General features: G+C 48.5%; 55 protein-coding genes (2 of these 55 cut by a window edge). 18 read left to right on the top strand and 37 right to left on the bottom strand.

Translation table 11 applies throughout. From position 1 onward, the window contains the following. Both yidC and AC0YNT_RS09765 read right to left on the bottom strand, forming a co-directional pair. On the bottom strand, positions 1 to 798 hold the 5' portion of the coding sequence (gene yidC / locus AC0YNT_RS09770) for a membrane protein insertase YidC (protein WP_475804401.1). Its footprint begins 18 nt before the window's first position; the window shows 798 of its 816 coding nt (coding positions 1-798); it begins with the start codon at positions 796 to 798; its stop codon lies off the left edge, out of view. Beyond that, positions 744 to 1,103 carry a hypothetical protein gene (locus AC0YNT_RS09765; protein ID WP_475804400.1) on the bottom strand — a complete coding sequence of 120 codons (360 nt, stop codon included), beginning with the start codon at positions 1,101 to 1,103 and terminating at the stop codon, positions 744 to 746. Before AC0YNT_RS09765 ends, yidC begins: the two co-directional genes overlap by 55 nt. Positions 1,104 to 1,333: 230 nt before the next feature. Between AC0YNT_RS09765 and AC0YNT_RS09760 the strand changes: the two genes are divergently transcribed. Continuing rightward, positions 1,334 to 3,436: a multicopper oxidase family protein gene (locus AC0YNT_RS09760; RefSeq protein ID WP_475804399.1), complete on the top strand. Its 2,103-nt coding sequence runs from the start codon at positions 1,334 to 1,336 to the stop codon at positions 3,434 to 3,436. A 54-nt stretch (positions 3,437 to 3,490) separates the two neighbouring features. Here the strand turns inward: AC0YNT_RS09760 and AC0YNT_RS09755 are convergent, their stop codons facing one another. Further along, positions 3,491 to 4,363 (bottom strand): LysR family transcriptional regulator, encoded by an 873-nt coding sequence (locus AC0YNT_RS09755; RefSeq protein ID WP_475804398.1) that lies wholly within the window; start codon positions 4,361 to 4,363, stop codon positions 3,491 to 3,493. Positions 4,364 to 4,488: 125 nt separating this feature from the next. Here AC0YNT_RS09755 and dapA point away from each other — a divergent pair, with 125 nt between their 5' ends. Then, positions 4,489 to 5,361 carry a 4-hydroxy-tetrahydrodipicolinate synthase gene (gene dapA, locus AC0YNT_RS09750; protein ID WP_475804397.1) on the top strand — a complete coding sequence of 291 codons (873 nt, stop codon included), beginning with the start codon at positions 4,489 to 4,491 and terminating at the stop codon, positions 5,359 to 5,361. Here the strand turns inward: dapA and AC0YNT_RS09745 are convergent, their stop codons facing one another. Then, on the bottom strand, positions 5,362 to 5,775 hold the full coding sequence (locus tag AC0YNT_RS09745) for a glycosyltransferase (protein ID WP_475804396.1): 414 nt from the start codon (positions 5,773 to 5,775) through the stop codon (positions 5,362 to 5,364). It abuts the gene before it with no gap. A gap of 207 nt (positions 5,776 to 5,982) precedes the next feature. Here AC0YNT_RS09745 and AC0YNT_RS09740 point away from each other — a divergent pair, with 207 nt between their 5' ends. Together AC0YNT_RS09740 and AC0YNT_RS09735 are read left to right on the top strand one after the other, a co-directional pair. Next, positions 5,983 to 6,957 carry an aldo/keto reductase gene (locus AC0YNT_RS09740; protein ID WP_475804395.1) on the top strand — a complete coding sequence of 325 codons (975 nt, stop codon included), beginning with the start codon at positions 5,983 to 5,985 and terminating at the stop codon, positions 6,955 to 6,957. Positions 6,958 to 6,995: 38 nt separating this feature from the next. Continuing rightward, on the top strand, positions 6,996 to 7,355 hold the full coding sequence (locus tag AC0YNT_RS09735) for a hypothetical protein (RefSeq protein ID WP_475804394.1): 360 nt from the start codon (positions 6,996 to 6,998) through the stop codon (positions 7,353 to 7,355). 56 nt (positions 7,356 to 7,411) lie between these two features. On the opposite strand, the gene AC0YNT_RS09730 is transcribed toward AC0YNT_RS09735, so the two are convergent. Beyond that, complete coding sequence (locus AC0YNT_RS09730) at positions 7,412 to 8,311, bottom strand: LysR family transcriptional regulator (RefSeq protein ID WP_475804393.1); 900 nt, start codon at positions 8,309 to 8,311, stop codon at positions 7,412 to 7,414. A gap of 130 nt (positions 8,312 to 8,441) precedes the next feature. Between AC0YNT_RS09730 and AC0YNT_RS09725 the strand changes: the two genes are divergently transcribed. Then, positions 8,442 to 9,485: a YeiH family protein gene (locus AC0YNT_RS09725; RefSeq protein ID WP_475804392.1), complete on the top strand. Its 1,044-nt coding sequence runs from the start codon at positions 8,442 to 8,444 to the stop codon at positions 9,483 to 9,485. Between the two features lies 1 nt (position 9,486). On the opposite strand, the gene AC0YNT_RS09720 is transcribed toward AC0YNT_RS09725, so the two are convergent. From AC0YNT_RS09720 to AC0YNT_RS09705, 4 genes are all read right to left on the bottom strand, one after another. Beyond that, positions 9,487 to 11,454 (bottom strand): GTP-binding protein, encoded by a 1,968-nt coding sequence (locus tag AC0YNT_RS09720; protein WP_475804391.1) that lies wholly within the window; start codon positions 11,452 to 11,454, stop codon positions 9,487 to 9,489. 153 nt (positions 11,455 to 11,607) lie between these two features. Continuing rightward, on the bottom strand, positions 11,608 to 13,851 hold the full coding sequence (locus AC0YNT_RS09715; protein WP_475804555.1) for a bifunctional 2',3'-cyclic-nucleotide 2'-phosphodiesterase/3'-nucleotidase: 2,244 nt from the start codon (positions 13,849 to 13,851) through the stop codon (positions 11,608 to 11,610). A gap of 271 nt (positions 13,852 to 14,122) precedes the next feature. Beyond that, positions 14,123 to 14,869, bottom strand: coding sequence for a type I methionyl aminopeptidase (gene map, locus AC0YNT_RS09710; RefSeq protein WP_167281092.1), 747 nt, complete (start codon positions 14,867 to 14,869; stop codon positions 14,123 to 14,125). A 169-nt stretch (positions 14,870 to 15,038) separates the two neighbouring features. Continuing rightward, positions 15,039 to 15,269, bottom strand: a complete 231-nt coding sequence (locus tag AC0YNT_RS09705; RefSeq protein WP_167281093.1) for a hypothetical protein — start codon at positions 15,267 to 15,269, stop codon at positions 15,039 to 15,041. A gap of 207 nt (positions 15,270 to 15,476) precedes the next feature. On the opposite strand from AC0YNT_RS09705, the gene AC0YNT_RS09700 reads away from it, so the two are divergent. Beyond that, entirely contained in the window at positions 15,477 to 15,980 is a 504-nt protein-coding gene (locus AC0YNT_RS09700) for a hypothetical protein (protein WP_441895795.1), read from the top strand. Here AC0YNT_RS09700 and AC0YNT_RS09695 read toward each other — a convergent pair. Continuing rightward, positions 15,958 to 16,323, bottom strand: a complete 366-nt coding sequence (locus AC0YNT_RS09695; RefSeq protein ID WP_475804390.1) for a hypothetical protein — start codon at positions 16,321 to 16,323, stop codon at positions 15,958 to 15,960. The two genes, AC0YNT_RS09700 and AC0YNT_RS09695, sit on opposite strands and share 23 nt — an antisense overlap. A 148-nt stretch (positions 16,324 to 16,471) precedes the next feature. Here AC0YNT_RS09695 and AC0YNT_RS09690 point away from each other — a divergent pair, with 148 nt between their 5' ends. Further along, positions 16,472 to 18,739: an ATP-binding protein gene (locus tag AC0YNT_RS09690; RefSeq protein WP_475804389.1), complete on the top strand. Its 2,268-nt coding sequence runs from the start codon at positions 16,472 to 16,474 to the stop codon at positions 18,737 to 18,739. Here the strand turns inward: AC0YNT_RS09690 and AC0YNT_RS09685 are convergent. The 5 genes from AC0YNT_RS09685 to AC0YNT_RS09665 form a co-directional block, all read right to left on the bottom strand. Further along, the gene (locus AC0YNT_RS09685; protein WP_475804388.1) at positions 18,736 to 19,614 is read right to left on the bottom strand and encodes an ABC transporter ATP-binding protein; all 879 of its coding nucleotides are present in this window, start codon (positions 19,612 to 19,614) and stop codon (positions 18,736 to 18,738) included. The genes AC0YNT_RS09690 and AC0YNT_RS09685 overlap by 4 nt on opposite strands. 3 nt (positions 19,615 to 19,617) lie before the next feature. After that, the gene (locus tag AC0YNT_RS09680) at positions 19,618 to 22,461 is read right to left on the bottom strand and encodes an ABC transporter permease (protein ID WP_475804387.1); all 2,844 of its coding nucleotides are present in this window, start codon (positions 22,459 to 22,461) and stop codon (positions 19,618 to 19,620) included. A 36-nt stretch (positions 22,462 to 22,497) separates the two neighbouring features. Beyond that, entirely contained in the window at positions 22,498 to 23,520 is a 1,023-nt protein-coding gene (locus tag AC0YNT_RS09675) for an efflux RND transporter periplasmic adaptor subunit (protein ID WP_475804386.1), read from the bottom strand. After that, the gene (locus AC0YNT_RS09670) at positions 23,498 to 24,232 is read right to left on the bottom strand and encodes an ABC transporter ATP-binding protein (RefSeq protein WP_475804385.1); all 735 of its coding nucleotides are present in this window, start codon (positions 24,230 to 24,232) and stop codon (positions 23,498 to 23,500) included. The genes AC0YNT_RS09675 and AC0YNT_RS09670 overlap by 23 nt, the downstream gene beginning before the upstream one ends. Positions 24,233 to 24,467: 235 nt before the next feature. Next, positions 24,468 to 25,028 carry a CatB-related O-acetyltransferase gene (locus AC0YNT_RS09665; RefSeq protein ID WP_475804554.1) on the bottom strand — a complete coding sequence of 187 codons (561 nt, stop codon included), beginning with the start codon at positions 25,026 to 25,028 and terminating at the stop codon, positions 24,468 to 24,470. A gap of 202 nt (positions 25,029 to 25,230) precedes the next feature. Here AC0YNT_RS09665 and AC0YNT_RS09660 point away from each other — a divergent pair, with 202 nt between their 5' ends. Further along, positions 25,231 to 26,070: a lipoate--protein ligase family protein gene (locus tag AC0YNT_RS09660; RefSeq protein WP_475804384.1), complete on the top strand. Its 840-nt coding sequence runs from the start codon at positions 25,231 to 25,233 to the stop codon at positions 26,068 to 26,070. Between the two features lie 240 nt (positions 26,071 to 26,310). Here the strand turns inward: AC0YNT_RS09660 and AC0YNT_RS09655 are convergent, their stop codons facing one another. The 13 genes from AC0YNT_RS09655 to AC0YNT_RS09595 all read right to left on the bottom strand — a co-directional run bounded on the left by AC0YNT_RS09655 (position 26,311) and on the right by AC0YNT_RS09595 (position 40,790). After that, on the bottom strand, positions 26,311 to 27,096 hold the full coding sequence (locus AC0YNT_RS09655) for a hypothetical protein (RefSeq protein WP_475804383.1): 786 nt from the start codon (positions 27,094 to 27,096) through the stop codon (positions 26,311 to 26,313). Between the two features lie 11 nt (positions 27,097 to 27,107). Then, positions 27,108 to 27,860 carry a GTP pyrophosphokinase gene (locus AC0YNT_RS09650; protein ID WP_475804382.1) on the bottom strand — a complete coding sequence of 251 codons (753 nt, stop codon included), beginning with the start codon at positions 27,858 to 27,860 and terminating at the stop codon, positions 27,108 to 27,110. A gap of 99 nt (positions 27,861 to 27,959) precedes the next feature. After that, complete coding sequence (locus AC0YNT_RS09645; RefSeq protein WP_475804381.1) at positions 27,960 to 28,832, bottom strand: PhzF family phenazine biosynthesis protein; 873 nt, start codon at positions 28,830 to 28,832, stop codon at positions 27,960 to 27,962. A gap of 80 nt (positions 28,833 to 28,912) precedes the next feature. Further along, entirely contained in the window at positions 28,913 to 29,353 is a 441-nt protein-coding gene (locus AC0YNT_RS09640; RefSeq protein ID WP_475804380.1) for a threonine/serine exporter family protein, read from the bottom strand. An 18-nt stretch (positions 29,354 to 29,371) separates the two neighbouring features. Next, entirely contained in the window at positions 29,372 to 30,145 is a 774-nt protein-coding gene (locus tag AC0YNT_RS09635) for a threonine/serine exporter family protein (protein ID WP_475804379.1), read from the bottom strand. 23 nt (positions 30,146 to 30,168) lie between these two features. After that, entirely contained in the window at positions 30,169 to 31,557 is a 1,389-nt protein-coding gene (locus AC0YNT_RS09630; RefSeq protein WP_475804378.1) for an MATE family efflux transporter, read from the bottom strand. A gap of 32 nt (positions 31,558 to 31,589) precedes the next feature. Then, on the bottom strand, positions 31,590 to 32,729 hold the full coding sequence (locus AC0YNT_RS09625; RefSeq protein WP_475804377.1) for an ROK family protein: 1,140 nt from the start codon (positions 32,727 to 32,729) through the stop codon (positions 31,590 to 31,592). Positions 32,730 to 32,762: 33 nt separating this feature from the next. Beyond that, positions 32,763 to 33,950, bottom strand: a complete 1,188-nt coding sequence (locus tag AC0YNT_RS09620; RefSeq protein WP_167281110.1) for a response regulator transcription factor — start codon at positions 33,948 to 33,950, stop codon at positions 32,763 to 32,765. After that, the gene (locus AC0YNT_RS09615) at positions 33,928 to 35,799 is read right to left on the bottom strand and encodes a cache domain-containing sensor histidine kinase (RefSeq protein WP_475804376.1); all 1,872 of its coding nucleotides are present in this window, start codon (positions 35,797 to 35,799) and stop codon (positions 33,928 to 33,930) included. The genes AC0YNT_RS09620 and AC0YNT_RS09615 overlap by 23 nt, the downstream gene beginning before the upstream one ends. A 255-nt stretch (positions 35,800 to 36,054) precedes the next feature. After that, positions 36,055 to 36,930 (bottom strand): carbohydrate ABC transporter permease, encoded by an 876-nt coding sequence (locus AC0YNT_RS09610; protein ID WP_475804375.1) that lies wholly within the window; start codon positions 36,928 to 36,930, stop codon positions 36,055 to 36,057. 18 nt (positions 36,931 to 36,948) lie between these two features. Then, positions 36,949 to 37,839 carry a carbohydrate ABC transporter permease gene (locus AC0YNT_RS09605; protein WP_475804374.1) on the bottom strand — a complete coding sequence of 297 codons (891 nt, stop codon included), beginning with the start codon at positions 37,837 to 37,839 and terminating at the stop codon, positions 36,949 to 36,951. A 118-nt stretch (positions 37,840 to 37,957) separates the two neighbouring features. After that, the gene (locus AC0YNT_RS09600; protein WP_475804373.1) at positions 37,958 to 39,331 is read right to left on the bottom strand and encodes an extracellular solute-binding protein; all 1,374 of its coding nucleotides are present in this window, start codon (positions 39,329 to 39,331) and stop codon (positions 37,958 to 37,960) included. A gap of 271 nt (positions 39,332 to 39,602) precedes the next feature. Further along, positions 39,603 to 40,790, bottom strand: a complete 1,188-nt coding sequence (locus tag AC0YNT_RS09595; protein ID WP_475804372.1) for a polysaccharide deacetylase family protein — start codon at positions 40,788 to 40,790, stop codon at positions 39,603 to 39,605. Between the two features lie 190 nt (positions 40,791 to 40,980). On the opposite strand from AC0YNT_RS09595, the gene AC0YNT_RS09590 reads away from it, so the two are divergent. Next, positions 40,981 to 41,604, top strand: coding sequence for an NAD(P)-dependent oxidoreductase (locus AC0YNT_RS09590; protein WP_475804371.1), 624 nt, complete (start codon positions 40,981 to 40,983; stop codon positions 41,602 to 41,604). 68 nt (positions 41,605 to 41,672) lie between these two features. Here AC0YNT_RS09590 and AC0YNT_RS09585 read toward each other — a convergent pair whose 3' ends face one another. After that, positions 41,673 to 42,158, bottom strand: coding sequence for a glutathione peroxidase (locus tag AC0YNT_RS09585; protein WP_475804370.1), 486 nt, complete (start codon positions 42,156 to 42,158; stop codon positions 41,673 to 41,675). 182 nt (positions 42,159 to 42,340) lie between these two features. On the opposite strand from AC0YNT_RS09585, the gene AC0YNT_RS09580 reads away from it, so the two are divergent. The 6 genes from AC0YNT_RS09580 to pepT all read left to right on the top strand — a co-directional run bounded on the left by AC0YNT_RS09580 (position 42,341) and on the right by pepT (position 47,424). After that, on the top strand, positions 42,341 to 42,781 hold the full coding sequence (locus AC0YNT_RS09580; protein WP_167281117.1) for a transcriptional regulator, SarA/Rot family: 441 nt from the start codon (positions 42,341 to 42,343) through the stop codon (positions 42,779 to 42,781). A 144-nt stretch (positions 42,782 to 42,925) separates the two neighbouring features. Further along, positions 42,926 to 43,294: a GntR family transcriptional regulator gene (locus AC0YNT_RS09575; protein ID WP_475804369.1), complete on the top strand. Its 369-nt coding sequence runs from the start codon at positions 42,926 to 42,928 to the stop codon at positions 43,292 to 43,294. After that, positions 43,291 to 44,190 carry an ABC transporter ATP-binding protein gene (locus AC0YNT_RS09570; protein ID WP_475804368.1) on the top strand — a complete coding sequence of 300 codons (900 nt, stop codon included), beginning with the start codon at positions 43,291 to 43,293 and terminating at the stop codon, positions 44,188 to 44,190. Before AC0YNT_RS09575 ends, AC0YNT_RS09570 begins: the two co-directional genes overlap by 4 nt. Continuing rightward, entirely contained in the window at positions 44,187 to 44,867 is a 681-nt protein-coding gene (locus AC0YNT_RS09565; RefSeq protein WP_475804367.1) for a hypothetical protein, read from the top strand. Before AC0YNT_RS09570 ends, AC0YNT_RS09565 begins: the two co-directional genes overlap by 4 nt. Before the next feature lie 121 nt (positions 44,868 to 44,988). Further along, positions 44,989 to 46,029, top strand: a complete 1,041-nt coding sequence (locus AC0YNT_RS09560) for a Glu/Leu/Phe/Val family dehydrogenase (protein WP_475804366.1) — start codon at positions 44,989 to 44,991, stop codon at positions 46,027 to 46,029. Positions 46,030 to 46,191: 162 nt separating this feature from the next. Next, the gene (pepT, locus tag AC0YNT_RS09555; RefSeq protein WP_475804365.1) at positions 46,192 to 47,424 is read left to right on the top strand and encodes a peptidase T; all 1,233 of its coding nucleotides are present in this window, start codon (positions 46,192 to 46,194) and stop codon (positions 47,422 to 47,424) included. On the opposite strand, the gene AC0YNT_RS09550 is transcribed toward pepT, so the two are convergent. From AC0YNT_RS09550 to AC0YNT_RS09530, 5 genes are all read right to left on the bottom strand, one after another. After that, positions 47,425 to 48,039, bottom strand: a complete 615-nt coding sequence (locus AC0YNT_RS09550; RefSeq protein WP_475804364.1) for a flavin reductase family protein — start codon at positions 48,037 to 48,039, stop codon at positions 47,425 to 47,427. 18 nt (positions 48,040 to 48,057) lie between these two features. Continuing rightward, positions 48,058 to 48,666, bottom strand: a complete 609-nt coding sequence (locus tag AC0YNT_RS09545; protein ID WP_475804363.1) for an alpha/beta hydrolase — start codon at positions 48,664 to 48,666, stop codon at positions 48,058 to 48,060. Between the two features lie 98 nt (positions 48,667 to 48,764). Next, positions 48,765 to 49,718: a VOC family protein gene (locus AC0YNT_RS09540; RefSeq protein WP_475804362.1), complete on the bottom strand. Its 954-nt coding sequence runs from the start codon at positions 49,716 to 49,718 to the stop codon at positions 48,765 to 48,767. Between the two features lie 99 nt (positions 49,719 to 49,817). Further along, the gene (locus AC0YNT_RS09535; RefSeq protein WP_475804361.1) at positions 49,818 to 50,261 is read right to left on the bottom strand and encodes a MarR family winged helix-turn-helix transcriptional regulator; all 444 of its coding nucleotides are present in this window, start codon (positions 50,259 to 50,261) and stop codon (positions 49,818 to 49,820) included. Positions 50,262 to 50,399: 138 nt separating this feature from the next. Then, positions 50,400 to 51,362 carry a peptidoglycan-binding domain-containing protein gene (locus AC0YNT_RS09530; protein WP_475804360.1) on the bottom strand — a complete coding sequence of 321 codons (963 nt, stop codon included), beginning with the start codon at positions 51,360 to 51,362 and terminating at the stop codon, positions 50,400 to 50,402. 211 nt (positions 51,363 to 51,573) lie between these two features. Between AC0YNT_RS09530 and AC0YNT_RS09525 the strand changes: the two genes are divergently transcribed. Beyond that, the gene (locus AC0YNT_RS09525) at positions 51,574 to 54,420 is read left to right on the top strand and encodes a glycosyl hydrolase 115 family protein (RefSeq protein ID WP_475804359.1); all 2,847 of its coding nucleotides are present in this window, start codon (positions 51,574 to 51,576) and stop codon (positions 54,418 to 54,420) included. Positions 54,421 to 54,482: 62 nt separating this feature from the next. On the opposite strand, the gene AC0YNT_RS09520 is transcribed toward AC0YNT_RS09525, so the two are convergent. The 3 genes from AC0YNT_RS09520 to AC0YNT_RS09510 form a co-directional block, all read right to left on the bottom strand. Further along, entirely contained in the window at positions 54,483 to 55,304 is an 822-nt protein-coding gene (locus tag AC0YNT_RS09520; RefSeq protein ID WP_475804358.1) for a GNAT family N-acetyltransferase, read from the bottom strand. Between the two features lie 119 nt (positions 55,305 to 55,423). Continuing rightward, complete coding sequence (locus tag AC0YNT_RS09515) at positions 55,424 to 55,942, bottom strand: DUF3231 family protein (protein ID WP_475804357.1); 519 nt, start codon at positions 55,940 to 55,942, stop codon at positions 55,424 to 55,426. Positions 55,943 to 56,075: 133 nt separating this feature from the next. After that, a complete protein-coding gene (locus AC0YNT_RS09510; protein ID WP_475804356.1) occupies positions 56,076 to 56,453 on the bottom strand; it encodes a WGxxGxxG family protein in 378 nt (125 codons plus the stop codon). 175 nt (positions 56,454 to 56,628) lie between these two features. On the opposite strand from AC0YNT_RS09510, the gene AC0YNT_RS09505 reads away from it, so the two are divergent. Together AC0YNT_RS09505 and AC0YNT_RS09500 are read left to right on the top strand one after the other, a co-directional pair. Further along, complete coding sequence (locus AC0YNT_RS09505) at positions 56,629 to 57,336, top strand: glycosyltransferase (RefSeq protein ID WP_475804355.1); 708 nt, start codon at positions 56,629 to 56,631, stop codon at positions 57,334 to 57,336. A gap of 81 nt (positions 57,337 to 57,417) precedes the next feature. Beyond that, positions 57,418 to 57,671, top strand: partial view of an alpha/beta-type small acid-soluble spore protein gene (locus tag AC0YNT_RS09500; RefSeq protein ID WP_475804354.1) — the 5' portion only. 28 nt of this gene lie beyond the right edge of the window; the window shows 254 of its 282 coding nt (coding positions 1-254); it begins with the start codon at positions 57,418 to 57,420; its stop codon lies beyond the right edge, outside the window.

Raw genomic sequence — 57,671 nt, 5'->3', positions numbered from 1 at the left:
CTTTGTATCCGTCGTTGTCGTTAATGTTGGGTACATCCGCTTCGATACCAGGGTCTGTATAATCATGAACGTCCCCCCTACTACCCAGTACAATGGCACAGCTGCCGGCGCACTGAATGAGAAGACCATCATCATAACTGGCGAAAGAAGGCCAAGCATCGCCATTTGCTTCTGCTGTGCAGGGTCTGCACCAATCTGTGATACACGGAACTGTACATAATAGATAGCTCCGGCAAGGAACGGCAGGACATGATCCGCAGTACCAAGCTGGAACCACAGGAATGTATGCTGCGCAAGCTCAGGTGTCATTTTGATCGCATAATACAAGCCTGTCAGAATCGGCATTTGGATAAGCATCGGCAAGCAGCCGATCGACATCGGATTAAATTGATGTTGGCTGTACAACGCCATCGTTTCTTTTTGAAGCTTCGCTTGATTTTCTGGCGTCTTCTCTTTGTATTTCTCCTTCAGCTTGTTAAGCTCTGGCTGCATAACACTCATCTTCTGCTTCATCGTTTGTTGACCTTTGTACTGGCGCAGCATAAGAGGCAGCAGCACAATACGCACGAGCAGCGTCATAATAATGATCGCCATACCATAACTGTCACCAAAAAATGATGCGATATGCTGAATCAAATACGAGAACGGAAATACGACATAATGATTGAAAAAGCCCGGCGTATCGGAATCAATTGTTCCTTGCGCGCCGCAGCCGCTGACGATAACCAGTATTGCGATTGCTGCTAGAATTCTATATTTTTTAGAAAAAGCGGTGAATGCATTGTTCTTCTTTCCCATAAAAATCCTCCTCGTTTGTGTACATGCTGTGCGGCATTCCCAAACGAGGAGTTACAATCCGCTGAATCACCATCTGGCGCTTCTTTTCTTTTAATCCGCCGCGTAAGCCAGTGCTGAATTCGTCCCAAGCGGTGGATCACGACCACAATCGGAACGATTGGCTCCCATATGATCCGCTTCTGGATGGTGTTGAATTCTGTGTCCATCGAATGATGAGCAAAATACGCCGCGTAGGCAATCGAGCACAGAATACTTATTGAGAATATATATGGGATCAAATCATGCAGCTCATGCAGCTCTAACAATGCATTCACCTCCTTATCATTAATTTGCTAATCTTATACGGCTGACTGCCGGCAAACGTTTCTTCTCCCGGCCCAAAGTCTAGTTCGAGTCCATTCCTAAGACGGTTAAGGCGAATGATCGCCCGGGCTACAATGAACTATGACTATATTATCACATTCGAGACAAGTTAGCTTCTTGGAATCAGATGTACTATTTTCCGCGGTAATGCCGGGACGGAGGAATTGTTTGTATGTATTTTGCGGCTATTAGTATTGTGCGGGGTTTGCTGCTTCTCACCCTGCTGCTCGCTTGGGTTGCCGGAAATAAGGCATCCGCTTTGCTTTACAGCGGAACCGAAGCGAAGCTCAACCGAAAGGCACGGAAATTAATCACATGGGCTGTCTACTTATCACTGTGCAGCGCCGGAGTGGTAGCAGGGATCATTTTGCTTATGACAAATACCGATCCTGTCTTCTGGCGGGATCGTCTGCTCATCCCGCCTCTACTGATCATCCCTATGCTAATGACCTGGCTGGCGGCTTATCCGAGACTTCGCCGGATTCGGCAGGCAACCATGCGTAAGACGGACTCTACACTTGATGTACGGCTGTTAAGCCGTGCCTCACAGGCTGCACTTGTTGCACCCTATCAATTTGTGGCGCTGGGCTCCCTGACCGGTATGTATTGGACCTTCACGACTACCGTTCCGTTTGAGATGCTAAACGGTACGATCCCACTAGTGGTGCTCATCGTAGCCGGCATGGCGCTGTGGTTATCTCATGTTAATCGTAGTAGCAGGGTTAGCCTTACCGGATCAATGCCGATGAACCGTCCCTGGATGAGGTTAATGCGTCGTAGTGCCATTACGCTGGTGGTTCTTGCTCTTGGCAGTATCCCCTTCTATAGCGGTCTGCAGGCGAGCCGCCTGCCGGACACAATTGCTATGGCAGAAGGACCGATGGATAACGGAACCGGCTCTACACTTGAGCATCATCATAGCGGTGCAATTGCCGCAACTGCATCCGCTGATGCTGAGACCACACAGGAAATTTCTGTCGACAGTCTGACAGGTCCAGCGGAAGGTACGGCGGATGTATCTTATACGCTGACGGCTGAGAAGAAGACCGTCAAGCTTGCCTCAGGACGCACCGTAGAAGCGTGGACTTACAACGGCCAAATCCCTGGTCCAGAGCTGCGGATGCGCAAAGGTCAGCTTGTAGAGATTAAGCTGATTAACAAAGACATTACAGAAGGAGTAACCCTGCATTGGCATGGTCTTGATGTTCCCAATGCCGAGGACGGCGTAGCAGGGGCGACGCAAAACGCTGTAATGCCAGGAGAAACCTACACCTATCGGTTCGTTGCTGAGCAGGTCGGCTCGTTCTGGTATCATTCCCATCAAGATTCGAAGGAAGCTGTGCAGAAAGGCTTGTTTGGTTCACTAGTCGTAGAACCAGAGGGAGGCATGCCGCCGGAAACGAAGGATATTACGGTCATGACGCATATTTGGGAAGACCGCGGGGTCGCCATTGGCGATAACGATGGTATCCAGCACATCGAGATTAAACCTGGCACACCTGTAAGACTTCGACTGACGAATACAGATGATTGGGTTCGGCAGTCGTATAAGCTGCTCGGAGCGAAGTTCCAAGTAGCTGCCATTGACGGAACTGATCTGCATGAACCCAGCGACCTGGAGAATGTCAGTCTAGATCTCATAACTGGCGGCCGGTATGATGTAAGCTTCATCATGCCGGAGACACCTGTCACTTTAAGTGTTAATCAAGGCGGCAAGCTTGGCATCGTCATGAGTCCCGATGGAAAAGGCGATCTGCCGGAGCATGTGTCAAACATGCCAGTGTTCGACCCGACGCATTATGGGACACCAGCTCCTACACCATTTGATGCTAACAGCCATTTCGACCGGGAATTCACGATGGTACTGGACAACCAGCTTGGCTTCTATAACGGCAAGCTTACCTTCAATTACACGATCAACGGCAAAGTATTCCCGGACACTCCCATGTTCATGGTAAGCGAAGATGAACTAGTGAAGACAACCATCGTCAATCGCGGTGCCGTCGATCACCCGATGCACCTGCACGGTCATCATATGCTTGTCCTGTCTCGTAATGGCGAGGCGGTAAAGGGCAGCCCTTGGTGGACGGATACGCTTGATGTTGCACCAGGTGAAGTATACGAGGTTGCCTTTAAGGCCGACAATCCCGGACTATGGATGGACCACTGCCATAATCTCGCCCATGCGGCGGTCGGCATGACGATGCATTTGATGTACGAGGGCGTTACGTCACCGTATATGGTTGGCAGTGCCACGCATAATCATCCGGAATAAAAGAAAGACGCTTGGACTCTCTCAATAGAGAATCTAAGCGTCTTTTTGTTTTGATTATCTGCCGCCCAGAAGCTGAATAAAAGCCTCCAGTGGCTGGGACATCCATTTGCGGGGATGAATCATGTATTGCAGATCAAAACGGATGTCCGGGTGCGTAAACGGCAGCGCAACGAGTCTGCCCTGACTAAGTTCATCAGCAACGACCATTTGTGGTAGAAGCGCTAGCCCAAGACCGTTCATCACACACTGCTTCACGGCCTCCGGATTGCCAAGCTCGAATAAAGCCGTGAAGGTAATGCCGCCTTCCCTCAGCACCTTCTCGAACATCCCGCGGTACATGCAGCTTTCCTCTGACATAATCAATTCCACACCATTTAGATCATTAAGCTCCATATTGTTCATATTGGCGAGCGAGTGACTATTTGGTGCAACCAAGACAAGCGGCTCTTCCCGGATTGACTCGCAGCGAAGTGCTGAATCGGCTTTTTTAGCATCAAGCAGCAGTCCAATATCATACTCTCCATCCTTTACTTTGCTCACGATATTGGACTCCTGATCCGGGTGCAATTGGATGGTCAGCTCCGGGAAAAGCTGACGAAGCTGCTGCAAGTATGGCGGAAGAAAATAGGCCGAGAGGGAGTCAATCGCACCAATAACAAGCGTGCCCCCTGCATAACCAGCCACTGTCTCTATAGACTGGTCATATAACTCCAGCATCTGAATCGCCAATGCAAACAGCTTCTCACCTGGCGGCGTAAGGCGCATCTGCCTGCCATGCCGCTCCAGCAGCGGTGCGCCGTACTCTTTTTCCAGCTTCTGAATTTGAATCGTAACGCTGGACTGCGCATATCCAAGCTCCTCTGCAGCCCGTGTAATACTTCGCCTTCTCGCTACCTCGCAAAAGGTCTGTAAATAAGCCAGCTCCATACCAACACCTCTATTACTCACAATCATTAATATTATTGATGATACTCATGAAACATTATAGATAACTGTAATACTTGTGACATGCTAAAGTAAAGACAGAAGTTCCATACAAGGAGGCGCTGTTTATGTTAAACGAACAAGATTTGCAAGGCATTTATGTCCCTGTTGTGACGCCGTTTCTGGCAAATGGAGAATTGGATCTGGCTTCATTCGAGCTTTATGTGGGGAAATTGCTTGGGGATAGAGTGAATGGCATTGTGGTCAATGGAACAACGGGTGAAGCACCCACCGTGACGATCGAAGAATTGATTTCCTTAACAACCTCCGCGATTGCTCTCTGCAAAACCAACATCAGCCCGATAATCGTTGGAACCGGTACGAACGATACAGCCTCCACGGTACGACGGACAGCGCTCGCCGGCGAGCTTGGCGCCGATGCGGCGCTTGTCGTTGTCCCTTATTACAGTAAGCCTTCACAGGAAGGCATAATCGAGCACTATCGGCAGGCTGCAAGCACCGGCGTTCCCATCATCGCGTATGAGATTCCGTCCCGCACCGGTGTCCGGCTTACCCCAGACACAGTCCGGTCTATTCTTGAACTTAAAGGTGTCATCGGGATCAAAGACAGCTCCGGCGGCATTGAGCTTATGCTTGAGCTGTCCCGCAGCGGCAGCCATAAGCCGGTCTTATGCGGTGAAGACGCGTATTTCCATACCATGCTGTGCTGCGGAGCAGCTGGCGGCATACTAGCTTCCGCGAATGTCCGCACATCGTCATTCGTACAAGTGTATGAGCAGCTTCGCCAAGGACAGCTGGAAGCAAGCAGGCAATCTTTTCTCACACTCCTGCCGTTGATCCGGCTCTTGTTCGAAGAACCAAACCCCGCTCCCCTGAAATGGCTGCTGGCCGAGCAAGGCATCATTGCCACAGACGTAGTCCGGCTGCCGCTCACACCCATCTCGGAAAAATTACAGCAGCACCTTGCTTCCTGGCTATAGCTATAGTCCTGCCGGTATTGCATCCCATAACGGAGAATGTGTGAAGCCCTCCATCGCGCGGATTGTATAGTCAGGATGATTGGCCTGATAGACCAGGCTAGCTCCCCGGTCTATCGGCTTCACTTCCATAATGGCAATTCTCGTTCCCACCGCATGGTCAACACCAGCTGAAATAGCAGCTGCATGGCCGCAGCGATCGGACAAATAGATGACTCTTACCCGAACATCCGCCACGCAAAATACACGCAGCATTTCGGCTGAACGGTCCGTACTTTGATTATCAACAAATATAAATTCATAACTAGCGGCGGTAGGCTTCATGATTTGCTTGAGGCGCTTATAAGCGCCGAATAGCGCTTCCTCGTCATTACAGACCGGAACGATAATCGAATAGGCAACCGGCAGACGCGTCATTTTCCCCATCCCCCCGATACAAAGTATTGCACCCTACTAGTAATATAAACTATACAGCTTAAATCTCCCTTAATTTAGTATAAGTAAACGCTTTACTTTTATGCCAAATACAGAAGACAAGCTTACTAAAAATATAGCATCTCTTAAGCGCGTTTTGCTATACTAACTGCAACGAATTTTACCTTGAACCTAAACGGAGGGATCACGATGTTATACAACCGGCTTGGAGGAAGTGGACTTAAAGTGTCTGCACTTGGACTCGGCACGAATTCTTTTGGCTCACGCGCTGACGAAACAACATCGGCTCGCATTCTCCACCATGCGATCGACCGCGGGATTAACTTTATTGATACTGCCAATATTTATTCCGCAACTGCATCGGAATCCATTATTGGCGCTGCACTGGAAGGCAGACGGCATGAAGTTGTGCTCGCAACCAAAGCAGGCCTAGTAAGAGGCGACGGTCCAAATGCAAAAGGCTCCTCCCGCTATCACCTGATGCAGGAGCTGGAAGGAAGTCTGACACGGCTAAAGACCGACTATGTCGATCTGTATCAGATTCATACGTTTGATCCCGAGACGCCGCTCGAGGAAACACTGCGTGCGCTTGAGGACATGGTCCGCTCCGGCAAAGTGCGTTACATTGGAGCATCCAATTATGCAGCATGGGAGCTCATGAAAGCTCTTGGCATCAGCGACCGCCTTGGGCTCAGCCGGTTTGTCTCGACACAGACAAGCTATTCGCTCGCCGACCGGACACCAGAGCGCGAGCTTGTACCCGTCTGTCTTGACCAAGGAGTAGGGATTATCCCGTACTTCCCGCTTGCAGGCGGGATTCTGACAGGTAAGTACCGTGCTGGCGAAGCAGCGCCTGCGGGCTCACGTGCGGAGACTAATCCAGGCTTCACCCGCTTCTTCGCAGAAAACAACCTCGCACTTGGCCGCCAGGTCAGTGAAATGGCAGACAAGATTGGCTATTCCGCCAGCGTATTGTCACTTGCCTGGCTGATGAAGCAGCCTGCTGTCTCCACCGTCATTGTTGGCGCTACAAGCACAGAACAGCTGGAGCATAACTTGGGCAGCGTTACCTTGCCGCTTGATGCCGCAGCATTAGAGGAACTGGATGCGTTAAGCCAGTCCTTCCGTAACGGTGAGCCATTTGCCGTGTATCGGCTGTCATAACTCTATTTCCAACACTAATACTTGGAGGAGAGAAGCCTTTGAACCAAGTACTTAAATTATTAGGCTGGTTGTCCATTCTTGGAGGCGTAATAGGAGCTGTTATTGCTGGGAATTCAGATGATCCTGTACTTGCCGCTCTGGACAATTACTATGACGGCTCGTTCCGGTGGAATGTTGCCATTACTTGGCTGGTTTCAGGAATTTCGGCAGGCGTCATTTTTCTAGCCATTGATAGAGCGCTCGAGCTTCTTGAGACAATTGCCATTAACACAGCAGCTTCTAGAGAGACCATCGTTAATGCAGGAGATACGAAGGGCTCTTATCCTGAGACCGGCAGAGTGACGAAGCCTACTCTCGAATCACTGAGTAAATCTCATACTTTCAAAAATACGGATTAAATAATCAAAACGGCGTCCCACACTGAGTGGCACGCCGTTTTTGGTATTAATCTCAATCACGCCTGCTCCGGCAGGCCCTTCTGCGTTCTTAAAATATCGATAAACAGCTCCGTCGCCTTCGTCTGCTGCTGATGGAGCCCAGTGAGCAGCGAGAAGTCGCGTTCAACCGGCCTGCCGCCAACTGTCAGCTTGGATATGGTGCCAAGCGCAATCTCTTTTCTCACCGCCCAATGCGAGAGCAGCGAGATACCAAGACCAGCCTCTACCGATTCTTTAATAATCTGCGTACTGCCAAATTCCATGCGGTTAGACGGCTGAATGCCTTGCTTCAAAAACATCCGTTCCGTCACCTCACGTGTACCCGATCCCTCTTCCCGGACAATCCATGTCTCCTGCTGTAAGCTGGCGGCATCAATATCGTCAGCCGCTCCAAAAGGATGTGAGGAAGCCGCTACGACGACATACATCTGATCCTTGGCAAAAGACTCCGCATGCAGCTTCTCATGCTCAAGCTCCCCTTCAACAATACCGATATCCAGCCGTCCTTCAGCAACCAGCGTACTGATTTCCTTCGTATTGCCAATTGTAATGGTTGGCTTAATAAGGGGGTAATGCTTCTGCAAATACGCAATCGTATGCGGCAGCACATATTCGCCAAACGTATAGCTCGCTCCGATGGACAACAAGCCGCTTGCTGTATGCATCAAATCATCAACAAGCCGGTGCATGCGCGTATACAGCCCTTCGATTTCCTTACCATGCTGATAAACGATCTCCCCCGCTTTATTCAGGCGGACGTATTTATTGCTGCGATCCAGCAGCTTTGTGCCGATACTGCTCTCTAGTGCTTGAATGTGCTGACTCACCGCTGGCTGGGTCATATGAAGCACCTCCGCGGCACGAGTGAAATTATGCTTCTCCGCAACCGTCATAAAGACAAGCAAGGATTGATCCACTGCCTTTCACCTCAACTCAATCATAAGCTTTTCGTTATTATGATTATTATAACTATTTATTTTTCTTATTATAAGGAGTCAAGTAAGCTTAGCTCATCAGCAATCACAATAATCTTCGAGGTGATGACAAATGAGCACGCTAGTCCAATATATCCTCACTCCAAAAAATAAACGCCATACTCCTAAGCTCGAGTGGTTATGCGGCCTGATGTTCACCGTTGCCATCGCTTTCGCAGCCTATGAGCTGGCCCGGCTGCCCGGCCTTGATCATATCGGTCAGATGGCGATTGCTTTAGTAGGAACAGTCATTGCGCGCCAATTCTTCGGTTACCCAGAGCGATTTCGAGCGGGTATACAATTCGCTTCCAAACAACTGCTTCGTCTTGCGATAATATTATGTGGCCTTAAACTCAATTTCGGTACGTTGCTCCATCAAGGACCTATGCTTCTGCTGCAAGGAGCCGTAACGGTCGTGTTCGCCATCGGATGTACACTGCTGGTTGCCCGCAGACTAAAGGCAGATACCTCGCTGTCTCTCCTGCTGGGGATTGGTACCGGGATCTGCGGGGCAGCTGCTATTGCAGCTGTCTCGCCAATCTTGAAAGCAAAAGAAGAGGATACAGCCGCTGGAGCTGGACTGATTGCCTTATTGGGCACGATAGCTGCCATCGGATATACGATTCTCCTTCCTATACTGCCCCTCACAGATGCCCAATACGGCGTATGGAGCGGCCTAACTCTGCATGAGATTGCACATGTTCCGCTTGCGGCAAGTGCTGCTGGTCCAGATGCTATAGAGACAGGTCTCTTGGCAAAGCTTAGCCGCGTGCTGTTATTGGTTCCTGTAAGCTTTATCCTGCTCTTGATCATGAAGCGCCGAGGCCACATCACCTCCAGAACACCCGTTGCCTTCCCTTGGTTCCTTATCGGGTTTGTCCTAATGAGTGTATTCGGAAGCGTGACACCCGGCACAGCATTAGAGATACCAAACCATGTGATGGCGATACTCCAACAGGCTCCGGCCTTCCTGCTTGCGATGGCGATGGTAGGCCTTGGCCTTCACGTAGACCTCCGCACCTTGTTCACCAAAGCTCTGAGACCACTGGCCGCAATGGCTATCACAACGGTTCTGCTATCTGCCTTAACACTGCTTCTTATCCAGTATGTCTACTAAGTTATCCTTGCAGCGCCTTGCGTACGCTTAATATATATTTCGATTGGTCGAGCGGATTCACTCCGCGCCGCGTACGTTCTGCCGTTACATCCGGCGGACATTCCTCATAACCGGCGAAAAAGGTAGCGATCGTTCCCCGCCCCTTCGTCAACGAGTTCAGCTCCATTGGGTATTCAAGCGAAGTAGCCGCAGGCACACGTCCTTCAATAATCAGTCGGTCGCCCTGAAACGTTGGCGCATCAAATGTACCGCGCATCAAGACAAGATCATTCATGACGCGCCCGCCATTTTCTTCCGGCACGACAATCCGGAACTGCAGCACTGGTTCCAAAAGCTTCGTCCCCACCGAATCAAGTCCGTTCATTATCCCCATAGGCGTAGCCACGGCAAAATCCAGCGGATGTGTATGCCACACATGATGCTGACCCTCGATCAGCGTTACCTTCAGATCGACGACCTCCCAGCCCCTCAGCCCCTGCTGCAGCGCTTCTGGCACACGTCTAGCTACCTCATTCTGATATTGCGGGAGAAGTTCCTCTGAACGAACGAATGCTTCATATTGCAAGCCGCTTCCACGTTCCCCAGGCTCAATACGGAACCGTAATATCGCCCAGCAAGGCTTCGGCATTAAATACGCAACATAACCTTCCCCCGGCTGACTAGGCGTCTCTTTATAAATAACAGAAGGCTGTCCGAACTGAACTTGCAGACCATACCGGTTCTCCAGCACACTCGTCAGAATCTCAAGCTGAATCGGACCCATCACCTTCACATGCAGCTCCCGCTCCTCCTGCAGCCACTGTACATCCAGCAGTGGATCCTCATCGGACAGCTCTTGAAGAGCTCGAACCAAAGCCGGGTATTGCTGCTGATCCGCCCAATGGGCCTGCACAGTAAGCAGCGGCACAGCAAGCCGCACTTCCTCCGGCACAGCATCAGGAACACCGATAATATCGCCAATCCGTACATGGGACATCCCGCATACAGCCGCAATATCTCCTGCTTCCAGCACGCCAAGATCCTCCGAGCGGCTGCCTTCGACCTTGCGGATTTGTGTAACCTTTTCCTCCATATTCTGCGTATAGTTCCTTATGACATCACGGTTGCGCATCGTTCCTTCATACAACCGGACATATGCCATTCTGCCCATCGTTTTATCCCGCTCGATCTTGAATACAATCCCTGATAACGAAGCACTCGCTTCACCTCCAGGCTCAGGCAAGTAATCGATGATGGCGTCCATCAGCTCGGTTACTCCAATCCCCTTACCCGAAGCGCCATATAACACGGGAAAAAGGCCCGCACGCTTCGTCATGTTAGCAGCATGGTTCTTCCAATCTTCCGTTTCGCCGCTGATATAACGCTGGAGCAGCTCTTCATCACGTTCCGCAACCGCTTCCACTAAAGCAGTTGAGGCTGCTTCATCCGCTTCCTGACCCCACGAATCCACGGAGCCCATGAATTGTTGCTCGTTACCAAGCGGCTGTTGTACCTCTATAAGATCCGGCGACAGATAGCTGCGAACATCACGCAGCACCAACTCACGGTCGGCCCCGATCCGGTCCATTTTATTGATATAAATAATCGTTGGAATACGGAGCTTGTGCAGCGCGCTCCAGATCATCTCTGTCTGTGCCTGCACGCCTTCAACCGCTGAAATAATAAGCACGGCACCATCCATAACACGCAGCGAACGCTCTACCTCTGACAAAAAATCGACATGCCCAGGCGTATCTACCAGATTAATATCCGTATCCCGCCATACAAAAGACGTCGTTGCCGCACGTACAGAAATACCGCGCTCCCTCTCGACATCCAGCCAATCCGTAAGCGTCGTCCCTGCATCTACACTGCCCAGCGCACGTGTTCTACCACTCGCAAACAGCATATGCTCCGTTGTTGTTGTTTTCCCTGCATCCACATGCGCGAAGATACCTACATTACGCCGTTTGGCGCCGCCCTTGCCCATCTTGGTTCTCCTATTCTTGCGGCCGTTATCCGGCAGCCTGTTCTTACGACTAGCGTAAACCCAGCTGGGAAAAGCGTCAATCCTAACAAAAAAACAGTCCAAGCAAAAAGGATGACTCCTGATCATGTCAGAAGTCATCCTTTTGCCTAGCCTTTATTTACTTGCTGGAATTAGAATCTTTTGACCGACGTAAATCCGATTTGGATTTTTCAGCTTGTTATATTTCGCAAGCTTCTGCCAAGTCGTGCCGTATTTGTTCGCGATTGCCCATAGAGTATCGCCCTTCTTCACGATGTAGGCAATATCTGCTGGTGCCTCCGGCTTTGGTTCCGGCTTAGGATCTGGCTTCACTGGTGGTTTTGGATCTGGCTTCACCGGTGGTTTTGGATCTGGCTTCGCTGGCGGTTCCGGTTCGGTCGTCGCTGGTGCGGCAAAGTTCAGTTTAAACTCTGCATAACCATCTGCCGTAGTCCCTACATAAGCAAGCGACTTGACGGCTTCCGCTGCACTCTTCGCGTCTGGCGATGTCTTGTAGGATACATTCACCTTATCGTTGATTGGCGCAAGCGACCAGTTGCCATCAGCTGCAGGGTCGATCGTCTTGAACGAACGAATGTAGTCGATGATGACCTGGCGGTTCTCATCTGGAGAAGCCAGTATGATTCGTTTGCCGTCCGGATTCGCAAATTTGCTTGATGATGCACGATAGTTGTTCGATGCAACAACAAACTTTTGAGCGGGGTCAATTGGTTTCCCTGCGAATTTCAGGTTTACGATCCGGCTGGAGCCCGCATTCAGCACATCACCGGTACCTGTGTATTTGGCAGGCTTCGATACATCAATTTGATACGTTACACCATCGATAACGTCAAAGTTATACGTTGGGAAGTCATAGTTGATCAGTTCCTGTTTCTCCGTGCCTGTCGGGTCAATCGTGTTAAACTGTCCTGCCGACCACTCCAGCCATTCCTTCAGCTCTGCACCCGTTACGAGCACGGCATTAACCGTATTCGAATACAGGTAAAGATCGGCTACGTTCTTAATGGCAACGCTGCCTGTAGGAATGTTTGTGTAGTAGCCTGGACCTTGTCTTCCGCCCGCCTTGAATGGTGCACCTGCCGACAAGACTGGAATACCTTCATAGTCGGTGCCTTGCAGCTGCTGCTCCACATACCATTTCTGCGCATTCGTCACAATTTGAATGGACGGGTCATCCTGCACCAGCGCGAAGAAGCTGTTGATTGGTGCTGTTGTGGTCCCTACCGGACCTCGCACATAATCAAGCGTATGCTGATGATCTTCCGCTACCGCATCCAGTACTTCTTGATCTGCATCCACAAGCGGCTTTTTATTCACGGTGTCATAGATTGGTTTTACAGCCGTCTTCGAATTCGCCACGGACCATTTGCCATCAGTCAACTGCAGGGTCAGATCAATAATCCCGAGGTTATTGCCCCAGAAGCCTGGCTCCACTGCTGGCACTCCGTTAATAGTACCCTTCTCCAGATCAACGCCTGACTTACCCTCAAATGATTTGTCCGGGAATATCTTATGGGCATGTCCGAACAGGATGGCATTAATATCTTTCACTTTGCTCAAATAGAGCACCGAGTTCTCCATCATCTCCGTCTGAGCAATATCCTCAAAGCCGGAATGCGGGATGGCGACAATAATGTCGGCTCCTTTTGCCTTCATCTCCGGCACATATTTCTCGGCCGTCCTCACGATATCTTTTGTAATAACCTTACCTTCAAGCTTCGCTTTGTCCCACTGCAGGATCTGCGGCGGTACGAAGCCAATTACCCCTACCTTCAGCTTATGGACCGCGCCGCTTTCGTCCTTCACTTCTTTGTCGAGAATAAGATAAGGAGTAAATAAGTTCTTATCGTTGGTTTCATCTTTATCGCCGTCATCGACATACACATTGGCATTTACATAAGGAAAATCAGCACCGGCGAGCGAGTTTTTCAAAAAGTCGAGTCCATAGTTAAACTCATGGTTCCCGATATTGCCCGCATCATAATCCAGCAGATTAAGCGCCTTGTAGACCGGATGGGTCTCCCCTTGCTGCAGCGGATCTACCGTCGCAACATAGTCACCCAGCGGATTGCCTTGAATCAAGTCACCATTGTCGAATAAGAGGCTGTTCGCCGCTTCTTCCCGCGCCTGCTTAATCAGCGTTGCTGTCTTGGCAAAACCGTACTCATCCGTAGGCTTGTCCGCGAAATAATCATAGTTGACGATGTTCACATGCAGGTCTGTCGTCTCCAATATCCGAAGCTGCACCGTTGCCCCTTCTCCTGAGGCAGACGCAATCGCAGAAAAAGGCATAACGGTTAATCCAGCCGTTACCACTGTTGCAAGTGTTCGTTTCCATGTTTTCTTTCTTAATTTCAACAAACAAAATCCTCCCTCTCTATCCCTATTTGTCGATACTCACCTTACATAGTTATGTAACGATTGGAAGAAGGCGGCATCATTTTCCTCATTTTAGGGGAAGAATTCTGAATTGTCACGCAATAGTTTTGTAAATTTATTACTGATTATGTAAGGTTTTCTTTCGTTCAGAGGGGGTATTGAACAGATGTAAAATAAAACACGAAAAAAGGGATTTCCGCATGGGCAGTGTGAACCGTCCAGACGAATATCCCCTTTTTCAACTTTACTCTTATTGTTCCGTCAAAATGATCGGACCATTCGCTGTTATCGCAATGGTATGCTCATACTGCGCAGACAGCTTGCCATCTCTCGTGCGTGCAGTCCAGCCGTCCGAATCGATCTTCATTTGGTAGGTGCCTACATTAAGCATAGGCTCGATGGTGAATACCATACCTTCCTTGATACGCGGGCCTTTACTTGGCGGGCCGTAATGCGGCACCTGCGGATCCTCATGCATTTCCTGGCCAATACCATGACCGATAAAGTCACGGACAACCGAGAAGCCTTCCGCTTCGGCATAAGCCTGAATCGCATGGGATACATCGCCGATTCGGTTACCGGCAACCGCTTGCTCGATACCCTTGTACATGGATTCTTTCGTTACCCGCAGCAGACGATCCGCTTCTTCCGAGACATTACCAACAGCATACGACCATGCGGAATCCGCAAGCCAGCCGTTCAAGTTAACGACCATATCAATCGTTACGATGTCCCCATCCTTCAGCTTCTCTTTCTTCGGGAACCCGTGGCAGATCACATCATTTATCGATGCACAGGTTGCGAATTGATAACCCTTATACCCTTTTTGCTCAGGTGTTGCCCCGTATTGCTTCATAAGCTTCTCAGCAAATTGATCAATCTCATGGGTCGTAATGCCAGGTGCAATCAGCTTGGCAATTTGTCTATGGATTTCGGCTAGAATTTTGCCGGCTTCATGCATGCGGTTAATTTCCGCCTCAGTTTTAATTATAATCATGTATGCTTCTCCCTCTTATGGTTGTAATAATGAGCATACCAAAGCGACAAGCTTACATGCAAATACTATCTCTTCCTGCTAAAACGTATAAATCCTTAAAAATGAAATAATCCCCCTCGCAAGCGAAGGGGATCATCTAGTTAAAAGTTTATTTGTAAAATGACCGTAATCATTGTTCTTCTGCTTCGTCAGAGGATGCTTCTTCAGCATCAACCTCTTCTTCATCAGAAACAGCAGCTTCTTCCTCAGCTACCGCCGCTTCTTCTTCAGCCGCTTCAACTGCTTCTTCTTCAGCAGCTGCTACAACTTCTTCAGCAATTTCTTCAGCAGCTTCTTCTGCTGCTGCCACTTCTTCTACGGATTCTTCCGCAGCTTGAACTACTTCTTCTTCTTGGCTCATCTTGCTCACCTCCTATTAACTTATATCCTAATTGTAGCGCTTTCATAGAACTTAACAAGAGGTGTAAAATGTCGGAAATAGAGAGATTATGACTAAAACGACTTATTTTTTACAACACTGGACTTTAGTCGGGTTCCAGTTGTGACCTATAGAATGAGGACTTCTCAAAATCGCCATGATATGCTGTACCTAAAGGAGATGAGCGCAATGAATAAAAGGTCCATTTTTGGTCCTGTTTTAATTCTACTTGGTGCATACTTACTGTTGAATAAAGGAACCACCTTCGGTCCAGGCAATCTATTTGGGTACTTCTGGCCAAGCTTATTCGTTATCCCGCTGGGATTATTTTTCCACTGGCTGTATTTTTCTGTAACAGGTCGAAAAGGTATTGGTGTCCTGATCCCCGGCGGTATCCTGCTGGTTGCAGGCATAACTTCACAGATCGCCATGCTGTTTGATAACTGGGTGTACATGTGGCCAGGTTATATTATCGCGGTGGCAGCTGGTCTATTCGAGTTCTATTGGTTCGGCAATCGGAACAAATGGCTCCTAATTCCAATTAATATTCTTGTTGTCCTCGGTCTGCTTTTCTTCGCCGTATTCTCGCTTGGTTCGTTCCTCAATCATGTGGAGACATTCCGTCCATTCCTTGCAATTGCATTGATCATTCTTGGTGGTGCAGCACTGGTCATTCGCCGCAGAGAGCACTAAATAAGCAATAAAGGAGCAGCTTCATGGCGAAGCCTGCTCCTTTGTTATACCTGCCTTCCGGCAGCAGTGTATTGCCATCTGGACTATAGCGATACCGCTCGATTCGATCAGCTGTCCATCCCGCTTCGAACGACCCGCTGTCTTTGTTAAAAGCAATACTTTTAGCCCCGCCAACGGCTTCATTAAGATTCGTAAATTCGATGCGGCCTCCTTCCATTCTGTACACATCCATCGATATTCCGGGGCATGCCTCCATCGTCATTAATTCCTTGCTGCCATCCCCGTTCAGGTCGATGAGGTTCAATAACACCATGATTAACGAATACCACATATACGCTCGCATAACATAATCTTCCATTTTTTGAGTATTCAAGATAATGTCGATTCATTCGACACAATCCGCTATGTTCCTGCTTACCTAACTGCGATATACTAGATTCCGTATTAAAAAACTACTATAGCTGAGCAAAACTCTCAGGAGGAATACCGTTTTGTCTATCAAGACCAAGCTTGCATGGTTCATATCAATGACGGTTATCGTCATTTTAAGTTTAAATCTATCGATTTATTACTTCACGACCTCATCTCAGCTCAAGAAGGATGCTGAGCAGCAAATGATCGGCATTGCTAAGCAGATTGGCGAGACACTAGATTCCGCGCAGAAATCGAAGCAGCTTATTGAAGATTCCCTTGGAGATAAAATCCGAATTGCAGCCATAGAAGCACAAGCGAAGCTTGATCCCGACATTAATAAAATAAGTGCAGAACAGCTCGTACAATTGAGCCAGGAGCTTGGCGTTGATCACATCACGTTATGGGCGAAGGCAAAGGCGGGTAATGACATTACCGTACAGAAGTCGTCCAATCCCAAGGTTATTGGAGCAAGCTCGAAAGCGCTGGGATACTGGTATACCGCTTTTAGTCAGCTGTTTGATTTACGCCAGGTCATCATCTCTCAAGGTCAGAAGCTGAATCATTTCTGGTCACCTCCAATAACGATCATCCCGTCCGATCTTAATGATGTGAACAAGCTTGGCTTCTATTACGATGACAAGAGCAACTATATTATTAATCCGATTGTTCATGCTGGTGCTTTCTTTGATCTTGAGAACTTGAAGAGCAGCGATGCTATTGCGCAGCAAATTATCGAAGATGATCCGTCTATTCTGGAGCTCTCCGGTTTTGATCCTGCCTTTTATCATGACCCTCAGGTTATTGCCTTAAATGAAACGATTCCTCCGTTTAAACTAGATGACCAAAGCATCATATTCGGGTATTACAACTATGTAGACGAGCATGATTACACGAATCTCATGAAAGCTGATCAGACCGGAGAGATTATCACAATCAAGTCAAAGATTCATGATCATAAGGTAATGAAAAGCTTTATCCCGATGTCCGGCGCCAGCAAGTCCGTTATCGTCGTGAACTTTGATTATGACGCTATAAGTAAGCCGCTGTTCCATCAGCTTCTGATCCAGGCATTAATCTCACTTGGATTAATCATTGTAACCCTTGCTGCCAGCTCATTTGTTGCAGGATTTATGATACGAACGCTGCAGCTCATTCTCAACCGGGTGAATGACATTTCGCGGGGTAATTTCGGAGAACAAATTCCGATTGAAGGCAATAATGAATTTGGTAAACTCGCCTCGCAGGTCAATGCAATGAGTCATAATTTGCATAACTATCAGACGCAGCTCACTGCAACAGCCAAGGAGCTCCGCCATACGAAGCAATATCTGGAATCTTTCGTCAATAACACCTCTGATGCTATTCATGTGGTGGACCTTGAAGGCAGAACCATAGATAGCAATAAAGCTTTCGAGTCTATGTTCGGTTGGACGCAAGAGGAGGCCTTTGGTCAAAAACTGGAGATGTTCACACCAGAGCTTCTACTGGATCTGATAGAAAAAGGCAACATGATCTTGAATGGGGGACAAGTTACAGATTACGAAATCGTACTGTATGATAAGTGTTTCTTACCTGTTGAAGTCAGTATAACGTTGTCAGGTATCCGTGATGAACAAGGCCAAATCATTGCCTATGCATCCATTATCCGTGATATTGCCGAGCGCAAACGGACCGAAGAGTATTTGCGACGTTCCGAGAAGCTGTCGGTTGTTGGGCAGCTTGCAGCGGGCGTAGCCCACGAGGTCCGCAACCCGCTTACTACACTGCGCGGCTTCGTTCAACTGCTTCAGAAGGACGGTAAGCTGGACAAGTCTTACTTGAATATTATGCTCTCTGAGCTCGACCGCATTAACCTGATTGTCAGTGAGTTTCTCGTCTTTGCAAAGCCGCAGGCCGATCGTTATAAGGAAGTTGATCTGTACTCTATTATGAATGAGATCGTCGTACTGCTCGATTCGGAAGCGAATATTCATAACATTCAAATGAAGACCTGCCTGGAACCTGGCGTTCCTCCGCTGAGATGCGAATCCAATCAGCTTAAGCAGGTGCTCGTCAATGTGATGAAGAACGGTATGGAAGCGATGCCTGACGGAGGAGAATTATCCCTCGAGCTGGTCCGTGAAACGGAAAATATGATCCTCATTCGGATAACCGATCAAGGAATTGGGATTCCTGAGGATGATCTGGCCCGTCTCGGCGAGCCTTTCTTCACAAGAAAAGCCGAGGGCAATGGCCTCGGCTTGATGATTAGTCAACAAATTATTCAGCATCATAAAGGAAACATTCAGTACAGCAGTAAGCTTGGCTCAGGGACTTGTGTTGAAATTCGTATCCCGCTTCATTAGCCTTCTTCAGGAGGAGACAGCATAATTCTGCCGTTCTCGATCTCCACCCTCGCTTTACGATGATCCTTAAACCCGGCCGCTTCCAAATAGCCTGCAGGCACTTGGAGGCGGCCTGCTTTGTCTAATACCGCATATTCCACATGGGATTCCTTCTCGCTCTCGCCTTCCGTCAGCTCTGCCAGCTCCTCCAAATAGGATTTGCGGCGCAGCATCTCGGAAGAGATCTTGCCATCCCGAATAGATACGACTCGATCAACCTTGCGGGCGAGTTCCGGGTCATGCGTTACGATTACGACCGTAAGGCCAAGCTCCTGGTTCAGCTTACGGAACAACTCCAATATTTGAGCGGCCATCTTCGTATCAACCGAACCGGTTGGTTCGTCGGCAAGCAGTAAGCGTGGATGATTAGCCAGTGCAATAGCAATAGCTACCCGCTGCTGCTCTCCTCCGGACAGCTGCTGCAGCTTATGATGAGCGCGGTAGGAGAGACCCACCGCCTCCAGCAGTTCCCGCGCCCGCTGCTGCTTGCGGCGGCCGTTCAGCAGAATCGGCAGCTCCACATTTTGCTGAGCCGTAAGATAAGGAATTAGGTTCCGGGCGTTATTTTGCCAGACGAAGCCTACACTCTCCCTTTTGTACCTAACAAAGTCCTTCTCCTTAAACTTCATCAGATCCTTGCCATCCACATACAGGCTGCCTGCTGTCGGGCGGTCGAGCCCGCCCAGCATATTAAGCAGGGTGGATTTACCGCTCCCGCTGTTGCCGATAATCGCCATCAGCTCACCAGCCTCCACATGGAGGTCAAGCCCTTGCAGCGCGAATACTTCCAGCTCGTTTGCCTTGTAGATTTTGACCAATCCTTCGCATTGTATCAACGGTTAATCCTCCCCCAGCTTAATCGCCTGATGAATTTTGAGACGCGAGAGCATATAGCCAAGAATAATGAGCCCGATTAGAATGGTCGATCCTACAAAGATATAAATGCGAATCGAATCGATTGGATCCACCATGACGCGGAACGGCGGCACCAGCTTCTGTGCATCAAAGGCATTCTGGAATAAAGGAACAAACAGCCGGCTCGTCGTAAGCCCCGTCACCAGACCGATCACAATCGCTGCTCCGGATGTAAGAGCCTGCTCAACAGTAAGCATCCCGATTAATTGACGAAGCGATAAACCCATCGCCCGCATAATGCCGTTCTGCAGCATTCTGCCACGAAGAATTAGCGTCCAGTAGAGCAGGAAGCCCGCAAAGCTAATCACAAGCGAAATAATAAAACCAAGGGTTAATGTCCCGTTGACGGCCATCAGGAACGGATCCGACTTCGCGGTATTCAGCTCGCTCCTTGTATCTTTGATATCTACTATTCCTAGATTCTTATCTTCAATATCCCGGTACAGTGAATTGATGCTCGCACCTGGCTTCATCTTCAACCACACCTGATAAGGCTCCAGAGACAGATAGGTCTGAATTTGTAAGCGGCTGGCCACAATAAGCTTCGGCGCTGGTGCCTCGGCATCCCGAGGGTTCGGATTAAAGCCAGGGAAATAATCAACAATGCCATAAACAACAAATGGCTGCATGTCGATATTTTCCCACCCGACCCAGATCGTATCTCCGGGCTTCAGTTCCTCCTGATCTGCCAGCGTCTTCGAGATCAGCACCGCATTCTGCGCGGCTGCCATTAAGTTCAAATAATCATAATACGGATAATCGAGCAGGTCATCACGGAACCAGGACGTCTCTCCGAATTCATCGGAGTCGATCCCCATGAGCTTCACCTCGCCGGAACCTTTTTCCGTGCTGTATGAGGCATCATTACGAATATATACCTTTGCCGTACTCTCTACACCTGCCAGCTTGGTGTATGGATCAAACGGCGGCTCTGAGTAATGAATGACAGGAGCAGTGAGCGTTACACCTGCACCTTGCTGCGGTGCTCCTCCTGGTACCTCCGGCGGCTTATCGTTCGGCCAATTGGCCTGAAGCACGACGTCCGCACCATTCGCATAACGAATACGGTCATCCGCATTATGGTTAATCGTACGAGCGGCACTCGCGCTGAACATCCCCGTTGCAATCGTCATCATCAGGAACACCATTAAGAACTGGTAGCCTGCGCTCGAGCGTCCAACTTGAATAAGTGTCGCGTACATGGAAGGCGGCCACCATTTGCGTCCGATCCAGTAGACTAGTCTTAAGAAATAAGGATAAACACGCAGAAGCAGCATACCCGCACCAAGAATAAATAAAGCGGGTACCGCAAATTGCAAAGGATCAATATGCAGCGCATCATTATCAAGCCCAAGGGTCTGCAGCGTCTTCATCCGTTCACGGAATACCCGTAGGCCGTACAAAGAAACAGCAAGGGCAATAACATCAAGGAACAGCTTATGCCAAAACGGCGTCTGCTGCATTCTAGCCATTTGCTGCTTATGTCCAACAATCGTTGTTCTTGTCGCAAAGATAACCGGTACAAGCATAACGATCAGGGCAATAACTGCTGCAGCTGCTGCATAGAGATATACTTCACTATTCAGATGGACGCGGACCCCGGAACGTTGAACGAAGGACATGAATCCATTCGAGGAACCAAGCACCTTCGTCAAGAACAACCCAAGCGGAGGTCCCGCAGCAACAGCTATCGCGCCAAGAAGAACATATTCCACCAAATAGGAGAGCATGATCTGCCAACGGGCAGCTCCGCGGCTCCGCAGAACAGCGATCTCATTCTTTTGCCGATTCGTGATTAGGTTCGATACCATAAAGACATACAAGCCAAGCATAGCCAGTACTGGCACGTTAAGTGACCACATCAGAATGCGCAAATTTTCCGAGCTCTTGAAGTATCGCTCAATGACATCCACATACTGCGCTTCAAGCGTGTAATGATAGCTTGTTTTCACTTGTGCCTTCAGCAGCGCAGCAGCCTGTAAATACTGATCAATATTGTTAAGCTCAAAGTCCTCATACTTCGGCACGAGATGCCAGGCATTCGAATTCACTAGAAGGCGATGTGTCTGAATAAACTCCTTCTGAAGCACGTCGCTGTTCAGCACGAGGGAGTTGGTAAACGACCCCAAATCCGGCGATAGGAAGAAGAGATCATCATCTTCCTTCTTCGTGATGACACCAACCGGCTTCACGCGTACAGCGGTTTTATTCAGATCTTCAAAAACAAACGTGGAATCCAGTACGGTATGCAGGTTGTTTAATCCTTTTTCCGTAACAAGCACCTCATAGACCCCATCCACCGGCTCGTTTGCCGGCATCCGTCCGTCAATCAGCTTAATATGCTCCTCCAGCCCATTCACGGCAACCAGACTGGTCCGGTACACTTTCTTCTTCTCATCCGGCGGAGGTGGAAGCTCTGAACTTAGATCAAAAGAGGAAGTCGTCATATCCATTGTTTTCTCTAGCAGGGCAACCGGATAGAGCGGAAGTACTTTATTATTCATAAACCGCTCATTCGTCTGCATCTGCCTGATACGCTGCTCTGCATTATTGACCCCGATATAAGTAAATCTCATATTCATCGTGCCCGGGTAGGAGCTTAGCTTCGAGTTTTCCAGCTCCTTCACCAGCATACGGGACAGAATGGCTTCGGTATAAGTCGGAATGCTGGAGACCAAGCCAACCGTAATGACAAGTCCGATCAGCAAGCTGAGCTCCAGCCATTTGTTTTGCGTCATTTTACGCACAATCATGGACAATAAAGCCACGGGTAAGCCTCCACTCTGCAAAAAATATAAATTGAATTAGTTCAGAACGATCGTTTGGCCTTCCTTCAGCCCGCGTAAAATTTCCACTTCTGTCGATGATTGAATACCAACCTCGACATCGACTTCCCGTAATGCTTTCCCCTCAAGTACCCGGACGAACGTACGTCCCAGATACGAGCGCAATCCACTTTTCGGTATAAGAACGGCGTTCTTGTGCTCTACTAATACAATAGATACATTCGCGCTCGAGCCTATCTCCACTCCCTCGGGGAGTTTGTCCACTGTCGCATATAAGGTGCTGGCATATCTTGATTTCAAATCTGCATCAGTCGTCACAGGAGCCGATGCAGGGGTCTGTACGACTTTGCCGGTCGACTCATAATCATTACCTGCTGTAATAACAGCACTCATTCCTACATCTACTTCACCAATACTGCCTGCATCGGAAGAACGGTAAGCAAATCGCAGCTTCGTTGGATCAGCTACTCTTACAAGCGTCTGATAGGGCTGAACAAAATCACCCTCTGCAAGCTCTTCTACAAAGACAACCTGACCGTTCATGGTTGCCCTCAGCTTACTCTGCTCATCGGTCTGCTCCAGCTTCGCAAGCTTCAGCTTCTCAATCTCCAGCTGCAGCTCGGCCATATGCCTTTCCTCTTCGCTGCCGCCCTGCTTGGCCTGCTTCACCGCATAGCCGGCGCGCTCTACCCCCAGCTTCTGCTCCAGCAGTTGTACATCAAGTCCATCAACAACCAGTTCAGCAAGCAGATCGCCCTTTTTCACTTCATCCCCGGACGAAACATACAGCTTCTTCAGCCTGCCGCCTTGGGATTTGAACTGAGCGAGCTCGCTGTTCGTCGATTCGAAGATACCAGAGCCTCTTACTTCACGGCGGATATCTCCCGTCTTCACTTCATCCGTTGAATAATTCTGCTCCGCAGGCTTCACCAGCGGCGGCTTAAGCGGTTCCTCCTCGTTAGGAATAAGTGAGCATCCTGCAAGTAAGGACAAGCTAACAAGCAGTGACATCGCCAAACTATAGTTTCGCAGCTTCAACAATGGTCCCATCCTCCAATTCATAGACTTCATCCACAATTTCCATAATGGCAGGGTCATGTGTCGTCATGACGACCGTCATTCCCTCTTCCCGCACCAAATTACGCAGCACGCTTAAAATATGTAGGCCTGTCCGGCTGTCGAGCTCCGCGGTTGGCTCATCGGCAAGCAGCAGCTTTGGCTTATGCGCAATTGCCCGGGCAATGGCTGTACGCTGCTGCTCGCCGCCGGACATCTCGAACGGACGGTGATGCATCCTCGGCTTAAGCCCGACATAGTCGAGTGCTTGCAAAGCTGCTTCCTTCCTTGCGGAAGCAGGTACACCTGCGATCCGCATCGCAAACTCCACGTTCTCATAAGCGGACATGAGCGGAAATAACGCAAAGGATTGGAATATTAGCCCCATCTGCGTTCTGCGAATATCTCCACGTGCTTTGTCTGACAGCCCGCTTAATACCTGGCCGTCAAAGTTCACGGTCCCTTCTGTCGGTAAGTCGAGTGCCCCTAGTAAATTCAGAAGTGTTGTTTTACCAGAGCCCGAACGTCCCTTCAAGGCGACAAGCCGCCCCCGCGCAATCGATAGATTAACGCCCTGCAGGACAACTGCAGCGCCGGTACCGCGGCCAAATGTACGCTTCAAGCCCTCTACTTGGAGCAAGGTCTGCTCTGCTGTGAACGGCTCATATTCCCTGGCGTACTGGGGAGAATCTGTCATTTTGCTCAACCCCTCTTCTTTCTTTGGAACTGTTGATATTCGTCTATGTTGTAACCGCTGTCAAAATTCGTCGTCGCCTTGGATTTTACAGGAACTTACAGAGGGTGTAAATGCCATTTTTATAGGGTTTATAGCAATGACCATATAAGGCGTAAAAAAGAGCATCCCCCGGGTCAATGTCATTAAGATAAGTTTCTATCTTAATGACATTGACCCAGGGTTGCTCTTTCCCAAACTATCCCTTCCCAAGCCTCGTGCAATAACGGAAGAAAGGCTTCAGATTCTCCTGTTGAAGAAGTGGAACGGCCGCTTCAATCTGATGTGTCTCCCAATCCCACCACTTCACCTGCATCAGTCTCTCAATAACATCAGGCGGAAAACGGTACTTTATAACGCGCGCAGGGTTACCGCCAACAATGGCATAAGGAGGTACATCCTTCGTCACCAGCGCATGTGTCCCTACAATAGCCCCATGACCAATGGTTACCCCGGACAAGATCGTTGCGTAATGCCCGATCCAGACATCATTACCGATCGTGACATTGCCGTTGGTCTTGGCACCCTCCGTTAAGTACTGTGTCATATAAGCGGTAAATGGGAACGTCGACACCCATTCGTAATGATGGTTGCCTCCCAAAAAAATCGTCGCCGTGTTCGACACGGAACAAAACCTGCCGATCGTCGCAATCGTATTTTCCGTCCAAGATAATACGATTGGAGTGCCCATCGTATAAGGGCCGATAAACAATTTATTATTAACCTGGCGAGGTGGCAGCATTTCTAATATATATTTCATGTTGCTCACTATTTCATCACTCTCCGAGATATCATCATTTCTGGCTTCATGAGCAGTATATTCATAGAATATTCGTTCCGTACAGGCTATACCCGGCAGGCAGCGGCGGATATATGTCTGCAGCTCGTATGCCTTGTCACGGCGGGATGGGATCAGTATGATGGGAATATTGGAGCTTAAATAGAGAGGAAGGTTAACCGCCATGAAATGGAGTGCAATTGAGCAGCTTGGGGAGCGAAGTCTTGTCCTGCTGGATCGGATGAATGACTTCTCGGAGGAAGATCCACTGTATGCATTTGCCTTGGACGAGCTGCTATGCAGAAACACGGGACGCGGTGGACCAGCTGTCTGCCATGTGTGGCGCCATCCGCGCGCTTTCATTATGGGGCTGCGCGACAGCCGTTTGCCAGGTGCAGGGGCTGCGCGTAACCTGCTAGAGACAGCGGGTTGGGCAACCGCTGTCCGTAATTCCGGCGGAGCAGCCGTGCCGCTTGATACAGGCGTCGTTAATCTGTCGCTTATTTTACCAAAAAGCAATGCAATGGATTTCCACTTTCATGATAACTTCGAGCAGATGTATGAGCTGATTCGATTAGCCCTGCAAGGATCCGGCAAGTCGGTGGACAAGGGTGAGATCACTGGTGCATACTGCCCCGGCGATTTCGATTTGAGCATCGGAGGATATAAGTTTTGTGGTATCGCTCAGCGGCGGCAGGCTCAGGCCATTGTTGTTCAAGCGTTTATTGTAGCGGAAGGCTCAGGGGTGGAGCGCGCCCGCCTTGTCCGTTCGTTCTATAATCAGGCAGCAGCAGGTGCTGATCCAGAACTTTACCCACTCGTAGTGGAAAATAGTACGGCAAGCCTCGAGGAGCTCGCTGGACTTGGCTCGGAGGCGGCACATGTCTTCGCGGATGCCGTGAAGCAAGTGATTGCGGATGCCAAGCTTAGTGCTGGCATTACTGCCGAATCAAGTCTCATTCTGCCTTCCGCCGAGCAAATCCGCGAGATGACAGAGACTTTGCATAATCGTTATGCGATATAAGAAAAGAGAGCAGCTCACGTAAGGAGATGCTCTGCAGAAGGAAAGGCTGTCCCTAATGCTGATTGGGACAGCCTTTATTATTATCACGCTAACGAACCCTTAGATGCTTATTCGGCGAAAAAAAGCAGCTTCACGATTCTAACGAATGCTGGTATCACTATTTGGCTATTTGGCGGTAACATAATGGGCTTATCCTGAGAATAGCGTTATGATGAGCGTGATATAGATTCGTTAGCTGTCTCACTCCATAATTTCAAGGTTTTCTCCAAGAAGCTCTACAAGTCTTGGAATAATGGTATCCTTGAATGCCTGCGGATTAGGAGTGGAAATGGTAAGCACCATACCGTCGCTTTCTTCCTCGTGCTCTTCGGTAAAGTTAAGGAAATAACTGTAATCCTCCACTTGTGTATCCGGATTAACTAGTGCACAGGTAAACCACCAGTCGGTCAGCTCGAAGGACTGCACAATCTCTTCTTGTGTATTGGCCCGATACCACAAGATGTTTTTCAAATAAACAGGGCGGTCATAAGGCAGCAGCCAGACCGAATTGGCAGCCACCAATCGGCTATTCACGAAGGCTTGTGTCGTTGGATCCTGATCCTCCAGCGTGTAGTTCCCCTGCTCCTTGTGTACAACAGACCCAATCTTGTGCAGCAGCTCTTCATTTAATTCCTCTATAGGAACCTGTCTAAAGTAAGCTAATAGCTGATCCATTACAGACTGATTAGCCTTCGGGTCACGCTCAGGAGCATAGTGCTGAAGCAGCACTTCCTTTACTTTTTGACTAATCTTCTGATCCCGATCATCAATGATGTCCGCATGAAAATTTAGAGCAGAATCCTGAATGAGATCATCCTTATGCGGATCTTTATCCCTGTCCCAATTCGTATAGGCGAAAAGAATGTCCATGGATGGTTCATGAAAGGCTTGAATAACCTCCGCCATCTTTTCATAGGCCTCTGGCCCAAAGCCTAACTCATAACCCAGCTCTAAACGAAATGGATAAGTATTTAATGTCAGCTTCAACCTTTATTCTCCTAGTCTGTTCCCGACTTATCCCCGATCATCTCGAGCAGTGCTAACGGAATGGGGAACTTTTGGTCGTCAATTTGCAAGAGCCTGAACTGTTCCTCGGCCTCCTGCAAATTCCCTTCCTTGATTTCGCTCATCTCCTGCTGCAGCCGTTCCATCTGGCGGTCCAGAGCCGTTACAGAGTCTGCAGCAGCCTTCAGCTCCTGCACAAGTCGATCCGGCACAGCCTCGTTGTATTTGTAGAAAATTTTATGCTCCAGGCTCGCCCAGAAATCCATCGCTATCGTCCGAATCTGTACTTCAATACAAACCTGCTCTACACGGTCGGACAAAAAGACAGGCACCTCGATCAGCATATGCATGCTCTGATAGCCATTTGGTTTCGGATTCTTGATGTAATCCTTCATCTCAAGAATCTTCAAATCGGATTGGCCCTTGAGCATATCCCGAATGAGATAGATGTCCGAGATAAACGAGCATGTAATGCGTAGTCCTGCGATGTCCCGGATGTTCTCTTTAATGCTAGGCATCGAAATAACCAAGTTTTTGCGCATCAGCTTATTCATTATGCTTTCCGGCGACTTCAACCGGGATTTGGTATGTTCAATTGGGTTATAATCATGGAGCATTTGAAATTCCTCTTTCAGAATTTCAATCTTGGTCTCCATTTCGTCTAATGCAAATTTATAAGTCATCATAAACCGCGTGATCATTTGTTTCAGTTGGTGGAATTGTGATGATTTGTCGAGCAAATTCATGCTTCTTACCTCCTGCGGCGGCGCAAATTTTTAGCGGCCCGTCGTATACTCACCTATTAGTATACCGTCCACGCACCAGCAATCGCAATTTTAGTGCCTTTACAGCCACTCACCTTTGGCAACGAAGAACACTTTGCCACCGATTTTAATCTCAAATTCCCCGTTGTTTTCTGCAGCATCAATGAGCAGCAAGGAGTCTCGTCCAATGGAGTAACCTTGCTCTACCCGAAGCTGGATTTGGCTCTTGTTAAAAACCTTGTGCTCCAGCAGATAGCCCGCCAGATTACCATTAGCGCTACCCGTTGCAGGATCCTCGTAATACCCGGTGTCATTGACGAAAACCCGCACGTGCAAATCATTCGTCTCATGAAGTGTCTCTTGCGTAACCACAAGAATATTAGCGTCTGCTGCTTCCTTGAGGAATCGCTCAAACTTCTGAGGATGAATAGTGCAGCGCTGGGCAGCCTCAAGAGTTTTCACAGGAACAATAACCGCAGGCAGACCTGTTGAAACCACTTGAATCGGGAAGCTCGTATCGATATCCTCAGCACTGATCTGTAGAACGTCTGCGATAACCGATGGTTCAATGGCATCACCAAATACCGGCTGCTTTTGGGTCATCCATAATACCTGCTCCTCTCCCGGTGTAAAGGTCACTGGGATTTGCCCCACCCCAAGATTCAAGAGAACAGGATCATTATTCCCCTTCTCAAATACATGCCGGATGATATATGCCGTGCCTAGTGACGGATGACCTGCAAACGGAATTTCTACATCAGGGGTAAAGATCCGTACATCATATCCTCCATCCGTCTTTTTATCCGACATAATAAAGGTAATCTCGGAGAAATGAAATTCTTTTGCAATCTGCTGCATTTCTGTAGTTGAAATCTCGCGATCGGGCAGCAGCACAGCAAGCTGATTCCCCCGATACTTCTGCTCCGCAAACACATCTACCATATAAAACAACATAACGACTCTCTCCCCGCTTATAAAAGATAAAAAGAACGCCCCGATTCTTCCACCCGGGTACGTCCTTATGTATTGCTGCCCTACAAGCGCTCCAGCCTGCGAATCGTCTGGTTCACGACCTCGGAGAGAACAAGACCAATGGCGATCGTTCCTGAGATCATAAACGCTTTGACGCCAAGCTGAACCGCAATATCATACTCGTTCTCCACGACCTTACGCATCGCATCATAAGCGATTCCGCCCGGTACAAGCGGGATAATACCCGCTACGCTAAATACGATAATCGGGGTCTTGTACAGCTTCGCAAAGAGCTGGCTGATAATCGCCACGACGATGACGGCTACAAGTGTGGACGGGATTGCTTCCAGTCCCATCTCCGTACAGGCCATATATAGCAGCCAGCCGACCATCCCAACAATACCACATTGGGGCAGCATCTGCCGGGGTGCATTAAAGATAAGGCCAAAGGCCGCCGCTGAGATAAAGCTCATGATAGCTTGTTCGATCCATCCCCACGACATGCTTGTCCCTCCTTCACCTTAATAAAATGATAACGCAGCTGCGATACCAGCACCAATCGCAAAGGCGGTCAGAAATGCTTCTACCCCTTTGGACAAGCCCGATACCAGATGCCCCGCCATCAAATCCCGTACAGCATTCGTAATATGCAGCCCTGGCACAAGAGGCATAACGGAAGCAATAATAACCGTGTCCAAATCAAGGGCCAGCCCGCTCTTCACCAGCAGAATAGTCAACCCGCCAAGCAGCAAGGACGCTGCGAACTCAGCAAACAGCTTAGCTGGCACAAGCCGGTGCAGCAGCACTACACTTCCGAAGCCCAATCCGCCGGCAAGAACAGCCGCCATAAAATCATGCCACTGGCCGCCGAACATAATCAGGAAGCAGCCGCTTGCAAGAGCAGCGACCAGCACCTGAAGCAGGGCGGGGTAGGCAAAAGGTAACTCATCAATTTCCGTCAGCAGCCGGTGAGCTTCACTCACATCCAGCTGTCCTCCGCTAATTCGCCGCGAAATATCATTCACAAGAGACACCTTGCGCAAATTGATGGAGCGCTCCGAGATCCGAATCAGCCTCGTTGTTGGTACGGAGGCATCCATTGCAAACAAAATGCCGGTAGGCGTCACATAGCTCTGCGCATCCGCAATACCATAAGAGGCGGCGATCCGCACCATGGTATCCTCCACTCGGTACGTCTCGCCGCCGTTTTGCAATATAATTTTGCCCGCAAGCAAACAAGTCTGTGCAATCAAATGATAGGAATTAAGAGGCTGCTCCATCACAGTGGAAGTCATGGCCATACACTCCTCTACAAATCTTACGTTGCAGTCGTCACACTGTCCTTCTTTTGAACATGCTTGACGAGTGCATGCTTCTCCCATGCCCGGCTCTTCCAACGGAAGAACATCGCAAAAGCACGAAGCCATTCATCGGCTGCGATAGCCAGCCATATACCTGGAAGACCCATATCGAGCTTGAATACAAACAAGTAACCAAGCGGCAGGCTCATGCCCACCATTGATACCATACCCACCCATAGTGGGTATTTCGCATCTCCAGACGCACGAAGTGAGTTGACCAGAATAATGTTAATCGTACGGCCAGTCTCAAGTATAACGCTGTAGAGCAGCACTTGAGTACCCAGACGAATGATCTCTGGGTCGTTCGTAAAAATATTCATAAGTGGTTCGCGGAATATCATCACAAATGCGATCATGACAGCACTTGAAGCAGACGCCCAGCCTGTGCTGTACCATACCCGATGATAAGCGTCCGTCTGGCGCCCTGCACCAATCATCCTGCCTACAATAATAGACGTTCCTGAACCAATCGAGAAGGCCATCAAATAGATAAACATCGAAATATTCGCGGCATACTGGCGGGCAGCAAGTGATTCCTCGCCAAGGAATGTCGCATAATACAGGAATACCATCTGGCAGCCCTGATACATAACCTGTTCAAGGGCGGATGGAATGCCGATTCTTAATATTTTGCCAATATAGGCCTTGGATAATGTGAAATAATATCGGATCTTCACCCTAACTTCCATAATGCGATACATCATCCAGAAGAAGACGAGCAGTGCCAGAGCTCTGCTGATCACCGTCGAAATTGCCGCACCGTGCACACCCATCTCCGAAAAACCAAAGTGGCCGAAAATAAGGGTATAGTTGCCGATCAGATGAACAATATTCATCCCAAGGGAAACGAACATCGCTTCCTTCGTAAACCCATGCACCCGAATAATAGCAGATATCGAATTAATAAGCGCCTGCAGGAAAATGAACCCGCCAACAAAGGACAAGTACGTCTTCGCATGCTCCAGCACCTCGCCGTGCAGGTTAAGGCTTTGCAGAATCAAACCATTAAACACAACAAATACGATACTCATTACGAGGCCAACCACAACGTTAAGCGTAATGCTAAGCGCCGAGATTTTGGCTGCTTCCTTCATTTGTCTCGATCCGATATACTGCGCGACAACAATTGACGCACCGTTACCAATAACCTCGAGGACGAGGAGTGCGATAAATAAATACTGATTAGAGGCTCCGACGCCGGATACCGCATTATCGGATATCGCGCTCAGCATAAAGGTATCCGCAACACCCATTAGCATAAATAATAATAATTCCAGGAATATGGGCCATGTCAGGAAAAATAAATGAAACTCCTTGGATGGCCTCTCCGCTTGTGCGGCTGTCATGCTGTCACCTCTTCTATTATGTCAAAATCCATTTATGGCAGCTGCATGAGTACCATCACTGCCGCACCAGCTGCGACAGCTTCTTCCTTGAGTACACCTTGTGAGAACAGTGGCTTATATTGCGGGTAATAATACGTGTGGCTTATAGCAACCTCAACTGCTGTTTCAAACACACTCTCATGAGCATTAATGAGCGCTCCCCCGAGAATAACCTGCTCCGGATGCAGCACATTAATCAAATTGGCCAAACCGATACCGAGGTAAGCGGCTGCCTTCTTGAATTTCTCTTGAACAACCGCATCGCCAGCTGACAAAGCGGAGACCAGCAGCTCAAAGCTCCACGGTTCGTTTTGTTCTCGAACCTCATTCTCAATGACATGGACCGATACAAATGACTCTAGCGCACCGTCAATAGAACTGCCCGGATCAGCAGGATTACCAGCCTGAATAATCATCCGGCCAATAGCCCCTTCCATATCGGTCGCACCATAGACGAGCTGGCCATTCGACATCACGGCTGAGCGGAGGCCGGCGCCCACGTGCACGTAGAGCATATGCTGGTAGTGCTCGCTTCTAAGCGCCCAATGCTCCCCAACCAGCGCTGTATTAGCGCCGTTATCAAGCAGAACAGGGAAACCGAGTCGCTCCTCCAGCCGCTCGCAGATCGGGAGATTATGCCAGCCTTGAGCAGGGAAATAGACGGGATCTAGAATCAAACCCCGTTCACGATCAAGCGGACCTACCGCACCAACGCCCATTCCAACAATGTTTGATTGCTCAAGTCCATGCTGCTTCATAAACTTCAAGGCAGCGGATTGCACCTTGCTCATAAACACATCCGGCGTCATGCTCTCATCCATTTTCCAACGTATGGCTGACAGCCTGTTCATATGCATGTCGTACAGCCCCATCGACGAATAGATCCGCGAAATTTCAAGCCCAAACAAATACCCATAGGTTGGATTCGTTTTGTACAAAATAGGTCTTCTGCCGCCAGTTGAGCTGCCACGTCCACTCTCCTGCAGCCGCTTATCGGCGATCATATCATCGAGCAGCCGCGTCATTGTGCTGCTCGACATATCAAATTCCTTCATCAGATCTGCCCTGGATACAACGCCCCGCTGCGCAATATAGGTGTAGACCCGGTTGGTTGGTGTTTTGTTAATGGACATAGGACTCCTTCTTCTATCCAATCATTGTTCGGATTAAAGCTGCTTCTCTACGCCATCCATTCGATGGCTCTGTCGAAACTCGGAAGGTGTCTCCCCATACTTTTTGCGAAACAGCTGGGAGAAATGACGCATATCTTGATAACCGATCCGCTCGGCAACATCTGCGAGCTTCAGCTTCGGATTAAGCAGCATTTGCTTCGCCTGCTCGAGTCTAAGGCCGATGACATATTCTTTGAATCCTGCGCCGGTCTTCTGTTTGAACAGCTGACTGAAGTAGACCGGGTTCAAATAAACAATGGAAGCCACCTTCTCCAGAGACAGATCGGCGTGGTAATGCGTACGAATATATTGCAGCGCGACCTCTATCGACTGATCGCTGCCGCTGGCATAATGCTCATAGACCGCCGTTGATGAGGCTTGGCGCATCCGCTGCACCTCGCCTGGCACCGCATTAATATCCTTGATAAGGTCCGTATGCATAATTTGAAACGGTACACGCAAATATTTGATCAGATGGGCGCGAAGCTCCTCCAGGAGACCCGACATTGTCGCACCTTCCGGAAGGGTAACCAGACCAAGAAGACTTTTGCTGTCATAGATCGTGACGAAGCCTTGACCATACTTTTCAATCAATTCGCCAAGCACGTTCTCAATCATGAAATGTTCAAGCTGAACAACCTTGTCGCTCTCCATCTTCACCATAATGAGATGATAATTGGAGTAGCTTTCCATAAATGGTGTCATATCAAATCGGCCGATATCAAGGCCTTGAGCCCAGCGCTGGAACACCGCTTCCCGCAAATAGTTACGGTTCATCTTCAGAAGCTCTGCTTCCTCCATAAGCTCCCGCTCGCGCTCAATCTCGCCGCTTATCTTCTCGATCATCTCGACCAGCACTTCCTTGCCGATCGGCTTCAGCAAATAATCCTTTGCTCCTAACCGTACCGCCTCTTGTGCATAGCTGAATTCCGAGTAAGCGGAGATCACTACCCACTTCACATGCGGATAGATGGTGCGGGTCAAATTCATTAATTCAAGCCCCGTCATCCCCGGCATCAAAATATCAGTCAGTACAATATCAATTCGCTGCTTCCGCAGCTGTGCAACTGCCTCTTCGGCATTTACAGCCAGAAAAGTGCTGTAAGCCGGAAACTTATTACTTAATGTCCGCTGGATGCCTTCCCGTATGACGGTCTCGTCATCCACGATTAATATGTTCATCGCCCGATTGACCTCCTCTTGCAGGCAGTGGTATTGCAATAATAACCGTCGTCCCTTTTCCTAATTCACTAGTAATCCGCATGCCATAAGGCTCACCGTACATCAACACAATACGGCGATGCACATTTGGCAAGCCAATACCTCTTCTTTCCCTGCCTTCCGGCAAAGGATAGTTTCGGTTAAGGCCCGAATGCTGCAGCATCGTCTGCAGCTCTTTCAAGGCGCCTTCCTCTATGCCAACTCCATTATCTTCAATGACAATCCGCAGCTCATTGGCTTCCTCATCCGCCACCGTGTACACCCGCAGAAGTCCAGGACGGTCAAGCGGTTCAAGACCACTCTTCACCGCATTCTCAATAACAGGCTGAATCGTCATCTTTGGAACAATGGCATCAAGCCACATATTGTCTACCTGAATCTCCGTGCTTACGCGGCCTATAAGGCGATTCTCAATAATCGTCATGTAATGACGCATTTGCTCAAGTTCCTGACGAAGTGTTGTCTTCGAGGCTTCTTCCCAGTCACTACTATATCGGAACATATGCGACAATGATAAAATAACCCTGCCCAGCCGATCATTCTCACGCTCGTCCAGCATCCAATAAATCATATCCAGCGTGTTGTACAGAAAATGCGGGTTCACCTGAGATTGGAGCGCCTGCAGCTCTGCGTTCTTTTCACTTATAGAGGAGAGTGTAATTCGTTCGATAAGCTCATCCATCCGTAATACCATTCGATTAAAGGAAGATACCAGGCTGTTGATCTCCTCGAATGATTTGACGTCCAACGAACCTCTAAAGTTACCCAGCTCCACCTGCTTCATCTCTCTGATCAAGAGCTTCAGCGGAGAGGATATATTCCGCGAGATCAAGGTTGCCAGCATAATCGATAACAAGATAACCGCGATAATGACAGCAAGCAGATACAATCTAGTCTGCACTAATTCTTCGCTTATGTCTGCTTTCGGCGTCAGTCCAAATACCGTCCATTCCGCTACAGCAGTTTTGGCAGCAACAATTAATTGATCGCTCTTATTATCAACAACGATCTCATTGCCTTTTGGTCTAGGCAGCCCATTAAAAGAAGGAACCACCTGCGGCTCTCCACTATTTGGCTCCATCGACAGATCGTCCTGATTTTTATCCGTCGATGCGATCACGTCATTGTTCTTATCAACAATAAATACCCGGCTGTTCGGGCTGATCGAAGCATTAGATAAGGCGGATAGAATCGGATTGGGGTCCGACTCAATTAAGACAATACCAACTGGCTTATAATTGTTAAGATCATATAGCTGACGTCCAAATACAAATACAGGCTCTGGCAGCATACTGTTAATAACCGAGCCCTTCGTCAGGCCAAGCCATACCATCTCGCCCCTTGAATTTTTAAGCTTGCTATACCAATCAGCAGACGTGTAATCCTGATTGACCAGGCCTGCGAAGCGTCGTTCATAGTTGTACAGCTTGCCACCGTTGGTCATGACATGGATGCCTACAATATCATCTCGCGAAAAGTATGCGGCTCCAATAATATTCGTAATCGCCCGTTCATTCATGACACTGACGCTTATATTCTTCTCATTGTCTGCTTCCTTGAGCAGTCTGGTCAATTCATAGTTACTGTTAAGCGATTTGGTCACGCTGTCATAGCCCTCAAGAAGCAGATCAAATAACCCTACCGTTTGGGAGACGTTCTTTTCCGCAAGATCACTGATTTTCGAATGGATGATCTGGGTTGTTTTCTGATAATAGAGGAAGCTGACCAAGATAAGCAGCGTCATCATCGATGAAAACAGCAACAAGAACAACCGATTCTGTATAGAATGCATTCCACGATAACGCGCCAACTTTGGATCCTCCTTAAAGAATTATCACGCTTTTTGTGATAATTCTACTTCGTAAGCATTAACTTAAGAATTATCACGCTTTTTGTGATAATTCTACTTCGTAAGCATTACTTAAAGATTTATCACACTAACGGCCTTTTGCTCATTCCCTCATTGTAACACATGGCGAAACGGTTGCGCTGAGCTTTGGCTGCGCAACCGTTTCATATAGCAAAAATTAATAATTCCTTAAAATTCAAAAAAGCGGGAAGGGAATTAACCCTTCACCGCGCCTGCTACCATACCTTTTGTAATTTTGTCTGCCAAGAGGAAGTAAATCACGATTACCGGCAGTGCGCCAAGAACAAGGAATGCACCGATTGCACCGTAGTTTACCGAGTATTGGCTGACGAAGCTGTATACACCAAACGGCAATGTTTTCAACCGTTCGGTTGAGATGAATGTAGCTGCCAGGATGTATTCGTTCCAGATGTTAATGAAAGTCAGAATACATACGGTCATCATCGGAGGAACCGATACCGGCAGGATGATGTTCCAGAAGATCCGGAAGACGCCTGCTCCGTCCACGATTGCCGATTCTTCAATCTCATTAGGAATCGACTTCATAAATCCGCTTAGAATAAATACGGCAATTGGCGTCTGGAATGCGATGTAAGGCAGAATGAGCGACCAATGCGTATTCAGAATATGCATGTTCTTAAAGATAATCATCAGCGGCAGCAGTGTCGCCTGCATCGGGATCATCATCCCGATCAGGAAGATAACCATTACCGTCTGACCGTATTTCCACTTGAAGCGGCTGATTGCAAATGATACAAGCGAGCTGAGGAACAACACGCCAACCATTGTGATCAATGTAACTTTCAAGCTGTTAAGCAAATATTTAACGTAATTGCCCGACTCCATCGCAGAACTATAGTTGCTCCATTGTGGAACATGCGGCAGAGCGAAAAATTGGCCGGACAAAATTTCTTCGTTAGTCTTTAACGAGTATATAGCCAGCCACAAGAGCGGATACAATTGGGTGACTATCAGAATTGACAGAAGAATCCACATCAATGTTTTCCCGATCGAAAACTTTCTTTGTGGCTTAATTCTTGGCAACACTGCAGTAGTTGTACTTTGGCTCATGGTCGTATCCCTCCTTCATTACGTGTATTTCCGTTCCAGACGGTTGAATCCATAGTTGATAACCACTGTTGCGACAAGGCAGACTACAACCAGAATGGCTGCAATGGCACTTCCGTATCCATATTTCATCGACAAGATTGACATTCTGTACATATGTGTCGCGATAACATCTGTAGCGTTACCAGGACCGCCGCCTGTCATAACCATAATCATGTCGAACGATTGAAGCGAGCCAATAAAGGCAAGGACAATCGAGATTTTGAAGATCGGAACGTTCATTGGCAATGTAATATGCCAGTCAGCTTTCAAGCCTTCAGCGCCATCAATTTTGGCTGCTTCATAAATATCCGACGGAATGTTCTGAATACCCGTAAACTGAATGAGAGTGTGGTAACCAAGGTATTGCCACAAAGCAACGAAGTACAAGCTGTACATCGCGATATCTGGATCTGTCAACCACTGCTGCGACAAGCTGTGAAGGCCTACCCAGTCAAGCACCTGGTTAAGCATCCCGCCCATGGACGCAGGGTTGTAGATTGTTTTCCAAAGTTGTCCGATAATAACAACCGACAAAATTACCGGCATAAAATAGCTGGATACAAGGAAATTCGGCTTCTTGACGAAGCGGCTAAGTAAGATTGCAACAAACAAAGCGATTGGAATTTCAAGCATAGAGAATACAGCAAACATTAACGTATGGCGTACAGCTGGCCAAAATACAGCATCATGGAATAACAATTTGTTGAAGTTCTCAAGACCAATAAATTTTGATTCGCCGATCCCGTTCCATTCAAGTGTGCTGGTATACAAGGAAACGATGATTGGAACAAATACCAGACAGACATAAAGTATCAAACACGGCAGCACGAACAGCGCTATCGTTAACTTCGAAACCTTCAGTACGTTCATCTCGTGTGCCCTCCTATCTTTTAGCTATTTTTTTAACATCAGTACAAAAGGGGTTCCTGGGAAAGAACCCCTTTCGCACCGTGCGCAGCTTTTTATAGTTTCATCTGTTGTTTAAAGCTTATTTATTGCTTTCGAAAGCCGATTGATGCTCTTTTGCAACTTCAGCCGAATCTTTCTTCTGAACGAAGATGTTTTGGATAGCAGTCAAGTGGCCTTGGGAAGTACCAGGGTTCATTGTGTTATCGAACGACAGGTCGCCGCCTTTAACTTCTTTGAACAGATCCAGTACACTGATCGCCATGTCGGAGTAGCCAGCAGTTTTGAAGTCGCCGTCAACTTTTTGAGCGATACCTACAGCGCCTTTAACAGCAAATGCTTCTTTAGGGAAGTTCAGCATGAAGTAGTTCAGGAAATCTTTTGTTTCTTGCAGGTGTTTGCTGTCTGCAGAGATCGCGAATGCGGAACCTGGAGCAAGCATGAATTGGTTAGGGTCGCCTTTGCCGTTAACTGTAGGGAATTTGAATACGCCTACTTTATCCTTCAGAGCTTCAGATGTTTCGATACCGCCAGTTGCCCACGAACCCATGTAGTACATTGCAGCTTTACCCGTTTTGAAGATGTTCTCACCAGCGTTATAGTCGAACGATGTAACGCCTTCTTGGAACGCGCCTGCTTGAATCAGGTTTTGCATAGCGTCAACTGCTTCAACGAATGCTGGATCTTCGAATGTTTTCTTGCCAGCAACAACATCAGACAGGAAGCCAGGGCCGCTGTTTGTGCGAAGCAGGATGTTCATGAACAGGAACGAACCCGTCCAAGTATCTTTTTCACCGATTGCCATTGGCTGGATGCCTTTTGCTTTCAATGTTTTAACGTCTTCGATCATTTCTTCGAATGTTTCAGGTGTTTTTGTAATGCCTGCTTGTTGGAACAGATCTTTATTGTAGTAAACAACGCCGATGTTGTTGCCGTCTGGCAATGCATAAAGGTTGTTATCGAATGTGTAGAAGTCAAGAACGCCATCTTGGAATGTATCTTTCAAGCCGTTTTGCGCAACCATGTCGTTCAGTGGTGCAAACAGTTTTGCATCAACGTACGGCTGCATTTGAGCTGCTGGGTTAACAACAGTGATGTCTGGTACTTCTTTAGAAGCTGCTTGTGTTTTCAGCTTTTGTTTTTGTTGGTCTGTATTCAAGGAGTCCAATTCGACCTTAACGTTTGGATGATCAGTTTCGTATTGTTTTACGATTTTAGCCATCATCTGATTTTTAGGATCAGTTGGATCTGGATAAATGTTTTGGAATGTAATTGTCACTTTCTCGTTGCTTGCTGGTTTCTCTGTAGCAGCGTTAGTTGCACCTGCGTTATTGGAAGGAGCATTGCTTTCTTTGTTGCCGTTGTTATTGCTGTTCGATCCGCAAGCAGTCAAGCTAATCGCCAAGGAACCTGCAAGAACAAGACCTAGAACACTCTTCATATTCATTTTAGCCATTTGTTTATCCCCCTTGTTTGTTATGCTCTTATTATCTTGAAAACTGCAAACCCTTACAATGTGTGAACTTAGGATATCAGGTGTGTTTTCTTTAGGTCTTGAGATTCTCCCCTTAAATTTCCCCCGGATCGAAACCTGTCGAATGAATGGCTGAATACCATTATTATTTGTTTCGCCTAGAATGGAATATCCCCAGCAGCAGGGATTGCCAATGAAAAAGAGCCGCACCCCCCTAGATCCAATTGACCATAAGGAATGCGGCTCTTTTGTCCTAAGCCGTAATCTTATACTGCTTCCTTAACTTGCTCCAATGCAGCTTCATGCCTTTCATTTTGCAGTATTCCTTCAGCGGAATCATGATACCATCTGGACCTTTGAACGGCTGTTCCTTAAACGAAGCTTCCTGACCATCTACATGAACGGTAACTGCGGCATGATCCAGTGTCAGCGCCTTCAGCTTTTCCATCAGCTGCTTCGTTGACTCTCCCGCTCTGGAACCATTCACTCGGAAGCCGTTCGTCTGCCCTCGTTCATTAATCCCTTCTTTGACCGTAAAGGATAAGGTAATGCCAACCTCCTTCAATATATCCAGCACTTCTGCATTATAGGCTCCATATGGAAAAGCAATGATACTTCGCTTGTTTCCAAGCTCTGCTTTCAGACTTTGCTCAGCTTTCTCCAAGTCGGTCTTTACGCGTGTATGGTATTCCTCGTTCGTCTCGACACGATCCTCTTTCTTCAAATATTGATGCCGTGTGAGTACTGGCTTCGTTAATCCGTCAGCACGCATCACACCGTATTTGTGGCTGTCGTATGTATGATTATAGAAGGACATGCCGGACTTCTGCATTTCCCGCATTTGGTCCCATGTCATTTTAGGCCGGCCTTTCTTCGAAGGATTGTCGGCACCTGATACGATAACGAAATTCACGGCAGGATAACCATATTCTTTCAGTATAGGATAGGCTTCCTTATAAAAGCTCTCATAACCGTCGTCGAATGTCAGCAGCACGGCGTTGTCCGGAACATTCCCCTTGTTATCAATAAAATCAGCATATTGATCAATGGAGATGATGTGGAACCCATCCGATTTCAGCTGCTCCATTTGCTCCTTGAATGAATCAATTGAAATCGCTGATTCTGCTCCCGTTGGATCTGGAGTCTCCGATACATCGTGATACATTAATACAGCAACTTTGTTTGAGAAATACACTCCGCTGCTTTGTTTATCTTTAAGTGTCCACTCCAACTTCGATTGAAAGGTTGATTCTAGGAATGAGGCCGGTACCATAGGTTCGCCATTGACCACATCCACAGCGGGAGGCTGCTTCACCTTTTCGCCGTTGACGTAAAAGCTGACCGTCTTCGCATCTGCCGGAATGGAACATGCGGCAATCAGCCATAGGCTCATCATTAATAGAATAGGTTTCATCCAATTGGCAACACTAGTCCGAATCATCTTCTTACTTCCTCCTAAATAAAAAACCATTTGATTGTTACAATTTTTACAGATACTGGACGCCGATAGGCAAAAAAAATATCCTGCAAAGCTTGCTGTTCTCTAATTCTAAACGCAGCTTGTTGCTGGAAAGTTGCGGAATTATGATAAAATTCTAATGCGTATTCTATTATATATGGAGGGTGAAGAAATGAACATTGCTATTTTCGGAGGGACAGGCCGGGTCGGGAGACTGATTATAGAGCGTGCTCTTCAGGAGGGGCATACCGTTACCGCCCTCGTAAGAACACCAGATAAATTAAGAGATTTGGCCGGCAGCAGCTTACAAACAGTAGAAGGAAATGTACTCGACAGCGGTGCCGTTTATCAGACGCTCCAAGGCTCTGATGCGGTCATTAGTACCTTAAGCACGGATGGCGGAACAACGCTGTCGGAGAGCATTCCCATTATTCTCGAAACGATGATTAGACTTGAGATCAAACGAATCGTGGCGATTGGAACAGCGGGGGTGCTGAACAGCCGGACGGAGCCTGGCCTGCTCCGCTATCAATCCAGTGAATCACGAAGAACACTCACGAGAGCTGCGGAAGAGCATCATACTGTATGGCGTCTGTTAGAGGGGTCTGTGCTGGATTGGACATTGGTCTGCCCTACTTATTTGCCGGACGGACCATCCGAAGGCAGTTACCGGGTAGAGAGAGACTATTTACCAGAGGATGGAAAGAGGATAACGACAGGTGATACCGCCGCATTCGCCTATTCGCAGTTAAGCAGCGACCAATATTTAAGGTCTCGTGTTGGCATCGCTTATTAAACGGGGAAATGTGAAAAGCCAAGGCATGCAAACGTTATGCATACCTTGGCTTTTCAGATTAGGAAAGATTAATTTTTCTCAAGCAACGTCTGGATCTCGTCGTCGATCTTCTCCGGCGTAACATTGGGCCCAAACCGTTTAACGACTTTTCCTTCTTTATCCACAAGGAATTTCGTGAAATTCCATTTAATCCGCTGTGAGCCAAGCAGTCCACGTGCATCCTTCTTAAGCTTCTGGAACAACGGATGCGCGGTATCGCCATTCACATCAATCTTCTCATACAGCGGGAAATTAACGCCAAAGTTCAGCTCGCAGGACTCAGCGATCTCCGCATTATCCTCCAGCTCCTGGTTCATAAACTGGCCACTCGGGAAGCCTAGTACAGCAAAGCCCTGCTCCTTGTAATGATCATGCAGCTTCTGCAAGCCTTTGAACTGTGGGGCAAACCCGCATTTGGTCGCGGTATTCACAATCAGCAGCACTTGGCCTTTGTACGGTGCAAGCGTTTGTTTCTCACCTTTGATCGTCTTCAGCTCGATATCATATAAGGACATTTCGGAACATCCCCTTCAAATAAATTGTTATTAATTAAATTGTATAAAATATAGTTACAGTTGTCAAAGGCCATTTCTTTCTTTTGACACGTTATAAGTGCGGTGCTACAATACAATCACCCAATTAATTGCATACAATTTATATAGATCTATACCGATCGAAAAGGAGGATTCGACAAGCTGTGAACAGCGACGAACTGCTGAAGCTCGACAATCAGATCTGCTTTGCCTTTTATGCCTGCTCGCGGGAAATTACGAAGCTGTACCGCCCGATTCTTGCCGAGCTTGGCCTCACCTACACGCAATATATTACACTTCTTGCTCTATGGGAGCAGGATAATGTCTCGGTGAAGGAGCTTGGTGCCAAGCTGCTGCTTGATTCCGGCACACTTACTCCCCTGCTGAAGAAGCTGGAGTCTATGGGACTGCTGACAAGAGCCCGTGACAAGTCCGATGAACGACACTTAATTGTTCGTTTGACAGAGAAGGGTCAGGAACTCCGCAAGCAGGCCGAATGCGTTCCAGGCCGGTTGTATGAAGGAACCGATATTGAACCGGAGGAGCTCATCTCTCTCCGTAAACAAGTGCAATCGCTGATGAACAAGATTAACGAAGCTACTTAATAGGCTCTAGAAGCAGGTTGTCTGTCACGTACAGGCAGCCTGCTTTTTTTTGCGTTGCGGCCCATTGACTCTTGCTGTTCATTCTTGTATAGTTGGTTACACGAGTAATCAACCAGTTAGGTTGTGAGAGGTGATGTTAACGTTATGACTCTAATCATCGATGACAGCCGTCCCATCTTCGTACAAATTGCCGAACGAATTGAAGACGACATCATCCAAGGACGACTGCCTGAAGAATCGCAAGTGCCTTCAAAGAACGAGTTCGCCTCCTTTTATCAGATTAACCCTGCAACTGCCGCGAAAGGCGTTAACCTGCTGGTGGACGAAGGAATCCTGTATAAGAAAAGAGGGATTGGAATGTTTGTAGCCACAGGCGCCCGCGACGTGCTGGTCGAGAAGCGCAAAGAGCAGTTTTTTGAGCAATACGTAGTGACGATGTTACGGGAAGCAGAGAAGCTGGGAATTTCAGCAGATCAATTAACAGATATGATTCGGAGAGGGGATGCCAAATGACAAACCATGTGGTAGAAGTGAAGCAGTTAACCAAGTCCTATGGAAAAATGACGGCTGTGAACGAAGTTTCGTTCACGCTTGAGCCAGATAAGATTTACGGGTTGCTCGGAAGAAACGGCGCCGGCAAAACAACGATTATGCATATGATTACGGCCCAGTTGTTCGCAACAAGCGGCGAGCTGAAAGTGTTCGGGGAAGAGCCTTATGAGAACGCAAAGGTGCTCAGTCAGATCTGCTTCATCAAAGAGAGCCTGAAATACCCGGATAACTATATGGTCAAAGATGTGCTTGAGCTGTCCGCTTCCCTCTTCCCGAATTGGGATAAGGAATATGCGAACTCACTGGTGAAGGACTTTCAGCTGCCACTGAAACGCAGAATGAAGAAGCTGTCCCGCGGCATGCATTCCTCCGTTGGCATTATCGTCGGGCTTGCCAGCCGAGCGCCACTTACCATCTTTGACGAGCCTTACCTTGGTTTGGACGCCGTTAACAGAGCACTGTTCTATGACCGGCTGATTGAAGACTATTCCGAATATCCGCGTACAATTGTATTGTCTACCCATCTCATTGATGAAGTAAGCCGAATGCTGGAGCATATTATCGTCATCGAAGGCGGGAAGATTCTAATTAATGAAGATGCTGAGGAGCTGCGCGGATCTGCCTATACGGTAGCTGGTACAGCAAGTGCAGTGGAAAGCTTCATTCAAGGGAAAAAGGTCATTTCCCGCGAGCCATTTGGCGCTTTGCTGACAGCAGGAGTGTTCGAGAGGCTGACCGATACTGACCGGAAAAAGGCGGTATCTCTTGGGCTGCAAATCGCTTCCGTATCCTTACAACAGTTGGTCGTGCAGCTAACAAATAAGAAAATTGAGACCAAAGGGGGCTCCCAATCATGAATCGAATCTCGAATGTGATGAAGCTTCATAACCGTGACAAACATGCCTGGATGACTGTCCCTGCCGGCATTCTTGCATCCAGCTTTATCGTAAATCTGATTATCGGATATGGAAGCGGAGTTGCGATTTATACAGGCGGCTTATCGTCAATCTTCATCTATATGTTAGTCCTTGGTATTATCGTCATGCCGCAGACCTTTCCGTTTGCCATCAGCTTCAGCGTCCGGAGAACCGATTATTTTATCGGCACCGTCTTGAATGCCCTGCTCTCTAGCCTAGTCTGGACACTGGCTCTCCTATTGTTATCAAGCATTGAGGAAGCAACCAACTACTGGGGTGTCCAGCTACATTTCTTCAGCCTTCCATTCTTATCTGACGGCAATATCGCTCAGGAGTTTCTAACCGATTTCCTGCTTCTTCTGACTCTGTTCTTGTCGGGCTTAGTGATCGGAAGTATTTTCCGAAAATTCAGAGCAATCGGATTGTTTATTACCAGTTTGGCCGCGATGGTCGTGACGACTCTTCTTGTTGTGCTTTCCACACTTAACGACTGGTGGGATCCGATCTGGAATTGGCTGAAGGATACTACGGCATTTGAGCTTTCGTTATGGTTTCTGCCGATTGCCCTATGCTTCGCTATCATTTCTTACCTGCTGATCCGCAGATCAACGGTGTAATCATCTAAAAAGAAAAATAATCATCCCCCTTACTCAGACATCCTGTGTCATCGGCTATTACTGTTGAATACAACGGTAATACAATGCTGCCGGAGACAGATGCCTGTTAAGGGGGATTTTTATGGATTTGCGGAGCTTGATGAGCCTTGATGACTATGAGCGCCTGGAGGTCATCCAGGATGTACAAAGCGGACTAACTGCTATAATCGCAATTCATAATACAAAGCTTGGCCCCGCACTTGGGGGCTGCAGAATGTGGAACTACCCTACCGTCGAGGATGCTGTTAAAGATGCAGTTCGCCTAGCGCGAGGGATGACCTATAAATCAGCTATGGCGGAGCTGCCCTTCGGCGGCGGCAAAGCCGTTATTATCGGAGATCCAGCGAAGCAAAAGAATGAACGGCTATTCCGCGCTCTTGGGCGGTTTATCGATCGGCTGCAAGGCGAGTATGTGACCGGGATGGATGTGGGCACAACATCCACAGATATGGATTGGGTTGCTAAGGAAACTCGGCATGTAACGGATGTTTCCGGCTCGCTTGGAGCTTACGGCACCTTCACAGCGGACATGACAGCTTATGGCGTATTTCTGGGGATGAAAGCCTCGCTCAAGAAGGTAGACGGTACAGAAAGCTTGTCCGGTAAAGTAGTCGCGGTTCAAGGGCTTGGGAAGGTTGGCATGTTTCTCTGCCGTTACCTGGCCCATGCGGGAGCAAAGCTGGTGGTTTCGGACTTGGATGAAGAGCTTGTCCAGAAGGCGGTCCAGCAATACGGGGCGCGGGCAGTAACTGTTCAGCAGATTACGCAGGAGCTTTGTGATATTTACTCCCCGTGCGCACTTGGGGGTATCATTAACGATAAAACGATCCCTGGTTTCCAGTGCAAAATTATTGCTGGAGCGTCAAATAACCAGCTGGCGGAAGATCGGCATGGCGAGGAGCTGCACAGACGGGGCATTTTCTATGCGCCGGACTACGTGCTGAACGCTGGCGGCATCATCGTCACCGCGGCTGAACTTAATAACAACTCCCCATCCTACGCCCGAAGCTGCGTCGAACGGATCTACGGTACGGTTGTGAAAGTGTTCGACTACGCCGATCAACATGCCATGTCCAATGCCAAGGCGGCGAACCAACTGACCGAGCAGCTGCTCAGCGTGTAAGAGGCGTAAAGCGCGTCATTGAATAACGCAAAAAGGCTGCTCCTTTGGTCGATACGACCAACGGGAGCAGCTTTTTGGCGTTAAGGCCAGCATTCGATTTCTTCCTTTCTCTCCTTTATAATGATTGCATAGGCAAGTTATTGTGAAGGGAGCTGGATCTAAATGAAAGAAGAAATTATTAAACGACTGACCTCTTATGTCATCGTAGATACCCAATCCAATGAGGAGAGCGACACCTGCCCCTCAACGACCGGTCAGCTTACCCTTGCGAACCAGCTCGTTGATGAGCTGAAAGCCATCGGGATGGAAGACGTAACAATGGATCCGAATGGTTATGTAATGGCCACTTTGCCTGCAAACTCAGATAAACAGGTTCCGACGATCGGATTCCTCGCCCATGTAGATACAGCTACTGATTTCACTGGTAAAAATGTAAAGCCGCAGCTCGTCGAATACGAAGGCGGCGACATTACGCTGAACGAATCGCTTAGCGTCGTTTTATCAACGAAGGACTTCCCTGAGCTGAGCCAATACAAAGGCCATACGCTCATGACCACGGACGGCACAACACTGCTTGGCGCCGACAATAAAGCCGGTATTGCCGAGATCATGACGGCTATGGCTTATTTGATTGCAAATCCGGATATCAAGCATGGCAAAATCCGCGTAGCGTTCACGCCGGACGAAGAGATCGGCCGCGGCCCTCACCGCTTCGATGTAGAAGCCTTCGGCGCGAAATATGCCTACACCGTTGACGGCGGCCCGCTTGGTGAGCTGGAATATGAAAGCTTCAACGCGGCAGCAGCCAAGATCACGGTTAATGGCACGAATGTGCATCCCGGCACAGCCAAAGGTAAAATGGTCAACTCGATGAAAATCGCTATGGACCTGAACAGCCGGCTCCCAATAAATGAAGCGCCTGAGCATACGGAAGGCTACGAAGGCTTCTACCATCTGAACACACTGCAAGGTGATGTTGAGCAGACGAAGATGTCCTACATCATCCGTGACCATGACCGTGAAAAGTTCGAAGCGCGCAAGGCGAATATCTCAGCGATTGTCGAGGAGCTGAAAGGCATTCATGGCCCGAACAGCATCGTTCTTGAGCTGAAGGATCAGTACTACAACATGCGCGACAAAATCGAGCCGGTTTTCCAGATCGTCGAAATCGCCCGCGACGCGATGGAGAGCTTGGATATCAAACCAATCATTAAGCCGATCCGCGGCGGTACAGACGGCTCGCAGTTATCCTATATGGGACTGCCTACTCCGAATATTTTCACCGGCGGCGAGAATTACCACGGCAAATTCGAGTATGTGTCTGTCGATAACATGGTCAAATCGGTGCAGGTTATCGTCGAGATTATTAAACGGTTCGAACAGCAAGGCGAGTAATTACGAGGGTCTTTCTACCTCGAACAGCTCGCCAAGTTTCGCATAAGATGCACCTGCCAGCCGGCTGACTGGCCGGAGCGCAGCCGCATCGATATGATTCCGTTCATCACAAATGGATTCATCCAGATGATAGCTGACGACTCGACCGATCAGAAGGTCGCAAGCTGGTGTCTCAGCCGTACCTCCCAGCGGGATGACCTGTTCCAGAATACACTCCATCCGGACTTTCGCTTCTGCAATACCGGGAACAGAGATGTGCTCACTAGGAACAGCAGTAAGTCCTGCAAGAGTAACCTCGCTCTCTTCCGGCGGCAGGCTAGCCGCTGTGATATTGAGCTGCTGCACATAGGCTTCATCTGCAATGTGGACGACAAACTGTCCACGTGCAGCGGCATGACGAGAGGTATCCTTCGGGATACCTTTTTTGCGCTGCACAGAAACAGAGATCAGCGGCGGGTCAGCCGTTATGATATTGAAATAACTGAACGGGGCTGCGTTAAGTACGCCATCCTCCGACAATGTCGTGACCAAGGCAATAGGCCTTGGAATAATCGTGCCTGTAAGCAGCTTGTAATTGTCCCGCTCACTTATTTGTTCCGCATCAATACGAATCATTTTCCCGCCGCCCCTCTCTTATTGAAACTGCTCGTTATACCAAGCTGCAGCTGCTGCTACCTCTGTGCGTGTAAGCTGATGGCCAAACTGCTCCCAATGAACGGCTACAGATGCACCGGCACTGCTAAGCAGCCCTTCAAGCTCATTAGACTCCTCTGCCGAGCAGATTGGATCATTAACCCCTGCCCCGATAAATACCGGTACTCCCGACAGATCTGGCAGCTCAAGGCCGCGAATAGGAACCATTGGGTGATGCAGAATGGCTCCACGAAGCGAGTCCTTGTAGTGGAAGAGGAGGCTGCCTGCAATATTCGCTCCGTTGGAATAGCCGACAGCTACGAGATTATGCCGGTCAAATCCGTATTCTGCTGCTGCTTCATCGAGAAAATCATTTAATTCTTTTGTCCGGAAAACCAGATCCTCCAGATCAAATACCCCTTCCGCAAGGCGGCGGAAATACCGCGCCATGCCATTTTCCGATACGTTGCCTCGAATACTGAGTACGGAAGATTCCGGTGAAAGGCCTGCCGCAAGTGGCAGCAAATCATGCTCTGTTCCGCCTGTGCCATGGAAGAGGACGAGGACCGGCGCTGCCGGATTCGTCCCTTGTTTGAATATATGTTTCATCTCTATTCCTCCTAAAATGAATTGTCACCCAAGTGGCCATATGCTGGCCGGTTGTGATGATTCATGCTACGTAAGCATAAACTTCTTTCTTCCCAGTATTAACGATCCAGTTCCATTACCCGTACATCAAACGGTGTAAGCAGCTGTTGGATGCTTTCACGATGTTGTTCGTACCATGCTGGCAGCATCAGTTTCTCACCAAGGTGTGCAACTTCTTCATCACGTGCAAAGCCTGGAGGATCTGTCGCAATCTCGAAGAGGATGCCGCCTTGCTCACGGAAGTAGATCGCATTGAAGTACTGGCGGTCCACAATCGGTGTTGGCTGGAAGCCGTTCTCTGCTACATGCTGCTGCCATGCTACATGCTCAGCATCGTCTTTTGCTCTCCAAGCGATATGGTGGACGGTACCGTGACCGCCATGACCAGCTGCCATTGGCTCCGTATTTACATCGATGATATTACCCAGTTCACCAAACGATTGGAAACGAGCTAAGCCATTCTCCTCATCGACTTTCGACAGGCCCATTACATGCTCGAGCAATTGTGCAGTTGCGGCTGGATTCGTGCTGTACAGAATCGCGCCGCCGAAGCCTTTAATCGCATGCTCAGCGGATACACCACCAAACGACCATGTGCTTCTTGGACCGTCTTCACGCGCCACCAGCTCAACAAGCAAGCCGTCCGGATCAGCAAATTGCAGGTACTGCTCGCCAAACCGCGAAGTTTCCTGGAACTCGATCGAGAATTTCACCAGGCGCTCTCTCCAGAAGCCAAGCGTACCTTCCGGTACAACATAAGTGGTGTAGCCAACTTGACCGCCGCCAACTACGCCTTTACGGGAGTTTTCCCAAGGGAAGAAGGTAATAATAGTACCTGGGCTGCCGACTTCATCACCGAAGTACAGATGGTATACTTCCGGCGCGTCGAAGTTGATTGTTTTTTTCACAAGTCTTAAACCAAGTACCCCTGCGTAAAAGTCAGTTGTTACCTGAGGGTTTTTCACAAATGCTGTAATATGGTGAATCCCTGCTGTACGTTGGTTGGTTGTCATAATTTCCACTCTCCTAATTGTCGTTTTAAATTTTCAAGAATCTTTAATTTAAGATATATGATCTGACATGCTGTATGATTAGTACGACCATCATCTTTCCTACTTGAAGGTCGTCTGTGCAAACTTGCCTAACTTCTTAAGAAGCACACTTGCTGCCTGCTTCTCTTCAACTGTCAGCCCTCCGACCGCCTGATCAATGATAAGGGTATGTTGAGGGAAAACTTCTTCAATAAACTGTGTACCCGTGTCCGTCACTTCGGCGTATATAAGCCGTCGATCCTCTGTTGAAGCTCTGCGACAGACATAACCTTTCTTCTCCAGCTTATCAATCACGTAAGTGATATTACCGCTGCTCATCAATACCTTCTCGCCAATCTGCTGCAACGGCTGCGGACCTTTATGATAGAGCAGTTCGAGTACCCCGAATTCCGTCCGATTAAGGCCATGCTTGCGGATATCACGATCAGCATGAGCATTCACCCATTGGCTTGCTCTGGCAAGCGCGATGTAAAGATCAAGTGATTCATCTTTTTCTTTTTCCATTGGCCCGCCTCGCTTTCGTTTATCTTAATTTAAAGATACTTTATTTAAAGCTAAATGTAAAGAGGTATTTGAAAAAAAATTTGAAGGGCTGTCCAACTCGTGGACAACCCTCTATTATAACATTCCGTAAGCAGCTGCTTAACGGAGATTAGGTGCCGAATTCTCGCCCGGCGCTTTGTTTGGCGCTGGATTCGCTGATTTAGGTGCAGCGTTTGGCGCCTGGTTGTTCGGCGCAATATTGTTGCCTCCGCCGCCATTGCCTCCGCCTGTACCGCCGCCGCCAAAACCTTTGCCGCCTTTGCCGTTTTCTTGCATTTGGCTGCCTCCGCCGCCAAAGCCTTTACCGCCTTTACCGCCTTCTTGCATTTGGCCGCCACCGCCGCCAAAGCCTTTACCGCCTTTACCGCCTTCTTGCATTTGGCCGCCACCGCCGCCGAAGCCTTTGCCGCCGCCGAATCCGCCGCCGCCACCAGCTCCGCCGCCTGCGCCACCACCAGCACCGCCGCCTGCGCCACCACCAGCACCGCCGCCTGCGCCACCACCAGCTCCGCCGCCTGCTCCGCCACCAGCTCCGCCGCCTGCTCCGCCACCAGCACCGCCGCCTGCTCCGCCACCAGCACCGCCGCCTGCTCCGCCACCAGCACCGCCGCCTGCTCCGCCACCAGCACCGCCGCCTGCTCCGTTGCCGCCGCCAGCGCCGCCGCCTTTGCCTACGCCAAGCCCTTTCGCTTTACCTGCGCCTTTGGCGCTTACTTTCTTGCCATATTTAGCAGTGTTGTAAGAGTAATCAATGGACTGGAATGTTTTCGCATCTACTGACCCTGTCACTTTAAGGCCATGCGTTTTTTGATAATGCTTGACCCCTCTTACCGTTGTCGCATCATAATAGCCGTTTATTTTGCCGGAATAGCTGCCTACTGATTTCAGCATCCCTTGAATAACATAGATGTCCGGCCCTTTGGCTCCTTTTCCGACAGCTAGACTTGTGCCAGCCCCGCTAAACATTAATGCCGCAGACAATACGACCGCGCCAATGATTTTGCCTGCTTTACTAGGCTTCCCAGTGCTCTCACGGGAAGACAACAACCAGTCCCATTTCATTTCCAAAGACACCTTCCTGTTCGTGTTGATTTGTTTTTCCACGCCTTACTATTCCCCATTTTTGAATTTCATACGGCACTATTTTCGATTAAAAAATTAAAGAGTTTATCGTGAAAATTAAACATGTTGCTCCCTTCCCGGCTCCTCGCCCAAACCCTTGTTATATAATAGTCCCACTCTAATAACATCTATTAAACCAGGGGGTCTTGGCATGTTGAACGAAAAAGCTATCGCATTTCGTTATCTCGAAGGCCATTTCCCGCTTGCCTATAATGGCGTAGCGGCAGATATTTACGTTTCTCAAGACGATTATGAAGGAGTAGTTCGGGCAGCGAAGGATCTGCAGCAGGATATTAAAAAGGTCGCACAAATCAAGCCGCACCTGATTCACCATGCAGAAGAGCTGACGAACAACTCCGTTATCATCGGTACAATAGGCAAAAGTGGACTGATCGACAAGCTGATTGAGGGTGGCAAGCTGGATGCTTCCGAGCTTAGCGGCAAATGGGAGTCTTTTGTTCTGCAAACGGTTACGAACCCTCTCCCAGGTATTGCTGAAGCGCTCGTTATCGCCGGCAGCGACAAACGTGGCACCATCTACGGCATCTATGAGATATCCGAGCAGATTGGCGTTTCACCGTGGCATTACTGGGCGGATGTCCCTGTCCGCAACCATTCGGAGCTCATGTTCCGCAATGGGATCTACAAGCAAGGTGAACCATCCGTTAAGTATCGCGGCATTTTCTTAAATGATGAAGGCCCTTCGCTTATGGCATGGGTACGAGAGAACTTTGGCGACTTTAAACATAACTTCTATGAGCATGTGTTCGAGCTCTTGCTCCGTCTAAAAGCAAACTATCTATGGCCGGCTATGTGGGATAATACCTTTTATGAGGATGATGAACTAAACCCTGCTGTAGCGGATATGTACGGCATTGTTATCAGTACCTCGCATCACGAGCCGATGCAGCGTCCGCACGGTGACTGGAAGAAACACAAAGAGGGTCCTTGGGATTACTCCGTTAATGAAGAAGTGCTGTACAAGTTCTGGGAAGAAGGTATTCGCAGAAGCGCCAGCTATGAGAATATTATTTCACTTGGTATGCGTGGAGACGGCGATGAAGCCATGGGCGGCCAATTAACCTTCCAGGAGAAAATCGAGCTGCTCCAGCGGATCGTTCAAGATCAGCGTCATATTATTAGCGAACAGACGAAGCGAGACGCCTCCGATGTCCCGCAGCTGTGGGCTCTCTATAAAGAAGTGCAGGACTATTACGAGAATGGCATGCGTGTGCCGGATGATATCACGCTATTGTGGTCAGATGATAACCATGGCAATCTGCGGCGGGTGCCAACCACTGACGAACGCGGCCGCTCCGGCGGTGCAGGTATCTATTATCACCTCGACTATGTCGGAGGTCCTCGTTCCTACAAATGGGTTAATTCCGTGCCGCTTCAGAAAATTTGGGAACAAATGCACAAGGCTTATGAATATGGCGCAGACCGTATTTGGGTCGTTAATGTCGGCGACCTGAAGCCGGTGGAATGCCAGCTGGAGTTTTTCCTGCGGCTTGGATGGGACATCAACGCTTTCAATAAAGACAATATCGAAGAGTTTAGCGTAAAGTGGGCGGAGCAGCAATTTGGCGCTGCCTACGCAAAAGAGATAGCAATCATTATTAACCGTTATTCCAAGTGGAACGGCAGGCTGAAGCCAGAGCTCTTGAATGCCGTACCGCTCTTTAGTACTGTTCATTACAAAGAGGCGGATAACGTCCTGGCTGAGGTACATGAGACAGTTGCACTGGCGGAGCGCATCTACGAAGAGCTGGATGAGTCACTTAAAGATTCCTTCTTCCAACTGGCCCTCTATCCAGCCAAAGCCTCCGCTCAAGTGCTGGAAATGTATATCCGCGTGGAGAGAAGTAAGTTGTATGCAGCGCAAGGTCGAGCTTCTGCAAATACGGAGGCACGTCTTGTCAAACAGCTGTTTGAGGCTGATGCCAAGCTGACTTACACCTATAACCATGAGCTGGCAGGCGGTAAATGGAACCATATGATGGATCAGCTTCATATCGGCTACACCTATTGGCAGCAGCCAGAGGAGCATATCCTGCCCGAAACAGGAACGATTACCCTGACCAAAGAAAACTCCGGCATGGGTGTTGCTATCGAAGGCTCGGAACTGGCTTGGCCGCGTGATCCACAGCTGCCACCTCTATTGTTCAACAATTATACGCGGGAAACCCGTTATATCGATCTGTTCAACCGTGGCTCCGAGGCGTTTACCTTCTCCGCCACAGCGGATGAGCCTTGGATTATGCTAAGCATGACAGAAGGCAGCGTGAACGCTCAAGAGCGGCTATGGATCGATATCGATTGGCCAAAGGTACCTGAGTCCGACAAAATATGCGGTACGATCACCCTAATCGATATGATGAACAGAAAAGCCTTCACTGTCATGATCTGCGCATGTAAACCGGCAGCTCCTTCCCGTGAAGCTTTAACCGGTTTTATCGAAACGGATGGCTATATCTCCATTGAAGCGGAGCACTACAGCGCAAATAAGGAGACAGCCGAGGCAAGCTGGCACGTTATCCCCAATTACGGACGGACCTTGTCATCGATGGGTGTCTTCCCTGTAACGGCATCGTCCACACCGGAGCCTACAATCGATAACTCGCCTTGTCTCGAGTATGAAGTATATCTGGTAACACCAGGTGAGCTGAAAGTAGCTGCTTTGATCGCTCCAACGATCGACTTTATTCCAGGACAGGGCTTACGCCTTGGTGTTTCCTTTGATGACGGTCCAGTTCAAGTCATTAGTGCCATAGGGTTAACCAAAGACGGCAGCTACTCGGAACAGGATTGGGAACAAAGTGTGATTCTCAATATCCGTACAGCAGAATCGAAGCATATCGTGCCTGAAGTTGGTTATCATACGCTCAAAATATGGATGGTCGATCCGATCGTCGTCCTGCAAAAAATCATCATCGACACCGGTGGTGTGAAGCCAAGCTATTTGGGACCACCGGAAAGCTATCGGGGTAAAAAATAAAAAGCGAAGACGAAGAAAAACCTCTCCAGCTGGAGAGGTTTTTCTGACTTTATCGATCGCTATTAAGAGACAAACTTCACATCCGCTACTTTACCGCATTCCACAAAACCAATGCTTTTGTAAACCTTATTGGAATCAGGGTTAGTCAGATCGGCATACAGCATAGGCACTCGATTCTCCTGTACGATTAAGTCGCAGCATGCCGCTACTGTCGCACTGGCATATCCCCGCTTACGCAATTCAAAAGGCGTAAACACGTAGTTAATGCGTGCATGACGCGGAGAGCGATGGGCGATCTGCGCCATCGACACGGGGTTCCCCTCTATAATCCATAAATATAAATTACCTGACGCAATTGCATTGTCCGCTGCAGGTATTTGGCTGGCTGGATGCACCTTTATTCCGTATGCACTTTCGGCAAAGCCTGCCATAAATTCAGCTACAAGCGGTACATCTGAAGACACTGCCTGCCGCAGACTTCCCTCAACATCTGCCGGATACATCACAACCGGACAATAATAAGCTTCCATCCCCATCTTGTTCTCCGGACGCACTCGATAACGGGAGGCGTACAGCTCAGCGAACAGCTTGGCATGCCTTGGCTCAGCCGTAATACCGCGCAGCGTATGACTCGCGAGCTGTCTTATCAGATCTTGTAGCATAGGGCGCCTTATTTCTTCGGCCAACGAATCATCGACCCATAACCAAGCATTATGGCCTGGAGAACCTGCGAATATGGCGGAACCATCCATGTGTCTGAAGCATACCGATTGGCTCATCTCACAAATCCGGTGCAGCAGGTTCATTTTTACTTCATTTGCAATAAAAGACGGAGTCTTAAGCATATGTAGAGCTAATTCTTCAGGCTTCAGCCTTTCCCACATCTCGACTCCCCCTTTGGCAACAGTATGAGACACTTCAGAAATTTTCACTAGTCTATATTCAACTGAAATATCTGTCAAGCAAATTAAAACCCTGCTCAAGGAGCAGGGCTCAAACGAATTTATGCTTTTACAGGCTCCGGACGTTTCAATTGAAGCGGAGGAGGAATAAGCCACCCTTTTTCTTTAACCATTTCTAATATACGTACACCTAAGGCTGCTTTAGTAAGATGATATTTCCCAAATAGTGCACCAACATCTTCTCTTATGGATTGGCCCATCGCTTGGCTGCAAGCCACCAGTCCTGCTGACGCATCAGCTGCTATTGCAGCCGCAATTTCATTATCAGCAAATCTTGCTCCAGCAGGGATATCTTCAAGTTTGACCGGAGGTCTCTCTGGCATAACAGGCGCTGGAGTAATACCGTTATCCGTGAGTAATGTATCAAGTTCCTTTATCTCCAGCTTTGCTTGATCAATAAGGGCATCCAGAACCTTTTTAAGATCTTTGTCACCAGCATGGTTCAAATAAGCCTGATAGCAGGAAATCGCACCTTTAGCGACTGTAGAAGCTTGCCATACTGCATAGATCTCGCCGTAGTGCATCGGTTCATCTTTCGGATTACCACTTAAAATCCCCATTATATATGCCTCTTTTCATTCTTTATTAGATGCCACGGATTTAATATGCTCAGACGCATTCGAAACATTCCATTTCAGTGGTTCCAATAAATAACCCCCTGTCAGAAACAGGGGGTTTCATTACAGCAGAATATTAGGTGCGCTCACGGTCACGGCTTCTTAAGCCAAACAAGCCAGCCAAGCCGAGTAGTCCCAGCCAGCCCCAATCCATATCATTGTCATTATCGTTAGCTAATGTACGGTAATTGTTAGCATTCATACCTGTACCTGTGCCATTTGTGCCGTAGCTGTTCATTTGGTTTGTTGTTCCGTAACCGTTTGTACGGTTAGTTGTTGTGCTGTTTGTACCATAGTTGCCATAGCTGTTTGTACCAAAGGTGTTGCTATTCGTGTTCGTGCGGCTGTTATCCATGGCCACTTCTTCTTTACTGGAATGCGCGGCGAAAGCAGGTACCGCTGCGGTGGATAACATAAGAGTTGCAGCAACAAGCATTGCGTAAGCTTTTTTCATTGTCAGTAGCGCCCCTTTAAGGTTATTGTGTACGACCTTAGGTTTGCTTTTCTGGTGATCAAACTATACTGCCAACTTTAAGCATGATGATTTATGTTTTACTTATTAGATGTTGTCCCATACCAATCTTCCCCTTCGGAATATATTATCTCAGACGTAAGGGAGGGTGGACGAGATGACAAAATCAATTGTTGTGGAAATCGAGTTTAACAACCGTTCGAATAGGGGTGGTGTTTATCGGGTAGGGCTGACCCCTGAATGGATCAAATACAGAATGTCGATTTTTATGAAATATACCCTTCAATGCCTGCTGAAACAAAGCAATCAAAATTTCCATGCTTTCATTCGTTATACCGAAAGGACGGAAGCCATTGTCCGAGCGGAATTAGCAAAGTATCCAAAGCTTCCTAGTCATATCCGGTTTGTAGCAGAAAAAAAATACGAAGATAAGCTGCGTAAAACCGTTGGCAGCAATGAGTTTCTCTATCTCGTTCGCCTGGATTGCGATGACACGTACCACCACACCTTAGTTGACCAGCTTCACAAATATAAACCGAAACAAGGTACTCGGGCGCTGATTAATCAGGCCGGGTATATTTACGACAGCTTAAGGCATCGGATCGCTACGGTTAGTAAGTCTTCCCCGCCTTTTTATACGTGGATTTATAAGCCGGAGCAGTATTTTAGCGGGTTTCGTTACAAAACGGTGGATGGACACAGTGGAGTCATCAAACATAAGCATGAGATTCTGACGACTGGCGGCAAACGTAATTACATGGTTGTCGTGCATAGCAAGAACACGCTGAACCAGCGGCTCCTGAAGCGCCATACTTTTATCTCCAACCGTGCTAAAGTTAACGCCATCCTAAGCCAGTATATTTAATTCGTCGCCTTCATAATTGCAGGGCTTACCGGGGAAAATAAAAGCCAGCAATAAAATTATGGTTGAGGCGGTGTTATTAAAATGGGAAGAAGGAATAGACGGCTTCTAGTACCCGAGGCTGGTGCGGCTATGCAGACATTAAAAGCGAATGTTATGCGGCAGGAAGGTTACACCGTGGATGAGAACAGACCCGATGACGTGAAATACGAGGTGGCTGGCGAACTGGGTATCCGGATGAATCGCGGCGAAAACGGGCAGATGAAGACGGAGGATGCCGGGCATGTAGGCGGCAGGATCGGCGGACCTATGATACGCGAAATGATCCGGATGGCACA

Source organism: Paenibacillus sp. J22R56, assembly GCF_056269375.1.
This window is presented reverse-complemented; position numbering and strand designations above follow the sequence as displayed.

What these genes read in the sequence shown, in the direction of transcription:
- AC0YNT_RS09565 (WP_475804367.1), top strand. Translation starts at nt 44,187, where the DNA reads ATGAATCGAATCTCGAATGTGATGAAGCTTCATAACCGTGACAAACAT.
- AC0YNT_RS09745 (WP_475804396.1), bottom strand. Translation starts at nt 5,775, where the DNA reads ATGACGCGTCTGCCGGTTGCCTATTCGATTATCGTTCCGGTCTGTAAT.
- AC0YNT_RS09535 (WP_475804361.1), bottom strand. Translation starts at nt 50,261, where the DNA reads ATGGAAAAAGAAAAAGATGAATCACTTGATCTTTACATCGCGCTTGCC.
- AC0YNT_RS09515 (WP_475804357.1), bottom strand. Translation starts at nt 55,942, where the DNA reads ATGGGGATTTTAAGTGGTAATCCGAAAGATGAACCGATGCACTACGGC.
- AC0YNT_RS09510 (WP_475804356.1), bottom strand. Translation starts at nt 56,453, where the DNA reads ATGAAAAAAGCTTACGCAATGCTTGTTGCTGCAACTCTTATGTTATCC.
- AC0YNT_RS09520 (WP_475804358.1), bottom strand. Translation starts at nt 55,304, where the DNA reads ATGTGGGAAAGGCTGAAGCCTGAAGAATTAGCTCTACATATGCTTAAG.
- AC0YNT_RS09630 (WP_475804378.1), bottom strand. Translation starts at nt 31,557, where the DNA reads ATGACAGCCGCACAAGCGGAGAGGCCATCCAAGGAGTTTCATTTATTT.
- AC0YNT_RS09525 (WP_475804359.1), top strand. Translation starts at nt 51,574, where the DNA reads ATGTTGAACGAAAAAGCTATCGCATTTCGTTATCTCGAAGGCCATTTC.
- AC0YNT_RS09665 (WP_475804554.1), bottom strand. Translation starts at nt 25,028, where the DNA reads ATGAAATATATATTAGAAATGCTGCCACCTCGCCAGGTTAATAATAAA.
- AC0YNT_RS09505 (WP_475804355.1), top strand. Translation starts at nt 56,629, where the DNA reads ATGACAAAATCAATTGTTGTGGAAATCGAGTTTAACAACCGTTCGAAT.
- AC0YNT_RS09545 (WP_475804363.1), bottom strand. Translation starts at nt 48,666, where the DNA reads ATGAAACATATATTCAAACAAGGGACGAATCCGGCAGCGCCGGTCCTC.
- AC0YNT_RS09595 (WP_475804372.1), bottom strand. Translation starts at nt 40,790, where the DNA reads ATGATTCGGACTAGTGTTGCCAATTGGATGAAACCTATTCTATTAATG.
- AC0YNT_RS09660 (WP_475804384.1), top strand. Translation starts at nt 25,231, where the DNA reads ATGAAATGGAGTGCAATTGAGCAGCTTGGGGAGCGAAGTCTTGTCCTG.
- AC0YNT_RS09640 (WP_475804380.1), bottom strand. Translation starts at nt 29,353, where the DNA reads ATGTCGTGGGGATGGATCGAACAAGCTATCATGAGCTTTATCTCAGCG.
- AC0YNT_RS09590 (WP_475804371.1), top strand. Translation starts at nt 40,981, where the DNA reads ATGAACATTGCTATTTTCGGAGGGACAGGCCGGGTCGGGAGACTGATT.
- AC0YNT_RS09670 (WP_475804385.1), bottom strand. Translation starts at nt 24,232, where the DNA reads ATGACAGATTCTCCCCAGTACGCCAGGGAATATGAGCCGTTCACAGCA.
- AC0YNT_RS09725 (WP_475804392.1), top strand. Translation starts at nt 8,442, where the DNA reads ATGAGCACGCTAGTCCAATATATCCTCACTCCAAAAAATAAACGCCAT.
- AC0YNT_RS09625 (WP_475804377.1), bottom strand. Translation starts at nt 32,729, where the DNA reads ATGTCCATTAACAAAACACCAACCAACCGGGTCTACACCTATATTGCG.
- AC0YNT_RS09760 (WP_475804399.1), top strand. Translation starts at nt 1,334, where the DNA reads ATGTATTTTGCGGCTATTAGTATTGTGCGGGGTTTGCTGCTTCTCACC.
- dapA (WP_475804397.1), top strand. Translation starts at nt 4,489, where the DNA reads ATGTTAAACGAACAAGATTTGCAAGGCATTTATGTCCCTGTTGTGACG.
- AC0YNT_RS09550 (WP_475804364.1), bottom strand. Translation starts at nt 48,039, where the DNA reads ATGATTCGTATTGATGCGGAACAAATAAGTGAGCGGGACAATTACAAG.
- pepT (WP_475804365.1), top strand. Translation starts at nt 46,192, where the DNA reads ATGAAAGAAGAAATTATTAAACGACTGACCTCTTATGTCATCGTAGAT.
- AC0YNT_RS09610 (WP_475804375.1), bottom strand. Translation starts at nt 36,930, where the DNA reads ATGAGCCAAAGTACAACTACTGCAGTGTTGCCAAGAATTAAGCCACAA.
- AC0YNT_RS09540 (WP_475804362.1), bottom strand. Translation starts at nt 49,718, where the DNA reads ATGACAACCAACCAACGTACAGCAGGGATTCACCATATTACAGCATTT.
- AC0YNT_RS09740 (WP_475804395.1), top strand. Translation starts at nt 5,983, where the DNA reads ATGTTATACAACCGGCTTGGAGGAAGTGGACTTAAAGTGTCTGCACTT.
- AC0YNT_RS09695 (WP_475804390.1), bottom strand. Translation starts at nt 16,323, where the DNA reads ATGCGAGCGTATATGTGGTATTCGTTAATCATGGTGTTATTGAACCTC.
- AC0YNT_RS09645 (WP_475804381.1), bottom strand. Translation starts at nt 28,832, where the DNA reads ATGTTGTTTTATATGGTAGATGTGTTTGCGGAGCAGAAGTATCGGGGG.
- AC0YNT_RS09705 (WP_167281093.1), bottom strand. Translation starts at nt 15,269, where the DNA reads ATGAGCCAAGAAGAAGAAGTAGTTCAAGCTGCGGAAGAATCCGTAGAA.
- AC0YNT_RS09650 (WP_475804382.1), bottom strand. Translation starts at nt 27,860, where the DNA reads ATGAATTTGCTCGACAAATCATCACAATTCCACCAACTGAAACAAATG.
- AC0YNT_RS09700 (WP_441895795.1), top strand. Translation starts at nt 15,477, where the DNA reads ATGAATAAAAGGTCCATTTTTGGTCCTGTTTTAATTCTACTTGGTGCA.
- AC0YNT_RS09620 (WP_167281110.1), bottom strand. Translation starts at nt 33,950, where the DNA reads ATGAACATATTAATCGTGGATGACGAGACCGTCATACGGGAAGGCATC.
- AC0YNT_RS09605 (WP_475804374.1), bottom strand. Translation starts at nt 37,839, where the DNA reads ATGAACGTACTGAAGGTTTCGAAGTTAACGATAGCGCTGTTCGTGCTG.
- AC0YNT_RS09600 (WP_475804373.1), bottom strand. Translation starts at nt 39,331, where the DNA reads ATGGCTAAAATGAATATGAAGAGTGTTCTAGGTCTTGTTCTTGCAGGT.
- AC0YNT_RS09560 (WP_475804366.1), top strand. Translation starts at nt 44,989, where the DNA reads ATGGATTTGCGGAGCTTGATGAGCCTTGATGACTATGAGCGCCTGGAG.
- AC0YNT_RS09575 (WP_475804369.1), top strand. Translation starts at nt 42,926, where the DNA reads ATGACTCTAATCATCGATGACAGCCGTCCCATCTTCGTACAAATTGCC.
- AC0YNT_RS09530 (WP_475804360.1), bottom strand. Translation starts at nt 51,362, where the DNA reads ATGAAATGGGACTGGTTGTTGTCTTCCCGTGAGAGCACTGGGAAGCCT.
- AC0YNT_RS09720 (WP_475804391.1), bottom strand. Translation starts at nt 11,454, where the DNA reads ATGGGCAAGGGCGGCGCCAAACGGCGTAATGTAGGTATCTTCGCGCAT.
- map (WP_167281092.1), bottom strand. Translation starts at nt 14,869, where the DNA reads ATGATTATAATTAAAACTGAGGCGGAAATTAACCGCATGCATGAAGCC.
- AC0YNT_RS09755 (WP_475804398.1), bottom strand. Translation starts at nt 4,363, where the DNA reads ATGGAGCTGGCTTATTTACAGACCTTTTGCGAGGTAGCGAGAAGGCGA.
- AC0YNT_RS09635 (WP_475804379.1), bottom strand. Translation starts at nt 30,145, where the DNA reads ATGACTTCCACTGTGATGGAGCAGCCTCTTAATTCCTATCATTTGATT.
- AC0YNT_RS09585 (WP_475804370.1), bottom strand. Translation starts at nt 42,158, where the DNA reads ATGTCCTTATATGATATCGAGCTGAAGACGATCAAAGGTGAGAAACAA.
- AC0YNT_RS09570 (WP_475804368.1), top strand. Translation starts at nt 43,291, where the DNA reads ATGACAAACCATGTGGTAGAAGTGAAGCAGTTAACCAAGTCCTATGGA.